The following is a 57,671-nucleotide window of genomic DNA, read 5'->3' on the forward strand; positions in this document are numbered from 1 at the left end:
ATCCCCAATAAAGCAGAATTTTTAAAAATCATCAGCTACCTCTACTCTATTTTTCAGGTTGCCGAATTTGAACTTCCGGAAAAAACATTCCAACTGAATACAGCCGGAATACAGAATTTCACCAAACTATCGAAGGCAAAGATCAACAATGTTCTCAATTTTCTGCACAATCAGGAAATCATCTATTACAATGACAACAAAAGTCTGTCCTCTCTGGAACTTTTCATTAAACCTGATGAAATAGATCAGCTTCCTCAGAAAGATGCTCATTTTGTAGAGCTTCTTTTCCGTACTGTATCAGGAATTACCACTCACAAGGTCATGTTCAGTGAGCAGCAGGTAAGCAATAAGATCAATGTAGGAGTTCCTTTGATTAAAGAACGTTTGAAAGAACTTCAACAAAAAAATTATCTGGAATATCTTGATGGTGCTCTGGCAAGTATCAAGTTTCTAAAACCTCGTGACGAAAGAGCGATAAGCAATGCCTATTGGAAGCTTTTCGAACACATCCAAAAAAATAAAATTCAGAAGTGGGAAGAAATGAAGTTTTATGTAGAAAATAATAACTACTGCAAAATGAAACTTATTCTGGCCTACTTTGGAGAAAAAAATTCAAAAAATTGTGGTCATTGTTCTGTGTGTGAAAAGAATAAGCAGTCTATTTTTGGTAAAAACGTATCTCAGCAGATCATCAATTTGCTGGCAAAAAAACCATCTACCATTGAGGAACTTTCCATACAGCTCAGCTATCATTCCAAAGAAAATATTTTGGAAAATCTGATCTTTCTGCTCGATTCAGGAAAGGTAAGAATGCTGAACTTCAGAACATACATGTTGAATAATGAATAATCCCATCTGAGATTAAAAAAACGATCAAACTCTTCAACTCTAATACTCAAAAAACTCCTTCACACCAACCCTCTCCTACCTCAAATCAAAAACTTATCTTTGCAGTATGAAATCATTGAAAGTCGTTTTTTTAGGAACTCCTGAGTTTGCAAAAACTTCTTTGGAGGCTATCCACCAATCTCATCATCAGGTAGTAGGTGTAGTAACGGTAGCAGACAAAGCAAGCGGACGTGGGCAAAAAATCCACCAGTCACCGGTAAAAGTATATGCTTCTGAAAATAATATTCCTGTTTTTCAACCGGAAAAATTAAGAAACCCAGAATTTTTAGAAGAGCTAAGACAGCTTGATGCTGATGTTTTTGTAGTTGTAGCATTCAGAATGATGCCTAAAATTCTTTTTGAAATGCCTAAAATGGGAACATTTAACCTTCACGCTTCTTTACTTCCTGATTATCGTGGAGCGGCACCTATCAATTATGCTGTTATTAATGGTGAGGAAAAAACCGGGGCTACTACTTTCTTTATCAACGAAAAAATAGATGAAGGGAACATTCTTCTTCAGGAAGAACTGGCTGTTTTACCAGACGAAAATGCAGGGAGTCTTCATGACAGATTGATGGAAATGGGCTCTAAGCTTGTCGTAAAAACGTTAGATGGCCTTGCTGAAAACTCCATTGAAGAAAGACCTCAACCTTCCGTAGAACATCCTAAAAATGCCTATAAAATTTTTAAGGAAGATACTAAAATCAATTGGAATGCTCCTTCAAAAACAGTACATCAGTTTATTTTGGGAATGTCTCCTTATCCTGCAGCTTTCACCACTTTAATGATTGAAAATGAAGAAAAAGGGTTGAAAATATTTGCAGGAAAGTTTGAACTTGCTGATCATGGACAAAATGCAGGAACATTATCTATCTCCAAAAATGAATTTAAAATCTACACTGAAGATGGTATTTATTATCCACAGGAACTTCAGTTGGAAGGTAAAAAAAGAATGATGGTAAAAGATTTCTTAAATGGTTTTCACAGCTATGAAGGAATCTCATTAAAAAGTTAAATATAGATTGATATATTAATCAAAAAGCCACATAAGTTCTACTACTTGTGTGGTTTTTTATTTATGATTTCTTTCCGTTTACATCAGCTTTTATTGACTATTTTTCTGCGGATTCGGCTTATAAATTCCGGCGTTACTCCCAAATAAGAGGCAATCTGAATATTGGTAAGACGATGTGCTGTTTGGGGATAATCCTTTAGAAAATCAAGATAGCGTTCATCGGAGGGTTTGCTTAAATTATCAATGATCCTGCGCTGCAATGCAATGATTGATTTCTGGAATTTGAGTCTCATCAATCGGTCAATTTCCGGCATTTCCCTAAAAAACATTTCTTTATCTTTTTTTGCAATCAAAAGAATTTCACTGTCTTCAAGCGCCTGAATATTGAGTTTTGACGGTATATTATTGATAAAACTATCAATATCAGAAATCCACCAGTTTTCAACACCAAAATACAGAATCTGCTCAACACCATTATGATGGGTATGAAAAACTTTAAAACATCCGCCCACCACAAATCCTTCAAACTCACAAAGATTCCCTTCTCTTAAGAGAAATTCTTTTTTCTTTATTTTATGAAGGTGAAAAGCATTACAATATCTTTCCAGTCTTTCGTCTGAAATTTCAATATAATCTCTGATATGCTTTTTTAAAGATTCAGTCATGATTTTAAAACAATAAAAGGCTTAGAAAAACCTAAACCTTTTATTTTAATATTATATATCATCATTTATAGCGAAAATTCACTTATGATGATCTTTTATTATAATTGTACCAACTCTGTAACCTCAACATCATATCCTCCAACCTGAGGTTTGATATTAGGGTTTTGAGTGATTACTTTAAACTTATTGATTCCCAGATTTTTTAAGATCTGAGTTCCGATACCATAATCTCTATAGTTGTAAGCTAAAGTAGGGTGTTGCTCCTGCCCGTCCTGATAGTTCAGGAATTGCTGAAGTTTTCTTAATGTATTTTCAGAATTCGAAACGTTATTGATAAAAATAATTGCTCCTTTTCCTGCTTCATTTACCATACTGGTTACTTTCTCCAATAAAGGCTTTTCACCATTGTTAAGTCTGGTTAATACATCAAAATAAGAATCTGAAGACTGTACTCTTACCAAAACCGGCTCATCTACAGTCCATGCTCCTTTTGTTAAAGCAAAGTGAATCTGATCATTAGAAGTTTCTCTGAACGCGTAGAAATCAAACTCACCATAGTGCGTTTTTACTTTCTTCTCTTCCAATCTTTCAACCAGGTTTCCTTTTTTAAGCTGATAATGAATCAAATCTTCAATCGAAACGATTTTCATATCATGTTTCTGAGCAAAAGCATGAAGTTCAGGTAAACGTGACATTGTTCCGTCTTCGTTCATAATCTCACAGATTACACCTCCTTCTTTTAAGCCTGCCAGGTGAGTAAGATCAATAGCAGCTTCTGTATGTCCTGCTCTTTTCAATACGCCTCCTTTTCTAGCACGAAGCGGGAAAATGTGACCAGGTCTCATGAAATCTGTAGGCTTGGATTTTTCATCCATCAAAGCTAAAATTGTTTTTGCTCTGTCCCCTGCAGAAATACCGGTAGAAGTTCCGTTCCCTAAAAGGTCAACAGAAACGGTAAAAGCAGTTTCTTTAGGATCGCTGCTTCTGCTTACCATTACCTCAAGTCCAAGCTCATCACATCTTTTCTCTGGAAGCGGCATACAGATAAGCCCTCTTCCATGAAGAGCCATAAAGTTGATGATTTCGGGGGTCGTAAGCTCTGCAGCACAAAGAAAATCACCTTCATTTTCTCTGTCTTCATCATCTACTACTATGATTATTTTACCATTTCTAAGGTCTTCAATTGCCTCCGGAATAGTATTTAATTTAATATCAGACATCTTTACTTTTATTTTGTGCAAAGATACTCATAAAAATAAGCATCTGCCAATTAATATCAAGGGTTTATTACGCTTTGGATAATGTGTTTGAAGCCTCTCTGAAAATTTCGTAAGATCTCAGTCTTTTCTGATGATCATAAATATGTGAGTTGATCATAAGCTCATCTACATTAAACTTTTCCTGGAAATCTTTAAGTTTCTGCTGAATCTCCGCCTGATCTCCAATAAAAGTATATCTCAGCTTTTGTAAAACCATTGATTTTTCCATTGATGACCAGATTTCATCCATATCATCTACCGGCGGAGCAAAAGGTTTTCTGTCGTTTCTCACAATATTGATAAAAGCCTGAAATAAAGTCGTGGAAATTTTATGTGCTTCTTCCGAAGTTTCGGCAGCAACACCATTTACGCAGGCAATGATATAAGGTTTATCTGCATATTTTGAGGGTTCAAAATGTTCCCTGTATATTTTAAAAGCCATTTCCATCTGCTCAGGAGCAAAATGACCTGCAAAGGCATAAGGTAAACCAAGTTCGGCAGCTAACCACGCACTATCCGTACTGGACCCCAAGATATAAAGTGGAATATCCAACCCTTCTCCAGGAATTGCTCTTACCATAGCATCTGAATTTTCTTTTGAGAAATATCTCTGAAGTTCAAGAATCTGTCTTGGAAACTGTTCATTGATAATTGCAGGATTTCTTCCCAGTGCCTGAGCAGTTAAACCATCTGTACCAGGAGCTCTTCCCAGTCCCAAATCAATTCTTCCGGGAAATAGAGATTCTAACGTACCGAATTGTTCAGCAATAATCAGAGAACTGTGATTGGGAAGCATAATTCCTCCAGAGCCTACTCTGATCTTTTTTGTTCCATTGGCGATGAAACCAATTAATACTGAAGTGGCAGAACTGGCAATACTTTCCATATTATGGTGCTCTGCAAGCCAGAATCTTTTATAATTTAAGCTTTCCGCATGATTGGCTAAAGAAAGGCTATCTTGAAAAGTATCATGTATGGTTTTGCCCTGCTTTACGGGAGCAAGGTCTAAAACAGAAATTTCAAAATTTTTCATATTGGAATATTCTTTTTTTCTAAAGGAAATATAGGTTCTCCTTTATCGATTTCATAATTCTAAATCTGGGTTTAAAAAACCATACAAATGTAAAACATAAAATCTGCATTAGTTACTTTTTGTAATTAATAAAAACAATCGATCAGTTCTGGGAAAAACTATTGAAAATATCTTTAAATATAAATGGAAAAATATAAGGCTACATTCTAATAAAAACAAAAACAATTAGAAAATATTTAACCAAAAATAAATCAATAAAAAGAGAAATATTTGTTATATTAGTATGCCAAATCTTAAAAAAACTTAATATGAACAAACAATTAAACAGTCTGCTTCAGCGGCAGATAATGACTGGGAAAACAATCTTTATGAGTGTTCTTGTGACTACAATATTAGCGTCTTGCAGCAAAAACAATGAAGAAATGACCTCCGAAGCACAAGCCAACGCCTTCAATGCTGACAACTTAAAACAGGGAAAATTGAATGGACAGGACATTACTTACGAGAGAAAAAACGGAATGAACTTTTTTCAGGGAGACATTGTTCTTTCCGACCAACAGTTATCAGAAGGTGGTATGGCCAATAAAGGCGGCGCAAGCTTTTCAAGATGGCCGAGTGGCAGGATTTATTATACGGTTGCCGGCAATATGGGTTCTATTAATGCTAACAAAATTACGACTGCTGTTAACGAATATAATAGTAAAACCAACACCCAATGGATTCCCCGCACCAATCAGTCTAATTATGTAGAATTTATTTTCGGAAGTTCCACCGGATCCGATGGCTGGGCTCATATAGGATATCAGGGAGGAAAACAGACAATTTCTCTGGATCAGTATATTTCCGTAGGATCGGTTATTCATGAAATGGGACATACGGTAGGTCTTTATCATGAACATTGCCGTAAAGACAGAGATCAGTATCTGAGTATTCAATGGGCTAATATTCAGAATGGGCAGGCTTACAATTTCAATATTTACAGTTCAGGTACAGATATTGGACCATTCAATATTAATTCTGTGATGATGTATTGGCCCAATTCTTATTCTAAAAATGGACTGCCAACGATTAAAAGAGCCAACAATACCACTTTTACGTATAACAGAACTGGTTTTACAACAGGTGATATTAATACCATCAATACGATGTACCCTTAAACCTGGCCTCATCCTAAAAAAGAAAAGAATTCTCTACGAATTCTTTTCTTTTTTATAATTGAAATGATTGATCAGGATTCTGATCTCATTAAATTCAAAATGACTTGGCAGCGCATTCTTCCATTCTGTTAAGGTTTCGTGCGGATTTTTATAGAACTCTTCTTCAAAAGCTTTAATTTTATCTGAAGTAATCACTCTCGAAATATCCAACAATCCCTGTTCTGCAAATTTGGCAAGATGGCCGATAACAGTTTCTTTAACCAATCCTCTTTCCAAAGCAATTTCTCCGATGGTTTTGCCTTGTTCAAAGAGTTGGAAGGTTAACACCTGTGACGGTACTTTAGCAATGTTAAGAGTGATTTCCTTATCATTTTTTTCATCTAAAAGTTTAGTTTCAAGAAGGTGTACCTCTTTTAAACTGTTCAGATATTCTTCAATATCTTCCAGCCAGCTTTTAAATTCTTCGTTATATTGCTTTAACCCTTTTGCTCCTTTAATTTCGGCGTAAAATTCTTTGAGAGGATCAAATATTTTATTTCTGGTTTCTGTAAAAAAGAAATTTACGGCTCCTTTTGATTTACTTTCTATTTCGGACCATTCTTCTTTTTTAACGATAAAATTATTAACCTTCTGGAAAATGATACGTTCCAGTTTTTCAAATATTTTTCCAAGATTTACAGCTTCATGTTTCAGTTGAAGATATAACTGTTTCGTTTTAACATGATCAATATTTTTGGTAACAATTGAAAGATTATTCCAATCTTCAACTTCTTTTAAAAACCACATACAATCTACTGTACGAAGTACTTTTCGGATGCTGTAATCATATTTTTCCTGATTCAGAATAGTTTCTACATGGTCATTGGCTACGGTGTCCGTGTGAAAATGCAGAATTCTTTCGTCTTTAAAAATAACTTCCGGGGTGATTTTCGATTTTAACACAATTCCTTCCAGTGTTCTGCAACGGGAAAGTGCTACATATACCTGACCGGCTGTAAAACTTTTCCCGGCATCAATAATCACTTTATCAAAAGTAAGTCCCTGACTTTTATGAATGGTAACCGCCCATGCCAGCTTTATCGGAAACTGTTCAAAACTTCCCAACACTTCTTCTTTGATGTTTTTATCTGTATCGAGGAAGTATTTTTTCTGCTCCCAGGTTTCTCTTTTTACGACAATTTCTCTTTCGCTTTCATCAAGAACTACACGAATTTCGTTTTCGTCCAGACCAATAATTTCACCCAGCTTTCCGTTGAAATATTTTTTTTCTCCGGAAATATCATTTCTGATGAACATAATCTGTGCCCCAATTTTCAGGTCTAAAAACTGTTCGTTAGGGAATTGGTTTTCTTTAAAATCACCAACAAGCTTTGCTTCATAAGTTTGAGCATCCACCTTAATCTCGGCCAATTTCTCCTGATTGATCTCATCGGCCATTTTATTGTGAGAGCACAAATAGACATAAGATTCTTTGCCCATATCAAAATCTGGGTCATATCTTTCATTAAGATGATCAAAATCTATATTGGCCACATCTCCGTCACGAATGGCATTCAGAATTTCAAGGAATTCCTCATCGGACTGACGATATACTTTGGTAAGCTCGATGGTAACAATTGGAATATCTTTAATCGCATGGCTGTCGAAAAAGAATGGAGAATTGTAATACATTTTCAGGATATGCTCATCTCTCACCACTGGCGGCAGCTGAAACAAATCTCCTATAAACAGCATCTGTACACCACCAAATCTCTGATTGTTTCTTCTGATAAATCGTAAAGAAAAATCCATCATATCCAAAACATCGGCTCTCAACATGGAAACCTCATCAATGATGATGATTTCAACTTCTCTTAAAAGCTTCAGTTTATCTTTTCTATATTTAAAATGAGGCATCAGATCGGCAATATTATTGGCCAAACTGGTATCTATCCTTTCTGTAGTAGGAAGAAAGGTTCTCAACGGCAATCCGAACATGGAGTGAATGGTAACTCCTCCTGCATTAATGGCTGCGATCCCTGTAGGAGCGACCACAATGTGTTTCTTTTTTGTTCGTCTTACAAAATCATTAAGAAATGTGGTTTTCCCTGTACCAGCTTTCCCGGTCAGAAAAACGCTTCTGTTGGTGTACTCTAATAAGTCAAAAAAATGATTGTTCATCGTCGTCAAAAATACGGAAATCAATTGAATTTCTTACCTTGGCATCAATTTTGAAAATTCTTAAAAAGAAAAAAGTCTATTGTGAAAAATTTTTTACTTTCTATTTCCTCTATAGTATTATGTACTACAATCAGTTTAGTTTCTTGTACAAGTTCAAGAAATTTCAACACCAATCTTCCTGTTGATATTGCAGACCGACCTGCTGATGAAGACAGTCAGAAATATGATCAGGCTCAGTTGGATAAAATAAAGGCGTCCATAGAATCTGAAGTGTCGGGAGAAAAATGTACAGATGCCAGTGATTGGGCTTTTGCTCCAATGGGTGTTAAATCTTGCGGTGGCCCTCAACAGTATATTGCTTATCCAAAAAAAATAGAAGCTTCTTTCCTGGCAAGAGTAAATGAATATACTGATAAAGTCAGAGTTTTCAACGAAAAGTATAATATCGCTTCAGATTGTGCTGTAGTAGTGCCTCCAACTTCCCTTAAATGTATCAAGGGAAAGATCAGGATGATTACTCCGGACGATGATAAAAAATAAAGCAAAGGTTCAATATCAAATCGACAAAAGCTCCGTTATTATAAGGGAGCTTTTGTATTTTTTGTCTTATTAAATTCGGCTAAAAAGAATTTATAGGTAATTTCTAATAGTGACAATAAATTATAGAGTAAGTTTCCTCATACAATTCACCCTACTCCCACTCAAACTCTTCTACCCTACAACTCATGGTCTTTAACATTCTCTTTATACCAGGAAGAATATTTCACATAGTTATCTGCAATTCTATTGACTTCGCCTTCTAACAACTGAGCATTGATATCTTTTATTTTTCTAGCAGGAACTCCACCCCAAACTTCTCCCGATTTGATGTGTGTTCCCTGAGTAACTACAGAACCAGCTCCTACAATAGAGTTTTCTTCTACCAGACAATCATCCATCACAATAGCACCCATCCCGATCAGTACATTATCTTTGATCGTGCATCCGTGAACTATCGCATTATGTCCAATGGACACATTGTTTCCAATGTTCAAAGGGTGTTTCTGATAAGTACAATGCAACATTGCATTATCCTGAACATTCACCTTATCTCCCATTTTGATGTAATGAACATCTCCACGGATTACTGCATTATACCAAACACTACAGTCTTTTCCCATAGTAACGTCTCCGATAATAGTAGCTGTTTCAGCTAAAAAGGTATTCTCTCCGATCTGTGGTATTTTTCCTAAAAGTTTTTTTACAAGTGCCATAGTTTTAATTTGAAAATTTAAAATAAGCTTGTTTTGAAAATGATGATTGTGTACCTCCTAATTTTTAGTATCTAACTTCTAAATTAAAGCGATAGCAAAAATCTAACTCCCAATTTTCAGCTTCTAACTTCTAATGCGTATTTTTGTATCTCAAATTTAACGAAAAAATGCGTACCGTACTTATAGAACCTACTGAAAACCCGAAAGTGATGAAGTTTGTAGCTGATTACAATCTGATCCCGGGGTCTTTAGAACTGGACAGAGATTCAGATATCTCAGAAATTCCTTTGGCACAGGAGCTTTTCAATTATCCTTTTGTGGAAAGAATTTTCATCACCGCTAATTTTGTAGCAGTGGCTAAACAGGATACTATTGATTGGGAACATGTAGCTGAAAGTCTGAAAAATGTGATTGAGGATGAATTATTGGCTAATCCAAGAATTTATCTTCAGAAGAAAAAAGAAATGTATCAGATCTATGCTGAAATGACTCCGAACCCGAATGTAATGAAGTTTGTTTCCAACAAATTGCTTATGGAAGGTTTTGTGGAAGTAAAATCAAGAGATGCTGCTGGGGATGTTCCTTTGGCACAGGCTATCTTTAATGAGTTCGACTTTGCAACGGAAGCTTTTATTTCTGACAATTTCGTAGCTGTTACCAGAGATAATTCTGTAGAATGGCACCAAGTAATGATGTCCGTTCGTGCTCTTATTGCTGAATATCTTCAAAATGGAGGAGAAATTTCAAAAGTAGAACCTCAGAAACACGAAAATCCTGTTGAAAAGATCATCAACAGAGATTATACGGAAGATGAGCAGAAAATTTCTGATATTTTAAATGAATATGTAGCTCCAGCCGTAGAAAATGATGGTGGAAAAATTTCTTTAATGGAATATGATCAGGCTAACAAAACGGCAAAAATGCTTTTACAGGGTGCTTGCTCCGGATGCCCAAGTTCTACCGCTACTTTAAAGAACGGTATTGAAAATATTTTAAAACAATTCGTTCCGGATTTAGTAGAAAGAGTGGAAGCGGTAAACGGATAAAAAGTAATGGATTACGGAAAGAAGATCTTGGTAATTATTGGAAGTGCTACCCAACATTCCAGTAACCGGAAGCTCATAGAGCAGGTATTGGAAAAAAATATAGGAAACCACTTTCACATCTACAACGATCTTTCTGTTCTTCCCCACTTTGATACTTCGCTTACGGACTCTGATACTCCTGAAGAAGTGGTAAAAATAAGACAGGAAATTAACAATGCGGCAGGAATCATATTTTCTACCCCGGAATATATTTTCAGTATTCCCGGCAGATTAAAAAATGTATTGGAATGGTGTGTTTCTACCACCGTTTTTTCTGATAAACCTGTTGCTGTGATTACGGCTTCGGCTAATGGAGAAAAGGGACATGAGGAATTATTATTAATTTTAAAAACCCTTGGAGCCAGAATGGATGATCAACATCAGCTTTTAATAAAAGGAATAAAAGGGAAATTTGAGCCTAATGGCTCAGTTGAAAGTAATACCTTTGCCAGAGTATTACAATTGGTAACGGATTTTTCAGAATCTGTTTCATCATTAAAATAAAAAATATTGAATAATAAAGGAATTTTACTGGTCAATCTTGGATCACCGAGATCTACAGCTGTAAATGATGTAAAGGACTATCTTGATGAGTTTTTGATGGACGAAAGAGTGATCGATTACCGCTGGATCTTTCGTTCTCTTCTTGTTCAGGGAATTATTCTGAAAACAAGACCTGCCAAATCTGCAGAAGCCTATAAGACCGTTTGGACGGATGAAGGTTCTCCACTGATTGTGATTACAGAAAAAATCCAGAAAAAGCTTCAGAAAGTAGTAGATGTTCCTGTAGAAATCGGGATGAGATATGCCGAACCAAGCATAGAAACCGGAATTCAAAAATTAGTAGATCAGGGTATTAACGAAATCGTTCTTTTCCCTCTGTATCCGCAGTATGCGATGAGTACAACGGAAACGGTTATTGAAAAAGCCGAAGAAGTAAGAAAAAAGAAGTTTCCAAAGGTAAAGATCAATTATATTCAACCTTTCTATAACAGAGATATTTATATTAACTGTCTTGCTGAAAGTATTAAGGAGAAGCTTCCTGAAAATTTCGATGCGCTACAGTTTTCTTATCACGGAGTTCCGGAAAGGCACATTTACAAGACAGATCCTTCAAAAACCTGTAAAATTGATGACGCCAACTGTATCAACAGCCAGGTAGATACTCATAATGCTTACTGCTACAGACACCAGTGTTATAAAACTACGGAAGCTGTGATTGCTAAAATGGGACTTCCTAAGGAAAAAACAATTGTGTCTTTCCAGTCAAGGCTAGGAAAAGATAAATGGATAGAGCCTTACACGGATGAAACCCTGGAAACGATCCCTAAAAAGGGAGTAAAAAATCTAGCGGTTGTATGCCCGGCTTTTGTTTCCGACTGTCTTGAAACATTGGAAGAAATTTCTGTAGAAGGGAAAGAACAGTTTATTCATGGTGGAGGTGAAAACTTCCATTATATTCCTTGTCTGAATGATGAAGACCGATGGATAGATGTAGTTAAGATTCTTTGTGAAGAGAAATTGAATGATTTCTATTTGGTTTAGAATACATTTATTTTCTTTAAAAATAAACAAAAGGCCGCGGGAAAATCCCGCGGCCTTTTTACTAAAATATATTAAATAAAGATTCGGTTTATTTTTTAATAAGGTTTCCTGCTTTCTGCCCATTTACCATGACGATGTAAACTCCTGAAACAATATGAGAAGGAAGTTGTATATTAATTTTGTTCATTCCATCCACAATTTCTACTTTTTCAGAAATTTCTCTTTTACCGGATAAATTGATCAATTCTACAGTTCCTTTTCCTTCTTTACCTTCAAAGCTAATGGTAAATCTGTCTGTAGCCGGGTTTGGACTTATCGCAAAAAGAGGCGCTTCAGCTACTGCTGCTTTTCCTGCCGCAGATGTTCCTCCACCAACACCTACAGCGTTCCATGCGTTGGTAACTTGCTTTACTTCATTACTGCCTGCTCCATATAAATCTGCAGCTGCCTGAAGAGAAGATGTTCTTGTATTTGCATAGGTAGATGTAGAAGTCAAATAGCTGGTTAAAGTTCTGTAAGCAATAGCTGCTGCTTTATCCAAACCGATAGCAGAAACATTATAAGCAAAGCCTTTATCATTGGTTCCCGATCCTCCCGTTACCAGTAAGTAATACCAGAAGTTGAGTACTCCAGAATTGGTATGAACTCCACAATAATCATTAGCCTGAGTTGGGGTGGCACATCCTGAAGTTGTAGCTGTCTTCCAGTAAGTTCCCAAATACGTATCTGGCTGTCCATAGGCATTAGGATTCGCCATATTTCTAATGACATAGCTGAAATCTTCGCCCAGTGTCCAGCTTGCCTGCGTAGGTCTTGCCCAACGTTCGATAGTATTTCCAAAGATATCTGAGAAGCCTTCATTCAAAGCTCCCGGTTCTCTTTGATACACAAGATTGGCTGTTTTAGAAGTCATTCCATGGGTAATTTCATGACCGCAAACATCAATTGCTGTTAATGGCTTCCCTCCGTTGGTACTAGAGCTTCCATCACCATACGTCATTCTAGAGCCATCCCAGAAAGCATTAAAGTAATTGGTTGAATAGTGTACATAAGATTTGATAGCAAAATTGTTATTATCTATACTTTTTCTTCCGAATTTTGTATAAAAATAATCTACTGTCATTTCCGCTCCCCAGTGAGCATCTGTAGCATACTGATCTTTATTGGTATTCACGTTATTCCAGTTGTTATCAGTATCTGTAAAATCTACGGCAGAAGCGTAGCTGGTTCCTTTTTTCAAATTATAGGTTTCTACTGCTGTTCCTCCGTTTCTTCCGGTTTCTCTCAAGCGATAACTGCCATTGTAAGAATCGGTGGTTATATTTCGGGTTCCACTGTAAGCGGTAACGGCTGTTCCCGGGCTATTCACATCATGGATCAAAGCATTTACTCCTAAAATTTTACCGTTTTTGGCGTCTACATATACATATTGTCTTCCTAATGGTTTTTCTGAATAAATATCAAATTTGTAAGCCAGTTTCAAATCATTCAGTTTTTCATCTGTCGGATCTGAATAATACACCATTTCACCCTTTGGAGTGAAGGTTGCTTTATCATCATTAGATTCTTTTTTAATAAAATCTTCCTCTTCTTTGTTCTGCCATTTATAGGTTTCTGCTCCTACAAATGACAAAGCATTCTGCAAAGCTACCTTCTCAGAAATATTGGCTTTTTTCTCCACAGATTTTGAAGCCTGTAAAATCCATTTTCCTGTTTCGCCTACAATTTTACCATCTCTGGTTTGTACAGCCATCATCCCGTACTCTACAGGAATATCATTAATGGTCTGCTGAAAACGATGGGTTTCAAATCCCAGTTCATCTTTTTCCTGGCCCAATTTTCGGGCCTGGCCTTGCGAAAGTCTTTGAGAAGCTTCATCAAACAAAACAGGACTTCCCTGGAACGTAGGAGCATCTTTCTCGAATCGTAAAAATTCTGCATGTAATCCACTTGTACCCGGAACTAATTTTGAAGGCGTGTTTTGTGCAAAAACAAAAGAACAGGCAGCAACATTGGCTACTAAGATAAATTTTAGTTTCATAATAATATTTGGTTGGTTGTGGATACGAATTTATAAACTTTCACAACATAAACGCTTTTTTATTAAACAAAATTCAATAGAAAAAATAAATCAATAAATAAACCATAATGATGATTTTAAAAAGAAGAAAATATTTTAAAGATAATTTTACTACAATAAATATTTCTAATTAATATATTTAATTAAAATCAAAATTTTGTGAATTATTTTTTTTCACATCATTGTGCATTAAAATATTTCAAGAATAAATTTCCTCATATTTTTAAAAATCATGCATAAAATAAAGGCTACCTCCAAAGAGATAGCCTGTTTTATAATTACTACAAGTAACTGGTTTTTAAATAAAATATTACCGCTTATTACCTATAGGTGTTCGGAATTCTCCATATCCTATCAATCCATCATAATTTCTTCCAAAAGGAGCATAATATAAAAACGCCTGGTATAAGTTTTCGGTTTGCCAGAAATTACCGTTTACTTCTCCAAAGTTTAAAGACCCGTTGCCTTCTTTAGTCGCCAGAACATAGTTGTAGAAACCTTGCTTTAAATATATTCTGGCTACATATTGCTTGGTAGCAGCATCATACTGCATCTGATTTTCTTTACTCGGAAGAAAATTATTGAATCCTCCCAATACATAAATTTCTTTATCTACAGGATCTGAATCGAGATAGAAATACACCCATGAATAATCTGCTTCTCTTTCGGCATCTCTTTCTCTTCCCAAATCATTTCTTCTATAATACCAAGCACCGTTTACGTCGGGTTGATATTGATAATTTAAAGGAAAGGCCCACACCGGATGTAGATAGGTTTGATTTGTATCATCTTTGATTTCTGTTGCTCTCACCATATCTGCCGCCATATTCATATTTTTATTATCGAAATAATAAAATTCATTATCACCCGGAAAAGCAAGATTCATCTGTTGGAAAAGAATTTGGTTTCCTAAAACTGCACTTGCCTTCTGATTGGTGATCATCATATTCGGATTGTTATTCTGCATCACGTTTAGAGTGATTGAGTTAACATTTGACGAAATATCTCCTCCTGCAGGACTTGCCTTTACTTCTACCCTCTGGTTGATATTAGGATTTTTGGCATCAGCAATTCTTGAGATATTCAATGCCATAGAAACCCCGTTTTCCACTAAATAGAATCTTCTTTTGAAAAGCGGTTTGTCCACAGAATCTTTATACACAATCAGTTCATAGTTTCCTGAAATTTTGGGTTGTATCTTATCATTGGGAAAGGTAAGCTTATAGTGAGTGTATGCCTGCAATGTATTGAAGGAATATTGAAACTGATCAAGAAGCGCATTCATACTTCCGGTGGCAAATTCTGTAAAGAAAAGGTTATCATCATTCCAGTTTCTGTCATAATGCTTGATGGTATACCTGTAAATTTCACTGCCATTGTTAAGATCATCAAAGCTTAAAACCAGTTGTTCTCCCTGCTTAATTACGGGAGTTTCGTCATTGGTTTGGGGATTGAACAGCTGAATACTTTGGATCTTCTGTCCAAAAACCAGCCCACCCAAAGAGAGTAAGAGTATTCGCAAAGTTTTCATTATGACGAAGATAACGAAAAATAGCCATTTTCTTAATAATATCGTATTTTTGAATAAAAAATATTCAAAGTATGCTCCAGATTCAAGGCTTCGTATTCAATTTTGCAAGCGAAAATACTTATATCATTTATAACGAAAATAAAAACGCCTGGTTAATTGATCCGGGAAATATGAGTCCACAGGAAACTCAGGCAATCAGTAACTTCATTACTGAAAATGGGTTGAACATTCAAAAGATTCTTTTGACGCACGCTCATATTGATCATATTCTTGGGCTTCAATGGGCTTTTGATACATTTAAAGTACCGGTAACCCTGCACCAGGAAGATCAGGAAGTATTGGATATGCTTCAGGCAAGTGGTGTACGTTTTGGTATGAAGATCGATCCTGTAAATGTAGAAGTAAAGTATGTACAGGAAGGCGATGAGCTTGAACTGGATGGGGAAAAATTCAAAATTTATCATGTTCCGGGGCATTCTCCTGGAAGTGTGGTTTATCATAATGAAAATCAAAAATTCATGATTTCCGGAGATGTTTTGTTTGAAGGAAGCATTGGAAGAACAGATTTGTATAAAGGAAATTATGATCAGCTTATCAACGGAATCAAGACAAAACTTTTTGTATTAGACAATGATACACAGGTATTTTCCGGACATGGAAATCCTACATCGATTGGTTTCGAAAAGCAGTACAATCCATTTTTAAAGTAAAAATTACTATTCGTAATATTATAAAAATTAAACCCTGTTTTAAGGAAATGTTCAATATATTTCTTTACAAACAGGGTATTTTTATTTTAAACATGTCAATAATCATTAATGGAAAACTCGATAAAAATAGGAAATCGTTACTATGATATAAACTCTGAGCACTTCTCGCTGGAATGGGGAGAGTCCTTAACAAATTTCAATGAGTTATCTTATCTGAAACACTTTCCTAATCTTACATCTGCCACTTTTACCAATACAAACCTCAATGACGAAGGTTTGGCTCATATATCAAATTGCAGAAGAATTTACAATTTGAATTTACAGGACACTGAAATCACAAATGATGGCCTTAAATATTTACAGAATATAACATTACTTCAACACCTTCGATTAAAAGATAACCTGCAGCTAACAGACGAATGCATCCCACATTTGATAGAATTAGATCTTTTGCTGGATCTGCAAATTCAGGAAACATCTATCACACAAAAGGGATTGAAAAAATTAACGGCTTTAAAATACCTGGAAAAACTTATCATTGACGTCAGGAAAGATAACTACACATTTGAAGGTCTTTTACAACTATCTCGCGATCTTCCGGATTGTGAGATTTTAGCAAAAGGTGACGGAGCATTCTGCAATGGTAAATTTAATGGGAAGTGGAAGCATTAGAATCTGGTGTGGAAAATAAAAACAAATGACCATCGTATGAATAAAGCATACAACATACAGCAAATTGATAATGTATTTGAACTCTTATTATCAAGTTCATCTTATATAAAAGAAAGCTGGAATGACTATTTTGATGAGGAATACAAAAATAACCAACTTCGTCTTATGTATTTTGATATGACAGCGATAGGTGGTTTTGTAGTAAAACTATTTCAGCAGAAAAAAACGAAAGATCTTCATTTATTTTTTGATAATGTTGAGCTGATTCTTCATGACGCGGATTCTGAAGTAAAAAATCTAATTTTAACAGGATTAATAGAGGGAATTCAACAGATATGTCAATATGAAAATATTGATATTCGGTACGAATTTGACAACTACTTTCACCCTTTAACCAAAAGGAATTGGGATGAAATAACAGCTTTCTTTACATTTGATAAAAAAAAACCGCCAGAAAAATTTCTGACGGCTTTCTCTGTTATAAAGAAATAGATTTAGAAGTCTAAAGTAATAGAAGCTCTTGCAGCCGCTCCCATAATTGGTCTGGCCATTCTGATATTTCCCGATACGGTTTGTGATCTTGGATCTCCTTCTGTAATACCGATCGTATTAAAGATATTGGTTCCGTCTACAGCAAAGCGTATTTTTCCTAACTGATAAGACATTCCGGCTCCAAATTCTGTAAACGAAGGCAAAATGTTATCATCTGTGTTCCCTTCGTTCTGGAAGCGTTTTCCATAATAATTCATACTTACGTAAGCTCTCCATTCTTTGGTGATATTAACAGCCGGAGAAATATTGAAATAGAATTTCGGAATTCTTCTTACCACATTTCCATCATAATCGAAAGTTGTTCCGTCTGCATTTCGCCCTGTAAAATCTTTATATTTCGGATTCTGGATTGTTCCATTAAACGCTATTTCTAAGATATTATTAAATAATCTGGTATATCCTTCAATTTCTACCCCAAGATTGGTTGTATTCGCAAATTTATTTTCTGAAGTTCCGTTGGAATATACATCGGTAAAGGAAAGATTCTTCAGTGCAGAATAAAATGGAATCACAGCAATATCAAATGTACGCGAATAGTATTTGTACCCAATTTCCAATTGATTGGTTTCCACAGGTTTTATTTGGCTCAGATTTGTCATATTATTATAATATGCTTCTTCATTTGGAGATCTGAAACCATTGGAAAATCTGGCATATACTGCATTTTCTCTATTGATCTTATAATTAGTAGCCACTGTATAAGAAACTCTGTTTACATCATAATTCCAATAGGTATATTTATTTCCGAGAACAGCCATATTATCATCTGCTGTTGTAGTGGCAAAACTATGAACTCCATCAGTTGTTAATCCGGAATTGTTCAGGTTAGCTGTTGTTGTATTCACTCCGTATCCTTTATAATAGTCACGACTGTAACGCATCCCTGCATTGAAGCTCCATGCATCTGTAATATTATAATCAAAATTCAAGTATATATCGTTCAAACTTCCCTGAATTTGAGAATTTCTGATAAGGAAAGACATATTGGTAACCCCATTGTAGGTTTTAGAATATCCATTATCATTAGGAGTAAGAGAAGTATCTACAAGATTTAGCAGCTCGGGACGATCTGTTGCGGTAGTAAGAATATTACTCCAATTCCAGTATTGCTGAGATTTCCAGTTAGATTTATAAAATCCTGCGGTAATATTTCCTTTATCAAATTTATAATTGAATTGAAGGTCATTCACAAAATTATTCATCTTTTTGTCAATAGCCCAAAAACCGAGTTCCTGAACATTGGCAGGATTTACAACACCTCCTGTACTGACTAACGAATACTGGTAATTGTTTCCGGTAATCCCTTTATCCTGGGCAAACTGAGCTGCTGATTTTGGACCTCCCGCAGGGAAGATTCCTGTATAATTCATATCAATATTGGTATATCTGGTTTTGTTCAAAACACTGATATTATGTCCAAGATCGTATTTAAATTCAGCTCCAAGTACATCTACTCTTGGGTGAATCCCATCTTCCAGATTTCTGTTAAAAAAACCACCTCCGGCCTGAGGAATATTCAACTGGCTGATTGCTCTGTAGCTGTAGGTTCCATAATTAGGATCAAATCCGTTAAATCCTTTTAATTTATCTCCATCCTGCGTTAAAGGAATAGGTAAAAAGAAGGTATTTCTGTCATCCAGTTTTTTGTAATATACTTTAGCATACCCTTTATCGAAGACATATTTAAGATTCATTCTCACCTGTCCTCCGTTATTGGCTTTAAATCCTGTTTTTCGGATTCCGTCATCGGTTCTGTAAAAACCACCGACATTAAAAAACAATTTATCTTTTACTAAAGCACCTCCCAAGTTAAGATCAGTACGCATCAAACCATAAGTACTGGTTTCCAGTTTTGCCGTTCCTTTAAACTCGTTACCTCCTTCTTTTGTAATAAAGTTGATAAGACCTCCCGGAGAGTTATTAGCATAAATTGAACCGGAACCTCCTCTTAAAGCTTCCAGACGGCTTATCGAATTATCTACACGGAAGAAATTATCCGCATTGGCAAATTGAAGTGCTCCATCTTCAAATACCGGAAGACCATCTTCCTGCACCTGTACAAATTCATACGCACCGGCAGAAGGAATACCTCTTGCAAAAAGGTTATTTCCTACTTCACCTCCTGAAGTTTCCACCGCAAACCCTGGCACTCTCTGCAATAAAGCAGCAGCACTGATTGGGTTTTGCTTTTGAATTTCCTTAGAACTGAATGTGGAGATCGCAGTACTGGATTCTATTTTTTTCTTTGGATTTGAGTTTCCTGTGATTACAATCTGATCGATAGAAGAAACTTTTGCAGAATCCTGCGGTGTTTCCTGCGCATAAGCATTATTAAAGTATAATGTAGCTGTTGCGGCGATTAAAAAGATTGATTTTTTTTTCATAGCCTTGATTTTTTTATTGTTAGTTTCAGTTTTGTTGTAATTGCAAATACACTCCATTTGTCCAACCAAATCCATCCTGATTAGGGTATTCCCCTCCGCCTGCTATTGTTTCTGTATCTAATGCGTTGTATTTTTCCATCAACTTTCCTGTGTTTTTGTAGACTCTTTCTACATTAGAACACCAGTTGTTTTTAATTTTTTCTGCCAGATCATCGAATCCGTAATTTTTCATTGCTTTAAAGCCAAGCCATTGATAAGGTGCCCAGGCATTGGGTAAATCCCACTGCTGTCCCGATTTTTTGGTAGTCGTCACCAAACCTCCCTGGTATAAAAACTTCTCCGAAACAGCTTTTGCTACAGCTTCTGCCTGTTGATCATCTGCTATTCCAAGGAATAAAGGGTAAAGAGCAGCAATATGTTCAGACGGTGTTTTTGTGTTTTTTATAATATGATAATCTTTGTACATTTCCGTATTTTCATCCCAGAAGTATTGGTTGATCATCTGTCTTCGCTTTGCTGCTCTTTCAATGAAATAATTTTCTTTTTCAGTACGATTCTGAAGGGCTGATGATTTTGCTAAAGTAGACTCCAAATGCCATAAAAGACAGTTCAAATCAACTTCAGCAAGGTTCAGCGTTTCTATCGTCTGTATATTTTCTCCGTCTGCAAACCAACGGCTGGAAAAATCCCACCCAGATTCGCAGCCACTTCTTATATTTCTGTAAAATTCTTCTCCTGAAGCATTTTCTTTATCTTCAATATCGATTAAGTAACTTTCAGGACGAGGGGCATTTTCTGCATCATAGTAACGATTCAGAATATCACCTTGAATTGTTCTCACCACTCTCTTTATGCCAGAACCTTTTTCAACATCCTCTTCTCCATTCATCCAAAATGCATATTCCTTTTCTAAAGTATCATGATATTGAATATACAGGTTTTCATTCTGAGTCGTTTCAACAAGCAGATCCAACATCAAAGAAAAATAAGGAGGCTGTGAACGGCTCAAAAAATGAGTTCTGCTCGCATTGGGAACAAAGCCAACATTTTGGATCAGGTAAGAGCAGTTTTCAACAATATTCTCCATCATTTCTACTCTACCGGAAACCTTAAGACCCAGCATTATAAAATAGCTGTCCCAGTAAAAAAACTCATTGAAACGTCCTCCCGGAACGATATAAGGTTTTGGTAATTTCAAAAGAGTTCCTTTTTCTTCATATGCTGTACGGGTAAGTTCGTCCCACAGTTTTTCAATATGTTTTTCAATGGGAAGATGTTCTTCTCTATGAATAGAAACTCTGGCTCCAAGAAAATCAAAATGGCTCATTACAAAGCTCTTCAGGTCGAAACCTTCAGTATCTTTTAACTGCTGATAATCTTCATTAATCTTAGAAACAGGAAACAAAGGAACTGCATCCGTCATCATTTTTTGATCTTCAAAGATTTTGGATCTCTGTACTGCATCAAAAAGGTCTTTAATTTCGTTGATATAAAGCTGGTTACTCATTTTATTTTTTAGGATTTATTTTTAATTTATTCATAAAAATCGCTGATATGATCAGTAATGAAAGAGGAATCAGTGAAAGGTAAAATGCCTGCTGTCCACTAAACTCCTGAAACACAAAACCGGTAATAATAGAACCTACTGTTCCCCCGATTGCTGAGAAAACGACAATCAATCCGGACATTGCGCTGTGTAAATATTTAGGAATGGAAGCCAGAATCACAGAGTTGATACTCGGATAGATCGGAGCCAACAAACCGCCCATTAATGGAAACAGATACACTACTAAAGGAGCATTCAGCCAATTGGTTGTTTCATCAATATGAATATGGTGAGTAAGCGGTAACACTAAAAGTAAACTTACCGCAAAACCAATCACACAGAATGACACTACGTAAATCCAGCTAAACTTCTTGGAAAAGAATCCTGATAAAAATCTTCCCAACGCAAAGGCTCCCGCTAAAACAGCTCCTGCCTGAATACTCATTGAAGTTGGAACTTTTAAAATTTCTTTATAAAAAGTGGGTGTCCAGGTCTGAAAGCTTTGTTCTACGAGTACAAAAAGAAATGCACACAGTAAAAAGCATAATACTTTTTTATAACTGAACAGACTTGCACTGTTTTTTAAATCTCCTAAAAGATCTGTTTTCTCACTTTTCGCTTCTTTTTCATTCAGCTTTGAAAAGAACAGAAACAAAAAAGACAATGCCGAAATAGCTCCCAATACCCAATACACGTTAAGCCAATGAGTAGATTTCGGATTATGATCATCTATATATAAACTGAACAATACATTTCCTGCCAATACTCCAATCATGAAAAACCCTTCAAGAAATCCCATAAAGCTTGAATGTTCCTTATCCGTTTCTGTCACCAATCCGATGGAAGTAAAAACTGATATCTTAATTAATGCGAAAGAGATTCCCACAATACAGAACAAAAGTTTAAAAAACCAAAAGTCGTTGGCAAACGGCATCACGAAACACATACAGCTTACCAATAGCAAGGCTGTCAACATGGATTTTTTGATTCCGATTTTCGGAAGAAATGATGCCAAAATAAAAGAACATATGGCAATAGGAAGATCTTTGAAACCTTCCAAAACACTAGCCGAAGATTTTGAAATTCCAAAATTCTGCTGTACCTGCAGAATGACTGTTCCTACAGAATTCAGGAGAATTGCAAAGACAAAATAGTTTAAAAATAAAACGGCCTTGATGTTAAGATTTTTCATTCAGGTTATTTCTTGTCGGCTAAGATAGAAGCATTTCTGTTAACGATAATTTAACACAGTAAATGAATATTTGAACTATATTAATATAATTAGTATTTTTAATGATTAAATATGATTAATTAAATGAAAGTTACTTTTGAACGAGTGATTCCCAATGAGAAAAGTTCATTCCGGACTATTCACAACAACTCTCCTATTTCAGAATTTAAATGGGAGTATCATTATCATCCGGAAATTGAGCTCGTATGTGTCATTTCCGGGAACGGAACCCGCCACGTAGGTTATCATAAAAGTAATTATACCAACGGAGATTTGGTTCTGATCGGTTCTAATATTCCTCATTCAGGATTTGGGTTGAATTCTATTGATCCCCATGAGGAAATTGTTCTGCAATTTAAAGAAGAAATTCTGCAATTCCCCCATCAGGAAGTAGAGGCAAGATCTATTAAAAATCTTCTCGAGCTTTCAAAATATGGTATCCATTTTCATCAGAAAGTAAAAAAAGCCATGCTTCCAAGACTAAAGCTGATGCTGGAATCGGAAGGATACAAAAGATATCTGCTGCTGCTGGAAATTCTTTTTGAACTTTCAAAATGTAAAGATTATGATCTTCTCAACAAAGAAATTATGCCGTATACCATCATTTCAAAGAATAAAAACCGACTTGAGAATATTTTTACCTATGTAGAACATCATTATGATAAAGATATTGATATTGAAGAGGTTGCAAAACTAGCCAATCTGACTTTACCGGCATTCTGTAATTTTTTTAAAAAAGCAACACAAATTACTTTTACCGAATTTGTAAACCGCTACAGAATTAATAAAGCCTGTCTTCTGATGGCGCAAGACAAATCTATCTCCGAATGCAGTTATCAATGTGGTTTCAATAATGTTACCTATTTTAATAGGATGTTTAAGAAATATACGGGGAAGACTCCTTCAGAATTTATCAGGAATTATTCTCACAGCAATCTCAATGTAGATGTAAAAGCTGAAAAGGAGACTAAGACGAGAGTAAGCTTTTGATAATATTTATTTCCGAGAGTTCTCGTGGTTATACTAAACATTATTTTTGTCCATTCCATAGGAATTTTCAGAAGTTTATAATAAAAGAATGCAAGCTGTCTTAAGGTTCCTACGGAATGGCAAATTAGATGGGAAAAATTTACAATGAATTAAAAAACAGGATCATTTGTCGAATTTAAAATAGAAAGCCCAATACTTTAAACCAACAAGAAACAAAAAAGCCACTCCCAAAAGAGCAGCCTTGTATTATAATGAATAAAACCAGTAACTGAATAACTAGTAACCAGCAATTATTTCCATTTAATATTACATCCCATACTTGGTCTTTGAATTTCTTCTTGAGGTTCTCCCGCCAAAAGATTTTCAAAAGCAATAATCAGGTCTTCTCCGGTTACATCTTTATTATTCCCCGGTCTTGAATCGTCCATCTGACCTCTGTAGACAAGATCCAATTTATCATCAAAGAAATAAAAATCTGGTGTACAAGCAGCGTCGTATGCTTTAGCTACAGCTTGACTTTCATCAAATAAATAAGGGAAATCAAATCTTCTTTCAATCTGAAATTCAATCATTTTTTCTGGAGAATCGTCCGGATATTTTTCAATATTGTTTGCATTAATGGCGATAAATTCAATTCCACGCTCATTATAATCTTCGTACAATTCATTGATCTTATCGATCACGTGAAGCACAAACGGACAATGGTTGCACATGAAGATCACCAACGTTCCTTTTTCTCCTTTCAGCTCTTCCAAAGACTGAAGTTCATTCGTTTTTGACGGGTTAGGAAGTTCAAAAAACGGAGCTTTTGTTCCTAATGCCAGCATATTTGAGGGAGTATTCATATCCTTATTTCTTTACTGGCAAAGATAGATATTTCTTTTATTAATTAGAAAGATGACTTTTTCATTTTTAATAAGGTAAGAAAGTTGGAAGCTGAAGGAGGGAAAATTTTAGGAATCAAAAATAGTTATAGTCAAATTCTATTAATAGTATTTTTTTAACCTCAAACAACTTCCAGTAACCATTTTTATAGACTCCCGCCAACTGATAAACATCTTCCATAAACCATCTTTTGAGTTTAAATGTATAATATCCTTTGGAAGTTATATTAAAAAGTTTGTAGTTTTGCTAACGCTGTTAGTAAAAAATATCATGGGCTTACACGAACGTCGTCAAAGAGAAAAAGAATCCATCCGAGCAAATATTTTGCAGGCTGCTTTCACTTTGGCCAAAACTGAAGGCTGGGGATCACTATCTATGCGAAAAATAGCAGATGCTATTGAATATAGCGCACCGGTAGTGTATGATTATTTTGAAAACAAGGAAGCCATTCTATTTGAGATCTCTCTGGATGGTTTTCACAAGTTACATATAGAGTTATTAAAAGCTCAGCAAAAACATGATACTCCAGAAGAACAAATGGTAGCGATTGTAGATGCTTATTGGAATTTCGCTTTTAATAATAAAGAATATTACCAGCTTATGTTTGGTCTGGGAATGCAATGTTGTGGTAAAGGGCAGATGAAAAAAGAATTTTCGTCGTTCCAGGAACTTATTTTTGAATGTACCTACGAGATCATTGAAAAGAACGGTTCTAATCTGGATAATGCCTGTCACATGTCTCACGCATTGTTTTCTGCTGTACATGGTATGATCTCTATTATGATGATGCGTAACGCAGACATCCCTTCTACCATGAACAAAACGACTTTAGACGAGACTGTTTTGGCTTTTATTAAGTCTTTATAAATTTTTTTTGAATTAAAAATTAACACCGTTAGGAAATTTAACATTGAATAAATCAATCCAATTCGTGTTTATCCTGATTAAAAATTAAGATTATTGATGTAAGATCATGCAGAATTATAAAGTAAAGGTAACTCTTTTTATCTTATAAATTAACACCGTTAGCAAAATTAACATACATACACCTCATCTTTTATATATAAAAACCAACATTAAACAATTTTCAGTTATGGAAACTATCGACTCTATTACACATTAAAAATTCTGTAAATTTTTTTGAACTAATCATTAACACTGTTAGGAAAAAAAACAGCATTTATTTACAAGTAACATTACTTAAATCTAACACTTCATTAAAAAAATTAAACCAAAAATGAAAATACCTGGAAAAACAAGGTTTATTGTACTTATTGCAAGTATAATTCTTTTACAGAGCTGTACCAAAGCCGCAGAAGGATCTAATGCCGCAATGCCAGCACCCGAACTTCCGGTTTATACCGTTATTACATCTCCCGCTACTACATATCAGGAATTTCCAACTGCTCTTGAAGGTAAAAATAACGTAGAAATCCGATCTCAGGTTGACGGATACCTGGATAGAATTTACGTAGAAGAAGGAGCTTATGTAAGAGCCGGACAGCCTTTATTTAAAATAGATTCAAGAAGCTACGGCGAACAAATGAATATGGCTCAGGCTAATCTTCAGGTGGCTAATGCTAATATTCAAAAAGCAAAAGTAGAAGTTGACAGACTTCAGCCACTTGTTGCCGCAAAAGTAGTTTCTGACGTACAACTTAAGACTGCAAAAGCCAATTATGAAGCCGCGGTTGCCGCAGCATCTCAGGCCAGAGCATCTGTAGGAAGCGCAAGAATCAATGTAGGATTTACTACTATTACCGCTCCAGTAAGTGGATATATCGGTAGAATTCCTTATAAAAAAGGAAGCCTGATCTCAAAAGCAGATCCTAATCCGTTGACTCTTCTGTCTGATATCAGTGAAATCTATGCTTATTTCTCTCTGAGTGAGCTCGACTTTATTGCTTTCCAAAATAAATATCCCGGAGCCAATCTGGAAGAAAAATTGAAAAATATGCCAATGGTTGATTTAGTGATTGCTGACAACAGTACTTATCCTGAAAAAGGAAAGCTAAGTATTGTAGACGGGCAGTTTGATAAAACAACCGGAGCAATCAGTGTACGTGCTGTATTCCCTAATGCTAACGGAACTTTAAGAACCGGAAATACAGGAAGAGTACGTATGCCTCAACTTCTTTCCAATGCCGTGGTTATTCCTCAGGAATCTACATTTGAGATTCAGGATAAAACCTATGTTTATGTAATGGATAAAGACAAAAAAGTAACCGGAAGACCGATCAAGATATCTGGAAAAACAGACAGTTATTACTTTATTTCCGAAGGACTTACTCCTGGAGAAAAAATTGTATTCACAGGGATTGGAAGCTTGAAAGACGGTGCATCCATCAGACCGAAAAATATTTCTTCTGACAGCTTATTAAAAGCAAAACCACTTTAGTCCTTTCCGAATACAGAAGACTTAAAAAAATAAACTTCTTATGTTAAAACAATTTATAGAAAGACCGGTCCTTTCAACGGTCATCTCCATAATACTCTTATTATTGGGAGCCCTGTCTCTCTTTAATTTACCGATTGCCCTTTTCCCGGATATTGCTCCTCCAAGCGTTCAGGTAACGGCATTCTACCCTGGAGCCAATGCTGAGGTGGTAGCACGTTCGGTTGCTACTCCTATTGAAGAAGCGGTGAACGGAGTGGAAAACATGACCTACATGACTTCCAACTCCAGTAACGACGGTAGTATGACTCTTAGCGTTTTCTTCAAACAGGGAGCAGATCCTGATAATGCTGCAGTAAACGTACAGAACCGTGTATCAAAAGCAATGAGCCAGCTTCCTCAAGAGGTAGTACAAGCCGGGATTTCAACCCAAAAGGTTCAGAACAGTATGATCATGTTCATGGGATTAAGCAGTGAAAATGAAAAACAATATGATGAGCTTTTCCTTCAAAACTACCTGAAGATCAATGTAATTCCTCAGATACAACGTATTCCGGGAGTTGCGCAGGCTCAGGTATTCGGAACCAGAGATTATTCCATGAGAATCTGGCTAAAACCAGACAGATTAGCAGCGAATAACCTTTCTCCACAGGAAGTTTTAGGTGCTATCAAAGATCATAACCTTGAAGCTGCTCCTGGACGTCTTGGGCAGGGAAGTAAAGAAACGTATGAATATATCCTTAAATATAAAGGAAAACTAAACAAAGGGGAAGATTATGAAAACATTGCTATCAAAGCAAATAGTGACGGATCTTTCTTAAGATTAAAAGATGTAGCAAGAGTAGAATTCGGTTCTTATACCTACACTGCGACCAACAGAGTAGATGGAAAACCAGTTGCAGGATTTGCTATTCTACAAACAGCAGGTTCTAATGCCAATGAAATCCTAACGGAGATTGAAAAGCAGGTAAAAGTAATGGAAACTACTCTACCAAAAGGAGTAAAGCCTATTATCATGTATAATTCCAAAGACTTTTTGGATGCTTCAATTCATCAGGTAGTAGAAACATTAGTAATTGCCTTTATCCTGGTATTTATTGTAGTATATATTTTCCTTCAGGATTTCAGATCTACATTAATTCCTGCAATTGCAGTACCGGTTGCAATTATCGGAACCTTCTTCTTCCTGCAGCTGTTTGGTTTCAGTATCAATATGCTTACTTTGTTTGCCTTGGTTCTCGCCATCGGTATTGTAGTGGATGATGCGATTGTAGTAGTGGAAGCTGTTCACTCAAAAATGGAACAGACAGGAATGCCGGTAGAGCATGCAACTATGCACTCGATGAGTGAAATTTCCGGTGCAATTATCTCTATTACCCTGGTAATGTGTGCCGTGTTTATTCCGGTTGGTTTCATGCAGGGACCTGCAGGGGTATTCTACAGACAGTTTGCCTTCACACTGGCTATTGCGATCCTAATTTCAGCGGTGAATGCATTAACACTGAGCCCGGCATTATGTGCTATGTTCCTAAATGACCCTCAGGGAGAACATGGCGAACACGGTCATAAAAAAGGTTTTGGAGCGAGATTCTTCAATGCTTTCAATGCCAGCTTCAACAGCATGACCAGAAAATATATCTACAGCCTTAAGTTTTTAATTAAAAATAAATGGGTAGCTATTGGAGGTCTGGTGGTTATTACAGCAGCAAGTGTATTTTTAATCAAAAAAGCACCGTCAGGATTTATTCCTACTGAAGACCAGGGATTCGTACTATATGCTGTAAATACTCCTCCGGGAAGTTCATTAGAAAGAACTCACAGAGCAACAGCACAAATTGATAAAATCATCAATGCTGAAAAAGCAACCAACCACCTTTGGGTAGCAGATGGTATGAACTTCATCAGTAATGCGAACGCTTCTCCATATTCTGCAGGTTTCATAAAACTTAAAGATTATGACAAACGTGGCGAGATGAAAGATCCTGATCAGATTGCAGCTACATTAACAGGAAAGGTAAGCCAGGTGAAAGATGCCAATGCATTCTTCTTCAACTTCCCTACTGTACAAGGTTTTGGTAACGTTTCCGGATTTGAATTTATGCTCCAGGATAAAACGAATGGTTCTTTTGAACAGTTAGGAACAACCACTCAGCAATTCATCGGTGAACTGATGAAAAGACCTGAAATTGCTTTTGCCTTCACTACCTATTCTGCAGGAAACCCTCAGTATACGATTGATGTAAATACAGACAAAGCCAATCAGCTGGGAGTTTCTGTGACAGATTTGATGCAGACTATGCAGATTTATTTCGGAAGTAGCTTTGTTTCGGATTTCAACAGATTCGGAAAATATTACAGAGTAATGGCACAGGCAGATATTCCTTACCGTACAGATGTAAATTCTTTAGAAGGAATTTATGTTAAAAACAAATCAGGAGAAATGGTTCCTGCAAAAACACTGGTAACGTTAAAAAGATCTTTCGGTCCTGAAACCGTAACAAGAAACAACCTTTTCAACGCGGTTACCATTAACGGAACTCCTAAACCTGGATACAGTACCGGAGATGCCATCAAAGCAGTGGAAGAAGTTGCTCAGCAGTCACTTCCAAGAGGATACGGATATGAATGGACAGGGATTACCCGTGAAGAGATTAAAACAAGTGGTCAAACCGCATTTATCTTCTTCTTAAGTATCTTATTTGTATACTTCCTTCTGGCAGCACAGTACGAAAGTTATATTCTTCCGTTCGCGATTATTCTTACGATTCCTACAGGGATTTTCGGAGTATTTGCTTTCACAGGATTAGCAGGTATCGATAATAATATTTATGTACAGGTAGGATTGATCATGTTGGTAGGATTACTTGCAAAAAATGCGATCCTGATTGTAGAATTTGCTGTACAGAGAAGAAAAGCAGGAAAATCTTTAATAGAATCTGCTCTTCAGGCCTCAAGATTACGTTTAAGACCTATCTTAATGACCTCTTTCGCCTTTATCGTGGGAATGCTTCCATTAGTATGGACCCAGGGAGCTTCTTCAAAAGGAAATCACTCCATCGGGTACAGTACTGTAGGTGGAATGTTAACAGGAGTATTATTCGGGATCTTCATCATCCCGGTAATGTATGTAGTCTTCCAGTATCTGCATGAGAAAATGCCAAGCAGAAAAAAGAAAAGACTTCAAAGACAAAAACTAGAGGCTGAGCTTTTATCAAGCCCTCATTAATAAAATGAACTACAAAGCTTTGAGAAATTTTAAAACAACGAAAAATTAATTTAACCCATTAAGTTTTCCTTTAAAATAATAAGAACAAAAAGAATACCGTATGTCAGCGTCTCATCATTCAATGTTCTTAAGGTTTCAGAAACAAAGAATTTTCTCCTACTAAAGACAATCTTGTATCAACAACCACTCAAAGTTTTGTATTCTATCAAAAGTTTAAAAACTATGAAAAGAGTAAAAAATATTATTTTAACTTTTGCGATTGCTATAGGCTCTGTTTCGTGTGTTTCAAAACTGGCATACGCAGAACCTGAGCTTCCGCTTCCAGAAAAATTCCAGTATACTGCAACTGCAGATACAGCCAGCGTTGCCAACCTGGAATGGAAACAGTTTTTCAACGATCCTATTTTACAGGATCTGATTGAAAAAGGAATCAAACATAATTATGATCTTCAGATCGCTTTAAAACAAGTTGCCGCTTCTCAGGAAAAACTGAAACAGGCAAAATATATGCAATATCCTGATGTTGGTTTTGGGGTATCAGGACAGATTTCTAAGCCTTCCAAAAACAGTATGAATGGTGAAAGCTTAAATTTATTTTTAGGGCAGAGCCATGTTGAAGATTACAATGCGGCCTTCAACCTTTCATGGGAAGCCGATATCTGGGGAAAAATCAAAAACCAGCAGGAGGTTTCAAGAATGCAGTATCTGCAGACTTATGAAGGTTCAAAAGCTGTTCAGACTCAAGTGGTCGCAGCTATTGCTCAGGGATATTACAACCTGTTAATGCTTGACAAACAATTGGGAATTGCAAAATCTAACCTTGAATTGAGTAATAATACATTGTTGATAACACAGAAAATGTGGGAAAGTGGAGACACTACTTCTTTAGGAGTTCAACAGTCTACCGCTCAGAAACAGGCAACAGAGTTATTAATTTCTCAGTTGGAACAGAACATTGCCATTCAGGAAAATGCGTTAAGTATTCTTGTAGGGGAACTTCCTAATAAGGTAAGCAGAACCATTGAGATGTCTGATACTTCATTACCACAAAATATCACAGCAGGGCTTCCTGCAGCGATGGTAAGCAGAAGACCGGATGTACGTCAGCAGGAACTGGCTTTGTTACAATCTAATGCTATGGTAGGAATTGCACAAGCGAATATGTACCCTTCATTAAAAATTACAGCTAACGGAGGAGTAAATTCTTTCAAGTTTGATAATTGGTTTCAGATTCCAGCATCATTGTTCGGATCGGTTTTAGGAGGAATCACTCAACCTATTTTCCAGAAAAGACAATTGAAAACAGATCTTGAAGTGGCTAAAATTCAGAGAGAGCGAAATGTTCTGTCATTCCGTCAATCGGTACTGAATGCTGTAGGAGAAGTTTCTGACGCTTTGGTTTCTAACGAAAGCCTAAAAGTTCAGGAGCAAAAAGCTTCCGAGCAGGCAACTACATTGAAAGACGGTATTAAAAGTGCACAGCTCCTTTATAAAGGAGGTTCGGCCAATTACCTGGAAGTGATTACAGCACAGGGAAATTCCCTACAGGCAGAGCTGAACCTGGCTTCAATTAAAAGACAGAGATTAAGCAGCATTGTAGATCTTTACAGAGCGCTTGGCGGTGGTTGGAAGTAGTAAATTAAATTATATTTGTTAATTAAGGTGCGGTTCTTTTTAGGACCGCATTTTTTATGTAACGAATTCTAAAAATGAAGATTACACATCTTGTATGTCATTTTGATGAAGGAGAAATCTATAAATATCAATTCTAGACTATTGAAATGGTTATTATGAATAATTCAAAACTCCCAAATATGGTTTCCCATAAAAATCATCTTAAAAATCTTAATAGTTTTGAAATAAAAATAAATGAAAAGATTATTTCAAATTTTTATTATTTTTTCAATCTTCAGTTGTAATAAATCAAATATTGATACTAAAAAAATTGAAAAGTCAAAGAAAGATTCTCTTTTAGCGATAAAGAAAAAAGAAGATTCAATAATAATTAGTAATATTTCAACTATAAAAGAAGTCAGTGTTGGTGATAAAACTATAAAGCTAATTTCTAAGCCCAAGGTCAGCAAAGAAGTTGAATTTGAAAATGAATATTTATCTTCCACAACATTCTACAGTAGAAAAATTGCCGAAAGAAATAATGTCCTTATAAACTTTCAATTTAAACTTACATCTAAAAGCAAATCTAATACGAATAACTTTTTCCCAAATCTAAATGTTTTTATTATAGATAAAGAGAAGAGTAATATAAAACATATTAACGAAATGCATTATCAACTTTTAAATAAAACAGATAAACCAATATCATATTTAGAACAAATTTTTGACTATCAAGAGTCTGCAATATTTGTAGGTTGGGTTGAAGTTGAAGAAAAGCTTTTAAATAAAATTGTTATCTCTGTTAATAAAGGAGGTAATCGAAAATTAATGAAGGAAAATATTGTGGCTAATTTTATAAAATAATATTGCTAAAATGATAAGTTAATATAATCAATTAAATCTTCATATTCTTTTTCTGAATACCCTAAAGGTAAATAATGAATATCATCCGCCTTTCTGTACCATGTCAGTTGGCGTTTTGCGTATCTGCGGCTGTTCTTTTTAATTTCCGAAACAGCAAAATCTAGTTCCCATTCTCCATCAAAATATTTGAACAGTTCAGCATATCCTACTGTATTCAATGCTGTCAGATGCTTGAATTCCTCTAAACTTTTTACCTCATCCAATAAACCTTTCTCCATCATCATATCTACTCTGCGATTGATTCTGTCGTACAGTTCTTCTCTTGGCGCTTCAATTCCAATTCTAATAACATTAAAATCTCTGGAATCCTGAGATACAGCAATTAATTCCGAATATTTTTTCCCGGTCTGCCAAATAACATCTATAGCACGTAAAAGCCTTCTGTGATTATGAAAATCGACTACCGCAAAATATTCAGGATCTAGTTCTTTTAAAATTTCCTGAAGTTTTTCAATTCCTTCGCTTTCGAAAATATCATTCAGCTTTTTCTGATTTTCTTCGTTGGCTTCCGGCAGATCGTTCAACCCTTCAATGACTGCTTTTTCATACATCATACTTCCTCCTACCAAAATAACGGTTTCATAATTTTTGAAAAGTTCATTGAGTTTTTTTAAAGCATCTTCTTCATACTGGCCAATAGAATAATATTCTTCTACCGATAAATTTCCGATAAAATGATGAGGTGCGGCCGACAGCTCTTCATCTGAAGGTGCCGCCGTTCCGATTTTCATTTCTTTAAAAAACTGTCTGGAATCGCAGGAAATAATTTCCGTATTGAAATGCTGAGCCAAATCGATGGCCAGTTTGGTTTTACCAATTCCGGTGGGGCCTACTACAGAAATCAAATTTTTCATCACTTCACGTTCATTATTTTATGGGTAATATGTAACCTTTACAGATTTCACTGTGCTAATTTAAATGTTTATCTTTGTAGAACAATAAAAAACTATGATTTTATCAATGACTGGCTTCGGTAGAGCCGAAGGTGTTTTTGAAGGGAAAAAAATAACAATAGATATTAAATCTCTGAACAGCAAGAGCTTTGATTTGAATATTAAAATTCCTTTACGTTATAAAGAAAAAGAATTTGAGATCAGAAAAATTCTTAATGATAGAATTATCCGTGGAAAAGTAGACTGCTACGTGAATCTGGAGAATCTTGAAGAGTCCAATGATGTAAAAATCAACAAGAACCTGATTGATTCTTATATGAATGAATTGAAAAATATTGCTTCAGACGGTCCCGATTTCGAATACCTTAAAATGGCGGTTAGACTTCCTGATGCTATCACTTCCAGACCCGACGAACTTACAGAAGGCGAATGGGAAGCTTTAGCAAAGATTGTAAATGCTGCTGTAGACAGATTTGAAGAATTCAGAAAAACAGAAGGCAGTATCCTGCATGAAGAACTCAACAGAAATATCCAAAACATTGATAAATATCTTGGTGAGGTTATTCCTTTTGAAGAAGAAAGAATTGTAAGTGTAAAAGAACGCTACCAAAAAGCTTTGAAGGAATTCGAAAATGTAGACGAAACCCGTTTCTATCAGGAAATGGCCTATTTTACAGAAAAACTTGATATTTCAGAAGAAAAGGTAAGACTTAGCCAGCATTTGAAATATTATAAAGAAGTAATGGATAATGAATCTTTCAATGGTAAAAAACTGGGCTTCATCTCTCAGGAAATTGGAAGAGAGATCAATACATTAGGTTCTAAAGCCAATCATTCTGCTATTCAGAAACTGGTAGTCATGATGAAAGACGATTTGGAAAAAATTAAAGAGCAAACATTAAACGTATTATAAACAGTTGAACGTTGATTGTAGAAGTTGAAAGCAGCTTTTACAATCAATCAACAGCTTACCACTCTATGGATAAAGTAATTATATTTTCAGCTCCATCCGGAAGCGGAAAAACTACATTGGTAAAACATTCTCTGGAAACATTTCCTGAACTGGAATTCTCTATCTCCTGCACAACCAGACAGCCAAGAGGAAGTGAAATTCATGCAGTTGATTATCATTTTTTAACGCCTGATGAATTCAGACAGAAAATCTCAGAAAATGCCTTTGTAGAATATGAAGAAGTATATACTGACAAATATTACGGTACTTTAAAATCTGAAGTAGAAAAGATCTGGAATCAGGGAAAAGTTGTTATTTTTGATGTAGATGTAAAAGGAGGTATTTCTCTGAAAAAATATTTCGGAGACAAAGCCTTGTCTATCTTTATAGAACCACCTTCCATCGAGGAATTGGAACGAAGATTGATTTCAAGAAACACAGATGATGCAGAAACCATTCAAACCCGTGTAGCCAAGGCAGAAGAAGAAATGTCTTACGCTAATGAGTTTGACAAGATTGTCATTAATGCCGATCTTGATGTAGCTAAAAAAGAAATAGAAAGTTTAATAAAAAGTTTTATCAGTAATTAAGGGCAGGAAGAGAGAAGCCAGAAGATCAGGGTATCCCAAATACTCCCGGAATCTGACTTCTAATTTCTAACCTCTACTTCTGATAATAAAAAATTGAGGTTGATATGAGTACCGAAACATTAGAAAAAGCTAAATCTGCAATTCCTGTAAAAGGATTTCTGGATATAAAAGATATAGCCATTCCTAAAGGAGAAGAATTGGTAAAAGCCATTCTGAAACTTAAAGAGGAAAAGAATGCTGTTATCCTTGCACACTATTACCAACCGGGAGAAATCCAGGACATCGCTGATTTTCTTGGAGATTCTTTGCAGCTGGCAAGACAGGCCAAAGATACCAATGCTGACATGATCGTGTTCTGCGGAGTGCACTTCATGGCAGAAGCAGCGAAAATTTTAAATCCAACTAAAAAAGTAGTTTTACCGGATACCATGGCTGGATGCTCTCTGGCAGACGGTTGTTCAGGAGAAGGGCTAAGAAAAATGCGTGAACAGCATCCTGATGCTTTAATTGCTACTTACATCAACTGTAATGCAGAAACCAAAGCAGAAAGTGATATCATCGTTACCAGTTCCAATGCAGAAACGGTTATTGAAGCACTGCCAAAAGACAGACCGATCATTTTTGCACCAGATAAAAACCTGGGAAGATATCTTTCAAAAAAAACAGGACGTGATATGATTCTTTGGGACGGAAGCTGTATTGTACACGAAGCATTCTCTATGGAAAGGATTGCTAAGCAATTAGCAGACAATCCGGATGCTAAAATGATTGCCCACCCTGAAAGTGAGGAAGCTGTTCTTAAATTAGCTCACTTTATCGGTTCCACTTCTGCCCTATTGGATTATGTTGAAAAAGACGAATGTCAGAAATTCATCATTGCAACAGAAGAAGGAATTTTACATGAAATGAGAAAACGTGCGCCTCACAAAGAATTAATCCCGGCATTAGTTTTTGATGAAAGCTGCAACTGTTCAGAATGTTTCTATATGAAACGTAATACAATGGAAAAGTTATATTTATGTATGAAATATGAACTTCCTGAAATTCTGATAGACGAAGAACTAAGAGTAAAAGCATTAAAACCAATTGAAGCAATGCTCGACCTTTCAAAAAGTATAAAATAAATAAAAAGCACTGTTTTCACAGTGCTTTTTTTAGTCTTAAATATAGCTGTTTTTAGTCTGCAGTAATAAATACAAAACAATCTGCGCTCACAACCACGCACATTCTGCAATTCTGCGATAATGTCCAGTACGCCTCACATGAAGGATCCGTTGGAGAACCCGGACCAAAAACAAGATGGGTAGGACAACCATTGCAGCTGGAAAGACCCGCTCCGTTCATCTGCTCCAAATCTTTTCTGTTTAATTTCTTTAAATTTTTCATAGTAGTTTTAGTTTTGTTACAAGTTGGATTTTGAAAAAATCAGCTATTCTTAATGATTAAAATCAGAATAATCCGGGCCATAGCAATCTGCGCTTACGTCTACGCAATTTCTACAATTTGGAGATAACGCCCAGTAACTCCAACAGCTGTTTGTATATTCAGGACCATCGCCATAATTTCCTCCTGTAGGACAACCCGCACATCCCTGTATTCCTTTTCCGTTGATACTTTTCAGCTTTGTTCTTGATAATTTTTTCATGGTATTATTTATTATTATATGATTATATTAAAATTACAGCATTGGAGCATAGCAGGTTCCTCCAGGTTTTCTCCAGCATCCCCATGCTCCGCCACCACGGAAACATACAAACTGTGCTCCGCCACAGGCTTCAATTTGAATATCAGTAAAACCTCCGTTAATACTTTTCTTTTCTTCTCTTGATAATTTTTTAATTGTTTTCATAGCACTTATTTTTAAGATGGTAATAAAGAATATTGTTTTTAAATTTCTACTTTAAATTAAAACGGTTCAAAACATTCATAACTTACCAGAACCCTTTTTTTACAACATTCCGGTAACCCAAAATACTCTCCACACGATTTCTGTTCATTGGGACCGTAAGGACCATCGGGACAGTTTTCATTGCATGCCCCTATTCCTCCGTTAATTTTCTCTAGGCTTACTCTGTTTAATTTTTTTGACTTTTTCATAACAATTTGATTTAGTTTATTTTATAAATATAATAAATCATTTTATTCTACAGTAAAAAATTACTCACAATTATAAGAATTAATAAAAAAAATACTATTTAACCTATCATTTTTAATAAGTAAAATTTTATCATAACAATCCATTGGCTATTATGAATTCTAATGGCAATCTATTTTAAAAACGATTGTAGAAATTGTCGGCATTAATATCCTATCAATACAAAATGTTGATTTCTAAATATTTAATTTTCAAATAAAACTTGGCCATTTCAAAATAATTTGTACATTTGTTTTGTTACAATGAATTTTTCTAGAAACATATCTGATATTTCTATCCTGAAATCAACTATTTCGGGAGTATCTGCTGTTTCTACATTCACAACTACAACAACTACCCCTTAACGGGGGAAATTTTCACATATTATTACCTGTACCTATACTCTTTTTTCGAAGAGTCAACATTACATTTTACCTAATTTCAAATCAATAATTGATGAAAATTTTAAAATTCGGAGGAACTTCAGTTGCCCACTCTCAAAATATACTTCTGGTAGAGAATATCATAAAAAAGCAATCTTCAAAAGACAGAATTGTAGTTATTGTTTCAGCACTTCACAACGTTACAGACCAGTTGATTAAAGCCGCAGAATCTGCATCGTTGAAAGATGAAAGTTACCTTAACATCATTCAGGAGCTGGAAGAAAAACATATCAATCTGGTAAAAGAACTGATCCCGGTTCTTGCCCAAAGCTCATGGTTAAGTTTTGTAAAAAAACATTTTAATGATTTAGAAGATATCTATAACGGAATTGCTGTTTTAGGAGAACTTACCGATAGAATTAAAGACAAAATTGCTTCGTACGGTGAATTTCTTTCTTCCCAGATTATTGCTGCCAGACTTCAGGAACAAGGGCTTGATTGCCTATGGATGAACTCTGCCGATCTTATTAAAACCGACAGCAATTTCACTCATGCAAAAGTAGATTTCAACCTAACAGATCTAAATCTTAAAAATTATCTCAGTGAGCACTCAAATCGAATCATCATTGGTCCGGGCTTTATAGCCAGTGACTCTAAAAATAATAGAACAACATTGGGAAGAGGTGGCTCAGATTATACAGCTTCTATTATCGCAGCCGCTGTTCATGCTGAAGAACTACAGATATGGACAGACGTAAGCGGAATGATGACTGCTGATCCGCGATTGGCATCCAATGCTAAACCTATTTTGGAAATTTCATATCATGAAGCAATGGAACTTTCACACTTTGGAGCAAAAGTACTATATCCACCATCCATTCAACCTGTTATGGTAAAAAATATTGATCTATTCATCAAAAATACTTTCGCTCCGGACGCACAGGGAACATTGATATCCCATCATCTGAAAGCAGAAGAAAATAAAATGCAACAGATAGCAGTGGGAGTCTCCAATATGAGCCATATTGCTCTGCTCACTTTGGAAGGTAGCGGAATGGTAGGAATTCCGGGAATATCAGCCAAATTATTTCAGTGCTTAAGTCAGGAAAAAATAAATATCATTCTGATTACACAAGGTTCTTCTGAACATTCCATCACAATAGCGATTAATGAAAAAGATGCTTTCCATGCAGAAAATACGATCAATTCTGCCTTCGCAGATGATATTAATTTGGAAAGAGTCTATCCTGTAAAAATTGAAACAGGTCTTTCTATTGTTGCTTTAGTAGGTGAAAATATGAAAAGTAGAAGTGGAGTAAGTGCTAAAATGTTTGGATGTCTTGGAAACAACGGGATTAATATCAGAGCCATCGCTCAAGGATCTTCAGAAAGAAATATAAGCATTGTTATCTCAGAAAAAGACAGTAAAAAAGCGGTCAATATTCTTCACGAAGAATTTTTTGAATCAGAAATTAAACAGATTCATCTTTACATCTGCGGTATTGGGAATGTAGGTTCAAAGTTGATTCAGCAGATTTATGATCAAAATGAATATTTAAAAGAAAACTTTTTGATCAATCTGAGAATTGCAGGAATTTCCAACAGTCGTAATATGATGTTTTCAGATCAGGGGATTTCTCGTGAAACCTATCTCAACTGGGAAGAACAGAGTAAAAAAACTTCCGTCAGAGAATTTGCTGAGGAAATCATCCAAAGAAATTTAAGGAACTCGGTATTTGTTGATGTCACTGCCAGTGCCGATGTACCTGGAATTTATGAAAGCTTACTGAAAAGAAGCATCAATATCGTTGCCTGTAACAAAATTGCAGCCTCATCAGATTTTGAAAAGTATAAAAATTTAAAAAATACAGCCAGAAACCATAACTGCAATTTTTATTTTGAGACCAATGTTGGTGCAGGGCTTCCGGTAATCGGAACCATCAATGACCTGATTAAAAGTGGTGATAAAATAATCTCTATTCAGGCCGTATTGAGTGGAACTTTAAATTTTGTTTTCAATCATTATGACGGTAGTAGGACTTTTTCTGAAGTTGTGGCCCAAGCACAAAAAGAAGGATATACAGAACCCGATCCAAGACTTGATTTGTCAGGGACAGATGTTGCCAGAAAAATTTTAATATTAGCAAGAGAAGCAGGATATCCATTACAGTTTGAGCAAATTGAAAATATGGGTTTTCTTCCTGAAGAATGTATGCAGGGAAGTGTAGAAGATTTCTACGAAAAGCTTACTCAATATGAAAGTCATTTTAAAAGTCTGCTAAACGATGCTCAAAGCAACGGCAAAATACTAAAATACACCGCAAAGTTTGAAAATGGAAAAGCTGAAGTTGGTTTACAGCAGGTATCTTCCAATAGTGACCTTTTTCATCTTTACGGAAAAGATAATATTGTCATTTTTAAAACATTAAGATATTCTGAGCAGCCATTGGTGATAAAAGGCGCAGGTGCAGGTGCCGAAGTAACTGCAAGTGGCGTTTTTGCAGACATTATACGTTCCATTTAACATACATACATTATGAAAAAAGTAAAGATAAAAGTTCCTGCCACAGTGGCTAACCTTGTTTGTGGATTTGATATTCTCGGGATGGCCGTACACGAACCATATGATGAGATGGAGCTGAAAATATTGGAAACTCCGGATGTTATTATCAAACACGAAGATTCATTCGGGCTTCCTGAAAATCCTTCAGAAAATGTTGCCGGTATTGTACTGTTAAAAATTCAGGAACATCTTAAGTTAACCACAGGTTTTGAGGTTACTATCCGCAAACACATTAAACCTGGCAGCGGGCTCGGCTCCAGTGCGGCAAGTGCCGCCGGAGCCGCCTTTGGAGCTAACATTCTTTTAAAAAATATCTTATCCAAAGAGGAGATGGTTCATTTTGCCATGTTCGGAGAAGAACTTGCTTCTGGGGTACGTCATGCTGATAATATTGCTCCCTGCATTTACGGAGGCATTACACTGGTAAAATCTACCGATCCTATTGATATCATCCCACTGAATGCTCCTGAATTATTTGTCGCAGCAGTTCATCCGCAGGTAGAAGTAAAGACCTCAGATTCAAGGCAGATCCTGAAAAAGAATATTTCGCTGAAAAGTGCTGTAGAACAATGGGGAAATATTGCAGGTTTGATCGCCGGTATTCAAAAAAATGATTTACCATTAATTGGAAGAAGCCTTCACGATGTCATTATAGAACCTGTGCGAAGTATTCTGATTCCGAAGTTTGACGAAATTAAGGCGGGAAGTCTTCAGATAGGAGCACTTGGAGGAGGTATTTCCGGTTCCGGCCCTTCTATTTTTATGTTGGCTGAAAAACAAGAAACAGCTGAACACATTGCACAATTTATGAAATCGGTATATGATGCTATTGAAATTGAAAGCTTTGTTTATGTTTCCAAAATAAATCCGACAGGAATTCAAATTGAAGAAGAAACTTCATCTCTATAACTTATTAATTGAAAAAAATGATCTACTATAATTTAAAAGACCATTCTGAAACTGTTGATTTCAGAAATGCCACCATAAAAGGACAGGGACAAAGCAAAGGACTTTTCTTCCCGGAAAACATTCCTCAGTTTGACGAAGAATTCATTCAGAATCTTAGTTCTTATACTCAGGAAGAAATTGCTTATAAGTGTATGAAAGATTTTGTAGGAGATGAAATTCCCTCAGAAATTCTGTGGGAAATAGCCTCCGAAACAGTCAATTTCGAAATTCCTCTTGTCAAAATTAACAATCAGATATCGATTCTCGAGCTCTTTCACGGTCCTACTCTCGCATTCAAAGATATTGGAGCCAGGTTCATGAGCCGTTGCCTCTCCTATTTTCTGAAAGATCAACAGAAAAAAGTGACCGTTCTTGTTGCAACTTCCGGAGATACCGGAGGAGCCGTTGCTCATGGGTTTTATAAAATCCCGGGAATACATGTGGTGATTCTTTATCCTAAAAACAGAGTAAGCCCAGTTCAGGAAAAGCAGCTCACTGCGTTGGGGGAAAATATTTCTGCATTGGAAGTTGACGGTAGTTTTGATGATTGTCAGAATATGGTTAAAGCAGCCTTTGCAGATCAGGAAATTAATCATCACCTACTATTAACTTCTGCAAATTCAATCAACGTTGCCAGATGGCTCCCTCAGCAAATTTATTATCTGTTAGCTTATAAACAATGGCTTGAACAAAACCGTGAAAAACCTGTAATCTGTGTTCCCAGCGGAAATTTCGGAAATATCTGCGCCGGAATTCTTACTTATTTCAGAGGACTTCCTACTGAGCATTTTATTGCTGCCTGCAACGATAATCATGTAATTCCTGATTATCTGAAAACTCAAAAATATCAGCCACAACAAGCTGTTCCTACTCTATCTAATGCCATGGATGTAGGAGACCCCAGCAATTTTGTAAGAATTCTGGAACTGTTCAGCCATCGGTTTGATTCATTAAAAAATAAAATATCTGCTTACTCCATTAATGATCAGGAAACGATGAATACCATCACAGAAGTCTATCAAAAATACGGATATATGCTGGAACCTCACAGTGCCGTTGCATTTGCATCGATGAATCAATATTTACAAAAAAATCCTGAAAAGAAAGGCTTTATTTTAGGAACAGCACATCCTGTAAAGTTCCCGGGCGCAGTAGAAAAAGCCATTCAGAATTCCATTGAAATTCCGGAGTCTTTGAATGACCTTATGAAAAAGGAGAAAAAAACTATTGAAATAAATTCAGATTTTGAAGAATTAAGACGATTTTTGCTTAGTAAAATTGAAGACGATGAGCAAAATATATCTTGAAGATGTAAAAATATATGCCTACCACGGTGTATTGCCTGAGGAAAACATTATCGGAACCTACTATATTCTGAATGTAGAAATTCATACAGATCTGTGGAAAGCCGCAGAATCTGATGATCTGAATGACACGATAAGCTATGCAGACATCAATGATATCCTTCATCAGGAAATGAAAATAAATTCTAAGCTTCTTGAATATGTTGCAGGAAGGATTATTTCAAAGATTCACAGCAGTTTTCCACAAATTGGATACATCAAATTAAAAATTACGAAAACTGCACCACCCATGCAGGGAGAAATGAAAGGAGCCAGCATTGAACTGGAAAAAAGCTTTAAACCAGAAAATTAACATTTTTATTTTCATTCATAAAAACATAAAAAAATTGAAACTCGTTAAAATATTATTTCTAGTAGCTTTTATCAATGCTTTCGGGCAAACCGGTGTTGATAATCAATTGGCTAATTATAACTTTCCAAAGATCAAGTCCAGCATTACGATGCCGGTAACCATTCCTCTTTCGGAATTAAGCAATATGATCAATGCTTCGGTAAAGGATCTGATTTATCAGGATGATTCTTATACGGATAACAATAACGATCAGTTTAAAGTAAAAGTCTGGAAAACCCGTCCCATCCGTCTTGTTGGTGGTACCAGCCAGAATCTACTGATAGAAGTTCCTTTAAAGATCTGGGCGGAAAAAGGGATCGGAACTTTAGGAGTATACACTTATCAGAATACAACCTTTGAAACGGTCATGTCTTTTAATACAACCGTTACTTTTAATAATAATTGGACCATCACAACCAAAACTCAGCCAAACGGATTCCGATGGGTAACCAAACCTGTTCTGGACTATGGAAGAATACAGATTCCTATTACTCCTATTGTTGAAAAGAACCTTAAGGAGCAGCAGGAAAAATTCTGTAAAACCATAGATCAGCAAATGGCTACACAGCTCAATTTTCAGCAATATGCTCTTATGGCGTGGAATACTTTCCTTCAACCTTTCAATATTTCGGAGGAATACAATACATGGCTGAAGGTAAGCCCGATTGGTGTGAACATTACTCCTTTAAAGTTCTATGGTAATCAGATCAATGCGACTTTAGGGGTGGATATTTATTCGGAAACGTTTACAGGAAGTAAACCTGCGACCTCTTTACCGGTAACTGCAGTTTCTAATTTTAATATTTCTCCTACCGTTGCTGATAAATTTGTATTGCAGACAACCGCTAATATTCCTTTTACAGAAGCCAGTAACATGGCCCGAAAGACTTTTTTAAATAAAGAGTTTGACATTCGTGATTCTAAAGTAAAAGTGACAGATATAAGAGTATACGGCGTAGATAACAGAGTCGTGATTGAGGCTCAGACAGACGGTTATATAAAGGGAACTTCTATTATCTCGGGAATTCCTGTGTATGACGAGGTGAAGCGAAAAATTGTTTTATCGGAAACCAAGTTTAAGTTAAAAACAACCAATATTCTTTATAAAACAGCTTCTCTTCTATTTCAGGGAAAAATTGTAAAAATGATTGAAGAAGAATATGGTATTCCGACTCAGGAACTGGAAGATGCCTCCAGAAAAAGTATTGAAGAGACTTTTAACAAAGAATATTACAAGGGCTTAAAAATGAACGGGAAAGTTTTCAATCTTAAACCCAGTAAAATTCTCCTCAACAATACTGGTATTACCGCAGTGATTGATACCAACGCCTCATTAAAACTGCTTGTCAACGGATTTTAAAATTTATATACAAAAAACTAATAACCTACCATGAAAAGAATTCTAAATGTTGTTGAATATAACAAAGCCTCATTATGGATCAGGCTTGCTAATAATTTCATTGATCTTATAATACTATATATTATTAATTATCTTTTCTCCAGTATTTCTAATTTTCTTTATCAAGTAACTTCAATTGAGTTTTTCTACTTCTACAGTAATGGAAATATATTTTGGCAGCTCTTTATTGGAAATTTCAATTATTGTCTTTATTACTTTTTGATGGAAAACTATACGGATGGCAGAAGTATTTCAAAGTATATTACGGGAACTAAAGTCATCAGTACTGATGGTACAAAACCAACAGCGAAGCAGATTTTTTATAGAAGTCTTTCCAGACTTGTTCCTTTTGATGGGCTTTCATTCTTCGGAAACAACGGATGGCACGACAGCTGGAGCCAAACAAGAGTCGTGAACATCAAAAATTATGAGTCTGAAATTCAGGCAAAAAGAGAAATAGAAGCTATTGGAGCGAAAGAATTTGTTTAAAAACTTTTGTTCATAAAGTATTTTTACTATATTTGCACACCTCAAAAATGGTAAAACATGGTACTTTGGCCGAGCGGCTAGGCAGTGGTCTGCAACACCATCTACAGCGGTTCGAATCCGCTAGGTACCTCTGAAGAAACCTCTAATTAATTTTAGAGGTTTTTTTATGCCTTATACCAGCCAATCTTTTTTGATAGTAGAATTTGATTTCTATTTTTTGTAGAATGTTTTCTTGAACCTTTGCTGGTTATTTAATCTTTCCCAAATCTTATTCAACTTCTGAAATTTATTTTGGATCATTTTCAAAAGATCAAACTTTTTTAGAAACTCCATTTTTCATAGTAAGCTAAAAAAAATCCTCGGAAATTCCGAGGATAAAAACTAATAACCATGAAAACTCAAATTAAACATGAGTTGTGTTTGTATATTGAAAAATCGTGCCAAGAATTATATTTTTCAGAAAAAAAATCAATTTATATTTCTAATTCAAAATTACACATTTCACTATTTTACTCTACTTTAATTATATTTATGAAAAAATATTTATAATTATTTATAATTAATTCAAATAACTGCAAAGGCTAAACCATATTGTTACTAATAAAATAATTTAATTTTTATTAAAAAAAACTTCACATTAGAAAAATCAATGTTCATCGTCCATTAACAAATGATTCAAAAGTGGAAAAAGCAGACAAAAATATCATTTCCCCACACAGGTATGACAAGAAAAGTGTTGGAATAAAAGAATACAAAAAAAGCCTCCATAATGGAGGCCTCAAAAAACACAAATGATGAAAAAATTTTTTATTAGAAAATAAAAATTATTCAGTTTCTAAAATAATAATCAAATTTATGTTACAATTTGTTTCTATTTTATGATTTTACTCATATTATTTTAATATTCCATTATTTTTATTAATAGTTGATTTATAGATCACATTACTACACTCTTGAAAGTCATTGATGATCTTTATTAACACTTATACTTGTCTCAATTTTAAAATCAGACATTATAGTATAGAAAAATACGTCTTCTGATAACCACTAATCAAAAATCATCTAATCCGTCAATATGCTAACATTTTCATAAACATATAATAAACCATAATAAAAATAAACAAACATAATCTTTAAAAAATATTAAAAAAATATTAAAATCACGATGACCCATGATATATTTTTCTGATATTTTATTTTATAATTTTGTTTAAAATTAATTCAAAATATTGTGATAAAATTTTCTATACTTATAGCCAATTATAATAATGGAAAGTATTTTAAGGAGTGCTATGATTCATTAATGAATCAAACGTATGGAAATTGGGAAGTAATTATTGTAGACGATGCATCTACAGACAATTCGGTAGAAATCATCAATTCATTGATTAAAGATCATCCGCAATTCAAGCTTTATCGTATACCAGTCAACCAAGGTTGTGGCTACACGAAAAGAGAATGTATGAAATATGCAGAAGGAGAAATATGTGCCTTCTTAGATCCTGATGATGCTCTTTATCCAGAAGCACTAGAAGCCACCATCCACGAATTTATTGACAAAAAAGATATTGTTGCCACTTATTCTCAAATGATGCTTTGTTATGAGGATCTTACGCCAAAAAAAGTTTACAAAAAAACGAAAGAGATCTATAACGACCGGTATTTTTTTAACTGCCCAACTCAGTTTGCTCATTTCTTCGCTTTCAAAAAGGAAATTTATGACAAAACTTCTGGCATCAACCCGAATTTAAGGAGCGCAGTAGATCAGGATCTTTATCTCAAAATATTGGAACACGGCAATATCAGGTACATCAAAGAACCTTTATATCTATACAGATTACATTCTAATGGCATTTCACAACAAAGCGCAAAGCAGAACGCCAAAGAATCATTTGCAAAAGTGATTCATGAAACCATGAAAAGAAGAGGTATCCAAAAGATCAACAATAAAATTGTTCCTGAAATCTATACCAATTCAATGGAAATTTATGAACTTCTCAATTATCAGACTCACAAATTACACCGCCTGATCAACAAAATAAAAATCTCTTTTAATATTTGATCACAAATTTCCTTCTCTTTTCTCATCATTAATAAAAAAAGACCTCCACAGGGAGGCCTAAAAAACACAAATGATGAAAAAAATCTATTTAGAAAAAATCCAAACAGAATGTTATTTAGATTGCTTTATCGTATTATCTTAACATTCGATTTCATAATAAAAGATACGGATTAAAATAAAGCAAATAATTTATTTTTCACAAGATATTCTCGTTGAGAAAATCTGTAAAGAGAGCTAAAAGAAGCTTACTCTTCCCACATAATAGGAATGTATACCGTAATATATCCTTCTGCATCTACATTGGCTTCAGAAACTGTAGCAATTACCGTTCCATAACCAACCCATCCACCTTGCCCCTGTATTCCGGAGAAAGCATATTCCCCAGCAGGAATTTCTTCAGAATACTGAGGAAGAGACTGATAACCTTCACTAAAATATAGTTCTCCTGTTGTCATATTTTTAGCAACAAAACCTCCAAGGTCATACGTTCCGGAAAGTAATTTGGTTCCGCTTTTAGAAAGAAGCCCGTAACGGATCTTAAAAGTTTGCGTCTTTGATTCATTGTGATGAACTTCCAAAGAACTTTTCATAGGAATATCAACAACATCCCTTGAAGAAAATGATGTAGCAACAGCCAGCAATCCTGCAAGAGCAGAAACTGTAAAAAATGATTTTTTCATATAATATAATTTGGTAAGTCAAATGTAACCAACTTATATGAATTGAGTAAAAATTAATAATGAACTCTATATTATCAACACGTAAATGATCTCGTGCCAATTTTCCTCAACCCGCATCAATAAAACAAATTTTATCATATTCTGTTTTTACAGCAACACTAAAACAATATATTTAACATTTATTAACTAAAATTTGGCTTCATAATTGGAAATAAAATTAAAATCAAAGCCGTTTTGGTTTAAGCTTATTAAAATTTGAATTATGAAAAAGATAGTATTAGCAGGATTTTTATCCGTTTTTTTAGTAACGGCCTGCAAGAAAGATGACAGAACAGCTGAGAAGTCTCTGGAAGAGCAGAAGCTTGAATTCCAGGCAAGACAGCTTGACATAGAAAGACAGAAACTTGCCATTGAAAAGGAAAAGCTGGTGTACGAAGCTCAAAAAAAAGCAGACAGTATATCGGAAAGTAAAAAGGCAAAAGCAATTGCTGAAAGTAATTCAAAACCAAAAGTAATACGAGAAACAAGAACTGTATACAGAGACAGAAGTTCTAATGCCAGCTCAGGAGGAAGCAATGGTACATATGCCGATAACGGAAGCGGAACCTCACAAACAGCTAACAAGAAAAAAGGCTGGAGTAAAGCAGCCAAAGGAACTGTGATTGGTACCGTAGGTGGAGCTGCGGCCGGAGCCTTGATCGCTAAGAAAAACAGAGGATTGGGAGCTGTAATTGGCGGTGTTGTAGGAGGCGCTACGGGATATACTATTGGTAGGTCTCAGGATAGAAAAGACGGAAGAGTACAACCACGTTAAGAATAATTTTTCATCATAGAATATAAAGATTGCTTATTTTTAGGCAATCTTTTTTTATGATATTTATTCTTTTATCTTCCATTTTAATGATTTCGGTCTTAGCAGGCTGGGGCAGAATTATGGAGAAAATCTCAGGATACAAGCTGTTTCCAGGTATTTCCGGAAAAGCTCTTCTTGGAATATTAGGAATAGGAATTTTATGGACGAGTATTTCTTTCTTTACTCCCATCAATATAGTATTAGAAATTCCAACGGTGACATTGGGACTTATCTATTTCTTTAAAGACAAACTGTACGAAGATTTTTATCGTTTCTCAAAAAAAGAATATTATCTGGGTGCAGTTTTGCTAATGGCTATTTTACTGTTAGGATCTTTTCATCCTTTTATATTGGATCATTTTGGTTATTATGTTCCGACCATTGAATGGATTAAAGAATATGGCCTGATCAAAGGAATTTCCAATCTGGATCTTACGTTGGGACAAATGTCGATCTGGCATATTTTTCAGGCAGGATTTTCAAATTTCTCAGATCCATTTTTAAGAATGAATGCGGTTTTACTGATCATTTATTCCTTTTATAGTATTGAAAAAAAAAGCTGGATCCATCTATGTTTTTTACCCATTTTACTACTATTCTCACAATCGCCGAGTCCGGATCTTCCAGTTATTATTTTTTCTCTTATCATTTTAGACGAAATACTTACGGGAAATAGAAATACTCTGTTTTTGTTTGCTTATTCAACTTTTGTATTGGCTATAAAACCAACAATGATCTGGCTTCCGATATTGGTTTTTCTAAACTCTATTGTTGCTTTCAAACCAAGTTTCAAAAAACTTCTTTTCGGAATAGGCATTCTTTGTTTATTCTTCCTTAAAAATATATGGACGTTTGGCTATCCTATCTTTCCTGTAGCCATAGGAGATCTGGGTGTGTTATGGAAACCTAATCCAGAAGTATTAAAAATATCTTCTCAGTTTGCCGTACAGAAAACTTATGATATGCAATATTCTTATCAAGAAATTCAACAGTTTTCAACGGGGGATTATATAAAAAAATGGTTTACGCTTGAGGGAATTAAATCTAAAATCAATAGTATTTTCATACTGAGTTTACTGGCTTTTATTGTGTTTACGTGTTTCAAAAGGAAGAAAATTATCACTTTAATCTGTATTTCGATTGTTATAAAAAGTGTGCTTATTCTATTTTTTTCTGCCCAATACCGTTTTTTTATAGATGTATTCTTTGTCATCTTTTTGGTATCCTTTCATGAGTATTTTACCAAAAGAAAATCAATCATTGTTTTTTCACTTTTCAGTATGTTGATTATTTCAGTTCTATCTTTTCCGGGGCTTATCCAAAAATATATTCCAAGTTTCAGATTGGGAAATTTTATGACAGGGTTCAAAAAAGAACAGCTTTATAAACCCTCTATCTACGAATACCATAAATTTAATAGCTTTGAAGTCGGGAATTTAAAATTCAACGTTTCCAAAGACTATCCTTATAACTTTGACACTCCCCTTCCTGCTATTTCTGAAAGCTATATTTCAGATGATATACAAGCAGGAATCTTCCCACAACTTATAGACAAAAACGACATCCGAAAAGGATTTATCTGGAAAAGAATGACTTCTGATGAGAAAAAAGAAGCTGAAAAAGCGATCTATAATATCAAAAACACCGATAAATAGAACAAATCCAGAAACTTTATTATATGGAGAAAAAAAGGTAATTTTGTACTATGTTCAACACATTAGGTAATCTTCTTAGTCTTACAACATTTGGAGAAAGTCACGGAGTGGCTTACGGCGGTATCATCAATAATTTCCCGGCAGGTTTAACGGTAGATCTCGATCAGGTTCAATATGAGCTGAACCGAAGAAAACCAGGCCAGTCAGCAATCGTTACACAAAGAAAAGAAAGCGACACAGTAAAGTTTCTTTCAGGGATCTTTGATGGCAAAACTACAGGTACTCCTATTGGTTTTATCATAGAAAACGAAAATCAGAAATCAAAAGATTATGACCATATTGCAGGTGCATATCGTCCTAGTCATGCAGATTTTACTTATGATCAGAAATTTGGTTTCAGAGACCATCGTGGCGGTGGAAAATCTTCTGCAAGAGAAACAATGAACTGGGTAGTAGCTGGAGCTTTGGCCAAACAGCTTTTGCCTAATATTGAGATCAATGCTTATGTTTCTTCCGTAGGTGATATTTTCTGTGAAAAACCTTATCAGGCCTTAGATTTTTCTAAAACTGAAAGCAATGATGTACGTTGCCCGGATGCTGAAACGGCAGAGAGAATGATCTCCAGAATCAAAGAAATTAAAAAAGAAGGAAACACCATTGGGGGAACTATTACCTGCGTGATCAAAAACGTTCCTGTAGGAATTGGTGAGCCTATATTTTCTAAGCTTCAGGCTGAACTTGCAAAAGCAATGCTTAACATCAATGCCTGCAAAGGTTTTGAATATGGAAGCGGTTTCTGCGGTGCTAAAATGACTGGAAAAGAGCATAATGATGCTTTCAATACAGATTTCACCACAAAATCTAATCTTTCCGGAGGAATTCAGGGAGGTATTTCCAATGGAATGGATATCTACTTCCGTGTTGCTTTTAAACCTGTAGCAACGATTTTAAGACCTCAGGACAGTATTGATAAAGACGGAAATGCTGTAGTGGTAGAAGGAAAAGGACGTCATGATCCTTGTGTGGTTCCAAGAGCTGTTCCTGTAGTGGAAGGTCTTGCAGCATTTGTTCTGGCTGATCTGTTTTTGATCAATAAAACAAGAAATATCAATAATTTTTAACATAAATATTTTTGGTAATGAAAAATTACTGGGATAAAGGAATTTCTTTTGAAGAATACCTTCAGATTGCAAACGAAAGATTACAGAATCCTGCCAATGCACAGGAAGCTGATTATAAACAATACTACGAACTTGGGCTTCAGAGAATGGACAGAACGGTGAAAAAATACGTTCCTAACGAAGATCAGCTGAAAGAATTAGAAGACAAAAACTTTGACGGAAAGATTTTAATCATCTCCGAAGCGTGGTGTGGTGATGCCAGCGCTACTGTACCTGCTCTTTTCAGATTTTTTGAAGGCCACAACGAGGTTCGTGTATTTTTGAGAGACAGTGATAAAAGCTTAATCAACCAGTTTTTAACCAATGGTACAGAATCTATCCCTAAAGTTTTAATTCTGGATAAAGATTTCAATGTAAAAAATTCATGGGGCCCACGTCCGAAATATGGCTACGAGCTTTTAATGAAATACAAAGCAGATCCGGAAGCATATCCAAAAGAAACGTTTTACAACGATCTTCAGATATATTATGCCAAAAACAGAGGAAAGGATGCTGTTCAGGAAATTTTAGATCTTCTATAAAAAGTGGAATATGAAAAAGAATATCATTTATCTTGCATTAGTGGTTATCATTGCAGTGGTAGCATTGGTTCCGGGAATAAGGAATAAACTTCAGGAGCTATTTTTTCCTGTTGCAACCATTGAAAATGCAGTACACATCAGCGAAAATGATTACGATATAGAATTAAAAGGAATCAATACGCCAAGTACCAACCTTAAAAATTTTAAGGATAAAGGTCTTTTCCTGAACTTTTGGGGAACCTGGTGCCCGCCATGCAGAAAAGAATGGCCTTCTATTCAGAAACTGTATGATTCCAGAAAAGATAATGTAGATTTTGTACTCATTGCGATGAATGATAAGGAAGACGATATCAGAAAATTTTTGAAAGAAAACAATTATACAGTTCCGGTATATATTGCACAAAGTCCTATTTCTGAAAAAATTCTTCCAAGAGTTTTTCCTACGACTTTTCTTTTAGACAAAAACGGAAGAATCCTCATTAAAGAAGATGCTTCCAAAGATTGGAATACAGAGACTGTGCATCAGTTCATTGACAATATTATCAAATAATTTTTTTAACTAAATTTTATAATTTATTGGTACAGGATTTGTGAAATTTATAGCGTTGAAAAATTTATTTAAAACCAAACACAAAATGAAATATTCAAAATTAAATCTTGCAAAAGAAGCTATCAATCACAAGGGCTTTGTTAAAAAAATCCCTGACATTTTCAGAATGGTCAGAATGTGGAGAAGAGGAATTTATCCTATGAAATCCATCGACATCATTCTTCCTTTACTGGGAATCATGTATGTCATCTCTCCTATTGACCTGCTTCCTGAATTCGCAATCCCTATACTTGGAGTAATGGATGACTTGGCAGTATTGTCTTTAACCATTCCTAAGCTCATCAAAGAGGTAGACAAGTTTCTACTGTGGGAAGCTGAACAAAAATACAATGGCAATCAAATAATTGAGGCCGAAATCATAAAATAATAGTTTATTATATTGAAAGAACCATCCTGGGACATCCAACGGTGGTTTTTTATATAAATAGACGATAAATTTTTAAGCCTTATTTCAAATCCTTAAATTTGCAACATCTAATAAAAAATAATGGAAAGTAAAAAAGAATTCTTCTTAGAGTGCTACAAGCTAGGCATCATCAAATTCGGGAGGTTTACCCTTAAAAGTGGTATTGAAAGCCCTTTTTATGTAGACTTAAGACCGTTGGCTTCTGATCCTAAAATCTTAAAAAATCTTGCTAATTATTTATTGGAAATGCTTCCTTTGGATAATTTCGATTTAATATGTGGAGTTCCTTATGCTGCTCTTCCTATGGCAACCGCGATGTCTTTGGAAAGCTATATTCCGTTAATTATTAAAAGAAAAGAAGCAAAAAGCTACGGAACCAAAAAATTGATTGAAGGAATCTATCAGAAAGGTCAAAACTGTCTTTTGGTAGAAGATGTGATCACATCAGGAAAATCTCTACTGGAAACCATCCCGGAAATAGAGCAGGAAGACCTGAGAGTTTCTGATATTGTAGTGGTTTTAGACAGAGAACAAGGTGGAAAACAGCTTCTGGAAAGCAAAGGCTACAGAGTACACACGCTTTTCAATATTTCGGAAGTATGCGATATTCTTCAGGAAACTGGAGAATTGTCTGATGAAGAAGTAAAAAGAATTCAGGATTTTCTACAGGGAAACCATATTCAGTTTGAAGAAGAAACCAGATCTACTTACGAACAGAAACTTCAAAATGCACAACATTCTGTTTCTAAAAAATTACTGGAAACAGCTTTAGCCAAAAAATCTAACCTTATTGCATCTGCAGATGTTACCACTACTCAGGAATTATTGGATTTTGCAGAAAAAGTAGGACCACACATCATTGCTTTAAAAACGCATATTGATGTTATTTCAGATTTTGAATACGAAAAAACAATTACCCCTTTAAAAGCCATTGCTTCTAAACATCAGTTTTTACTAATGGAAGACAGAAAATTTGCTGATATCGGAAATACACAGGAACTTCAGTTTACCAGCGGTGTTTTCAAAATTACCAATTGGGCAGATTTTGTAACCTCACAGGTAATCGGCGGATTTGACTCATTAGATTGCTTCCATAATGTAGGAGTTGTAGCGATCATCGGAATGTCTTCCAAAGGAACGTTAACGACTGCCAGCTATCGTGAAGAAGCTTTAAAAGTGGCCCAGTCTCACCCTAACGTTATTGGAGGTGTATCTCAGAATAAACTTCCGGAAGAACTTTTATTATTCACACCGGGAGTTAATCTTGCAGATTCGGGAGATGGTAAAGGTCAGCAGTATAATACACCTGAACACGTTTTCAAAACTCTTCATACCGATTTTATCATTGTAGGAAGAGGAATTTATAAGTCTGAAAATCCTGAAGCCGCAGCGATAACTTACAAAACAGAAGGCTGGAACGCTTATATTAATTCTTTAGAAAAAAAAGCAATTCAAGGGTAAAAATCTTATAAAGTATATACAAAATAAGCTATATTTGGCTTTTATCACGAATATTTGAAAAAGTTCAGCATTTGTCTTATTTTGTTTTGGGGAGTTGTACAGGTTTCTGCACAGAAAGACAGCATATATATTGAAGCTAAATTGTCTTCTGACAAAAAGAACCTTGAGGTAAATCAGGAAATTGTGTATTACAATCATTCCGAAAAAGACCTTCATACCATAAAGCTTCTAAATTGGGTTTCCGCCTACAACAAACGCGGAACCTCTTTAGTCTACAGAAAACTGGAAGACCGAAATAATGATTTGCATTTTGCAAAACCCAACCAGCTGGGGAAGATTCTCGAACTGAATATTAAAAATGCAGACAACGAGATCATTCCTATCAGCACCATTTCAGATGAAAATCTATTCATTCCTCTGAAACAGGTATTAAAACCTGGTGAAAGGGTCACTTTAAAGCTACAATACCGGATGCAGCTTCCTGATAAGAAATTTACAGGATACGGAACATCTCCTCAGAATACAGTATTAAAATATTTCTTTATTGTTCCGGATCATTTTGATCCGGACAATATTTCTAAAAGAAACTATCACGATATTGAAGAACCGGTTAGTTTCAATACTTCATGGAGCGTCAATTTTGATATCCCCATTGATACTTTTGTGGAAGGAAATCTTTCTCAGATACAGATGAATTCTTTCAAAGGTGATCTGGATACAGATCCCGAATTTTTGATCTCCACGAATGTATATCCTTCTATAAAAACCAATATAGACGGAATTGACACCGAAGTAAAGTTTGGATATAATCTTAAACCGGAAGAAAAACAAAATCTGGAATTTTATCTTCCTTTACATTTAAAATTCATTAAAGAGAAAATAGGTTCTCTTCCGAAGAGTATTTTTATTTCTGATAAATTCAGGGCTAAAGAAGATTTTTTTGGAAACAACGACATCACTTTCTGGAAATTCAGATTCCCGCTGTTCACAGATGCTGAAAAAACAGACCTTGACTATTTTGGAATCATTGCCAAAAAAGTTTTGGATGATAACATTATTGCAGATAAACAAAAAAATCACTGGTTCAAAAACGGACTCAAATCATATCTTGAAATTCAGTATCTAAAAAAGTTTTATACCAATACCAAGCTCTTAGGAACTCTTCCCGAAGCAAAAATATTCGGAATAAAGCCGTTGAAAATTTTTCATGCTTCCAAGGTAAAACTGTTGGACCGCTATGGACTAGCCTATCAATATATCATGCTTCAAAATCTTGATCAGAAGATTGATGAAGAATTTCCTGTTTTGAGTAATTTTAATGATATGGCTATCAGCAGTTTTGAAACGGGGAGCCTTTTCAGTTATTCGGCAGACAAGATGGGATATGAAACCTTTAATGACATTGTTAAAAATTATATTTCACAAAATTCCGGCAAAAAAATAAATCCTGAAGAATTTCTAACGGCACTTTCTGAAAAAAACAAATCAAACAGCTATCTATCCAACTTTTTCAAACAGAAAAACAGGGTAGATTTCAAATTGAAACACATCAGAAAAGAAAATGATTCTTTGCAGATCAGAATTGCAAAAAATACAGATGTAGCTATTCCCGTAAAACTGGAAACAGAAACCAAAGACGGTGAAAAAAAAGAATATTGGATAGATACCGAGGAGAATCAGAGTATTACCAGTTTATCTCTTCCTGCTTCGGACAATATTTACAAAATAACGTTAAATAATGGTTATATTTTCCCTGAATCTAATTACAGAGACAACTTCCTGTATGCAAAAGGTTTGTTTTCCAACGCAAAAAAAATTAAGCTAAAGCTTTTAAAAGATATTCCAGATCCGGAATACAACGAAGTGTATATCAGCCCAAGAGTACGTTTTAATAATACTTATGACAAATTTCTTTTAGGTTTTAATCTAAAGAATCAATCTTTTTTTGATCAGAAATTTTTGTATTCCGTAACTCCTACTTATAGTACAGGAACAGGAAAACTGACGGGTTCAGGAGCTGTCTCCTACTCTTTCTTACCTTCTGAAAGTATTATAAGAAGTCTGACTTTTGGGGCGTCCGGGGCTTATTTCCATTATGATTATGGGTTGGCTTACAGAAAAGGAACATTGTCTTCATCTATCAGTTTCAGAAAAAATCCGAGAAGTACAGTGAGCAGAGGTATAGGTCTTTCTTATAACTATTTTGAAAGAGATCTCAGTCCTCTCATGGTTGCAAATAACGATTACAGCAAATATAATCTATGGAGTATCGGATATGGCTACAGCGACAGTCAGATGATTCATGAAAAAAGTTTCAGTCTGAGTACACAGGGAATGGAAGATTTCAACAAAATAACGGCTGAAGGTTTTTACCGATGGGAATTTGCTCCTAAACAAAAACTGAGTGTCCGTTTATTTGCAGGATATTTTCTGAGAAATGATACCCGAACCGACCTTTTCAATTATGGAATTTCCAGAGTTTCCAACTATTCTTTTTCCTATACTCTTTTAGGGGAAAGTGCCAGCAGCGGGCTTCTTTCACAGCAGTTTATTCTTGCAGACGGTGGTTTTAAATCGTTTCTCCCCGGAACGGTCAATCAGTGGATTACCTCTGCAAATGTAGATTCAAGTATTTGGAAGATATTCCATGTTTATGCTGATGCAGGGATTTATAAAAACAAAAATCTTCCGGCTAAATTTATTTGGGACAGTGGAATTAAGGTAAGAATTATTCCCGACTTTTTAGAAATTTATTTCCCCATACAATCTTCTCTTGGTTTTGAGCCTGCTTTTAAAGATTATGCAAAGCGTATAAGATATACGTTGGTACTTAACTTGGGATCCATTATTAATGCTGCTAGAAGAGGATGGTATTAAAAGGATAAAAAATAAAATATTTGAGATGATAAATCTATTCCATTGATCAGTTTCTCATCTATTGCTAAAATAAAAGAGCGACTCACAAAATGAGCCGCTCTTTCCAAAAACTAATCTTTTATAATTTTCTGTGAAATAGGAACATTATTAATAGTCCCTGTCACAATATAAGTTCCTCTTGGAAGTTCTACAATATCAAGACTTGAGGCCAACTTTGTAGGTGACTTCTTTACGATTTGCCTGTATGAATTATAGACTTTTACATCTCTGACTTCAGTACCAAATAGAACAGTACCATCTTTAATAAAAGGATTCTGTACAAACCCAGACTTCACCGTTCCTTCAAAAAGAAGGTCTGTGATATTATCTGTTTTATCATCTTTTCGTATAATAGTGGTAATGGTAGGAGACGGTGCCGGTTCATCGCCTTTATATTGATCTGCATTTACGCCGTACCCTACAAAATCAATTACATTGGGGGCTTGGGGCCCAGTCACCTGAACTATATTTCCTGCT

At 35.3% G+C, this 57,671-nt stretch carries 52 protein-coding genes and 1 tRNA gene (2 of these 53 only partly in view); 35 read left to right on the forward strand and 18 right to left on the reverse strand.

Annotated elements, in window-relative coordinates; translation table 11 throughout:
- Positions 1–849, forward strand: the end of a protein-coding gene (locus ACL9RH_RS13830; protein ID WP_422693955.1) for a RecQ family ATP-dependent DNA helicase. It extends 1,059 nt beyond the left edge of the window; the window shows 849 of its 1,908 coding nt (coding positions 1,060–1,908); its start codon lies beyond the left edge, outside the window; its stop codon occupies positions 847–849.
- 106 nt (positions 850–955) lie between these two features.
- A complete protein-coding gene (fmt, locus tag ACL9RH_RS13835; protein ID WP_422693956.1) occupies positions 956–1,906 on the forward strand; it encodes a methionyl-tRNA formyltransferase in 951 nt (316 codons plus the stop codon).
- Positions 1,907–1,989: 83 nt separating this feature from the next.
- On the opposite strand, the gene ACL9RH_RS13840 is transcribed toward fmt, so the two are convergent.
- The 3 genes from ACL9RH_RS13840 to ACL9RH_RS13850 form a co-directional block, all read right to left on the reverse strand.
- Positions 1,990–2,571 (reverse strand): Crp/Fnr family transcriptional regulator, encoded by a 582-nt coding sequence (locus ACL9RH_RS13840; RefSeq protein ID WP_422693957.1) that lies wholly within the window; start codon positions 2,569–2,571, stop codon positions 1,990–1,992.
- A 98-nt stretch (positions 2,572–2,669) separates the two neighbouring features.
- Entirely contained in the window at positions 2,670–3,791 is a 1,122-nt protein-coding gene (gene ribB, locus ACL9RH_RS13845; RefSeq protein WP_422693958.1) for a 3,4-dihydroxy-2-butanone-4-phosphate synthase, read from the reverse strand.
- 67 nt (positions 3,792–3,858) lie between these two features.
- Positions 3,859–4,863 carry an LLM class flavin-dependent oxidoreductase gene (locus ACL9RH_RS13850; RefSeq protein WP_422693959.1) on the reverse strand — a complete coding sequence of 335 codons (1,005 nt, stop codon included), beginning with the start codon at positions 4,861–4,863 and terminating at the stop codon, positions 3,859–3,861.
- A 308-nt stretch (positions 4,864–5,171) separates the two neighbouring features.
- On the opposite strand from ACL9RH_RS13850, the gene ACL9RH_RS13855 reads away from it, so the two are divergent.
- On the forward strand, positions 5,172–6,020 hold the full coding sequence (locus ACL9RH_RS13855; RefSeq protein WP_422693960.1) for a M12 family metallopeptidase: 849 nt from the start codon (positions 5,172–5,174) through the stop codon (positions 6,018–6,020).
- Positions 6,021–6,053: 33 nt separating this feature from the next.
- On the opposite strand, the gene ACL9RH_RS13860 is transcribed toward ACL9RH_RS13855, so the two are convergent.
- Positions 6,054–8,180, reverse strand: coding sequence for a helix-turn-helix domain-containing protein (locus tag ACL9RH_RS13860; RefSeq protein ID WP_422693961.1), 2,127 nt, complete (start codon positions 8,178–8,180; stop codon positions 6,054–6,056).
- 81 nt (positions 8,181–8,261) lie between these two features.
- Here ACL9RH_RS13860 and ACL9RH_RS13865 point away from each other — a divergent pair, with 81 nt between their 5' ends.
- The gene (locus ACL9RH_RS13865; protein WP_422693962.1) at positions 8,262–8,720 is read left to right on the forward strand and encodes a hypothetical protein; all 459 of its coding nucleotides are present in this window, start codon (positions 8,262–8,264) and stop codon (positions 8,718–8,720) included.
- A 176-nt stretch (positions 8,721–8,896) separates the two neighbouring features.
- On the opposite strand, the gene ACL9RH_RS13870 is transcribed toward ACL9RH_RS13865, so the two are convergent.
- On the reverse strand, positions 8,897–9,433 hold the full coding sequence (locus ACL9RH_RS13870) for a gamma carbonic anhydrase family protein (RefSeq protein WP_422693963.1): 537 nt from the start codon (positions 9,431–9,433) through the stop codon (positions 8,897–8,899).
- A gap of 167 nt (positions 9,434–9,600) precedes the next feature.
- On the opposite strand from ACL9RH_RS13870, the gene ACL9RH_RS13875 reads away from it, so the two are divergent.
- The 3 genes from ACL9RH_RS13875 to hemH are packed head-to-tail and all read left to right on the forward strand — an operon-like array spanning position 9,601 to position 12,063.
- Entirely contained in the window at positions 9,601–10,479 is an 879-nt protein-coding gene (locus tag ACL9RH_RS13875) for a NifU family protein (protein WP_422693964.1), read from the forward strand.
- 6 nt (positions 10,480–10,485) lie between these two features.
- The gene (locus ACL9RH_RS13880; protein ID WP_422693965.1) at positions 10,486–11,022 is read left to right on the forward strand and encodes an NADPH-dependent FMN reductase; all 537 of its coding nucleotides are present in this window, start codon (positions 10,486–10,488) and stop codon (positions 11,020–11,022) included.
- A gap of 6 nt (positions 11,023–11,028) precedes the next feature.
- The gene (hemH, locus tag ACL9RH_RS13885; RefSeq protein ID WP_422693966.1) at positions 11,029–12,063 is read left to right on the forward strand and encodes a ferrochelatase; all 1,035 of its coding nucleotides are present in this window, start codon (positions 11,029–11,031) and stop codon (positions 12,061–12,063) included.
- An 88-nt stretch (positions 12,064–12,151) separates the two neighbouring features.
- Here the strand turns inward: hemH and ACL9RH_RS13890 are convergent, their stop codons facing one another.
- Both ACL9RH_RS13890 and ACL9RH_RS13895 read right to left on the reverse strand, forming a co-directional pair.
- Positions 12,152–14,104 (reverse strand): M4 family metallopeptidase, encoded by a 1,953-nt coding sequence (locus tag ACL9RH_RS13890; protein ID WP_422693967.1) that lies wholly within the window; start codon positions 14,102–14,104, stop codon positions 12,152–12,154.
- Between the two features lie 349 nt (positions 14,105–14,453).
- A complete protein-coding gene (locus ACL9RH_RS13895) occupies positions 14,454–15,674 on the reverse strand; it encodes a type IX secretion system plug protein domain-containing protein (protein ID WP_422693968.1) in 1,221 nt (406 codons plus the stop codon).
- Positions 15,675–15,745: 71 nt separating this feature from the next.
- Between ACL9RH_RS13895 and ACL9RH_RS13900 the strand changes: the two genes are divergently transcribed.
- The 3 genes from ACL9RH_RS13900 to ACL9RH_RS13910 all read left to right on the forward strand — a co-directional run bounded on the left by ACL9RH_RS13900 (position 15,746) and on the right by ACL9RH_RS13910 (position 17,548).
- A complete protein-coding gene (locus ACL9RH_RS13900; RefSeq protein ID WP_422693969.1) occupies positions 15,746–16,384 on the forward strand; it encodes an MBL fold metallo-hydrolase in 639 nt (212 codons plus the stop codon).
- A gap of 108 nt (positions 16,385–16,492) precedes the next feature.
- Positions 16,493–17,056 (forward strand): hypothetical protein, encoded by a 564-nt coding sequence (locus ACL9RH_RS13905; protein ID WP_422693970.1) that lies wholly within the window; start codon positions 16,493–16,495, stop codon positions 17,054–17,056.
- 36 nt (positions 17,057–17,092) lie between these two features.
- Positions 17,093–17,548 carry a DUF7674 family protein gene (locus ACL9RH_RS13910; protein WP_422693971.1) on the forward strand — a complete coding sequence of 152 codons (456 nt, stop codon included), beginning with the start codon at positions 17,093–17,095 and terminating at the stop codon, positions 17,546–17,548.
- A 2-nt stretch (positions 17,549–17,550) separates the two neighbouring features.
- On the opposite strand, the gene ACL9RH_RS13915 is transcribed toward ACL9RH_RS13910, so the two are convergent.
- From ACL9RH_RS13915 to ACL9RH_RS13925, 3 genes are read right to left on the reverse strand one after another with little or no spacing between them, the layout of a single operon-like run.
- Positions 17,551–19,992, reverse strand: coding sequence for a TonB-dependent receptor (locus ACL9RH_RS13915; RefSeq protein ID WP_422693972.1), 2,442 nt, complete (start codon positions 19,990–19,992; stop codon positions 17,551–17,553).
- Positions 19,993–20,017: 25 nt separating this feature from the next.
- Entirely contained in the window at positions 20,018–21,499 is a 1,482-nt protein-coding gene (locus ACL9RH_RS13920; protein WP_422693973.1) for a trehalase family glycosidase, read from the reverse strand.
- 1 nt (position 21,500) lies between these two features.
- Complete coding sequence (locus ACL9RH_RS13925) at positions 21,501–22,730, reverse strand: MFS transporter (RefSeq protein WP_422693974.1); 1,230 nt, start codon at positions 22,728–22,730, stop codon at positions 21,501–21,503.
- A 123-nt stretch (positions 22,731–22,853) separates the two neighbouring features.
- Between ACL9RH_RS13925 and ACL9RH_RS13930 the strand changes: the two genes are divergently transcribed.
- On the forward strand, positions 22,854–23,759 hold the full coding sequence (locus ACL9RH_RS13930) for an AraC family transcriptional regulator (RefSeq protein ID WP_422693975.1): 906 nt from the start codon (positions 22,854–22,856) through the stop codon (positions 23,757–23,759).
- Between the two features lie 290 nt (positions 23,760–24,049).
- Here ACL9RH_RS13930 and ACL9RH_RS13935 read toward each other — a convergent pair whose 3' ends face one another.
- A complete protein-coding gene (locus ACL9RH_RS13935; protein WP_422693976.1) occupies positions 24,050–24,604 on the reverse strand; it encodes a thioredoxin family protein in 555 nt (184 codons plus the stop codon).
- A gap of 310 nt (positions 24,605–24,914) precedes the next feature.
- Here ACL9RH_RS13935 and ACL9RH_RS13940 point away from each other — a divergent pair, with 310 nt between their 5' ends.
- From ACL9RH_RS13940 to ACL9RH_RS13960, 5 genes are all read left to right on the forward strand, one after another.
- Positions 24,915–25,511, forward strand: coding sequence for a TetR/AcrR family transcriptional regulator (locus ACL9RH_RS13940; RefSeq protein ID WP_422693977.1), 597 nt, complete (start codon positions 24,915–24,917; stop codon positions 25,509–25,511).
- A 370-nt stretch (positions 25,512–25,881) separates the two neighbouring features.
- Positions 25,882–27,042, forward strand: a complete 1,161-nt coding sequence (locus tag ACL9RH_RS13945) for an efflux RND transporter periplasmic adaptor subunit (protein WP_422693978.1) — start codon at positions 25,882–25,884, stop codon at positions 27,040–27,042.
- A 40-nt stretch (positions 27,043–27,082) separates the two neighbouring features.
- Positions 27,083–30,265: an efflux RND transporter permease subunit gene (locus ACL9RH_RS13950; protein ID WP_422693979.1), complete on the forward strand. Its 3,183-nt coding sequence runs from the start codon at positions 27,083–27,085 to the stop codon at positions 30,263–30,265.
- Between the two features lie 222 nt (positions 30,266–30,487).
- Positions 30,488–31,900, forward strand: a complete 1,413-nt coding sequence (locus ACL9RH_RS13955; RefSeq protein WP_422693980.1) for an efflux transporter outer membrane subunit — start codon at positions 30,488–30,490, stop codon at positions 31,898–31,900.
- A gap of 234 nt (positions 31,901–32,134) precedes the next feature.
- Complete coding sequence (locus tag ACL9RH_RS13960; protein WP_422693981.1) at positions 32,135–32,743, forward strand: hypothetical protein; 609 nt, start codon at positions 32,135–32,137, stop codon at positions 32,741–32,743.
- A gap of 5 nt (positions 32,744–32,748) precedes the next feature.
- On the opposite strand, the gene miaA is transcribed toward ACL9RH_RS13960, so the two are convergent.
- A complete protein-coding gene (miaA, locus tag ACL9RH_RS13965) occupies positions 32,749–33,657 on the reverse strand; it encodes a tRNA (adenosine(37)-N6)-dimethylallyltransferase MiaA (RefSeq protein ID WP_422693982.1) in 909 nt (302 codons plus the stop codon).
- A gap of 94 nt (positions 33,658–33,751) precedes the next feature.
- Here miaA and ACL9RH_RS13970 point away from each other — a divergent pair, with 94 nt between their 5' ends.
- The 3 genes from ACL9RH_RS13970 (at position 33,752) to nadA (ending at position 36,362) form a co-directional block, all read left to right on the forward strand.
- On the forward strand, positions 33,752–34,609 hold the full coding sequence (locus ACL9RH_RS13970) for a YicC family protein (RefSeq protein ID WP_422693983.1): 858 nt from the start codon (positions 33,752–33,754) through the stop codon (positions 34,607–34,609).
- 65 nt (positions 34,610–34,674) lie between these two features.
- Positions 34,675–35,238, forward strand: a complete 564-nt coding sequence (gmk, locus tag ACL9RH_RS13975) for a guanylate kinase (RefSeq protein ID WP_422694199.1) — start codon at positions 34,675–34,677, stop codon at positions 35,236–35,238.
- A gap of 104 nt (positions 35,239–35,342) precedes the next feature.
- Positions 35,343–36,362 carry a quinolinate synthase NadA gene (gene nadA / locus ACL9RH_RS13980; protein WP_422693984.1) on the forward strand — a complete coding sequence of 340 codons (1,020 nt, stop codon included), beginning with the start codon at positions 35,343–35,345 and terminating at the stop codon, positions 36,360–36,362.
- Positions 36,363–36,414: 52 nt separating this feature from the next.
- Here the strand turns inward: nadA and ACL9RH_RS13985 are convergent, their stop codons facing one another.
- Genes ACL9RH_RS13985 through ACL9RH_RS14000 form a run of 4 tightly spaced genes read right to left on the reverse strand, consistent with a single transcriptional unit; the run spans position 36,415 to position 37,335 of the window.
- The gene (locus ACL9RH_RS13985; protein WP_422693985.1) at positions 36,415–36,624 is read right to left on the reverse strand and encodes a hypothetical protein; all 210 of its coding nucleotides are present in this window, start codon (positions 36,622–36,624) and stop codon (positions 36,415–36,417) included.
- Positions 36,625–36,673: 49 nt separating this feature from the next.
- Positions 36,674–36,883 (reverse strand): hypothetical protein, encoded by a 210-nt coding sequence (locus ACL9RH_RS13990; RefSeq protein WP_422693986.1) that lies wholly within the window; start codon positions 36,881–36,883, stop codon positions 36,674–36,676.
- A 33-nt stretch (positions 36,884–36,916) separates the two neighbouring features.
- Positions 36,917–37,087 (reverse strand): bacteriocin-like protein, encoded by a 171-nt coding sequence (locus tag ACL9RH_RS13995; RefSeq protein ID WP_422693987.1) that lies wholly within the window; start codon positions 37,085–37,087, stop codon positions 36,917–36,919.
- A 56-nt stretch (positions 37,088–37,143) separates the two neighbouring features.
- Positions 37,144–37,335, reverse strand: coding sequence for a hypothetical protein (locus ACL9RH_RS14000; protein ID WP_422693988.1), 192 nt, complete (start codon positions 37,333–37,335; stop codon positions 37,144–37,146).
- 493 nt (positions 37,336–37,828) lie between these two features.
- Here ACL9RH_RS14000 and thrA point away from each other — a divergent pair, with 493 nt between their 5' ends.
- The 8 genes from thrA to ACL9RH_RS14040 all read left to right on the forward strand — a co-directional run bounded on the left by thrA (position 37,829) and on the right by ACL9RH_RS14040 (position 46,911).
- Positions 37,829–40,279, forward strand: a complete 2,451-nt coding sequence (gene thrA / locus ACL9RH_RS14005; RefSeq protein WP_422693989.1) for a bifunctional aspartate kinase/homoserine dehydrogenase I — start codon at positions 37,829–37,831, stop codon at positions 40,277–40,279.
- A gap of 12 nt (positions 40,280–40,291) precedes the next feature.
- Positions 40,292–41,227 carry a homoserine kinase gene (locus tag ACL9RH_RS14010; protein WP_422693990.1) on the forward strand — a complete coding sequence of 312 codons (936 nt, stop codon included), beginning with the start codon at positions 40,292–40,294 and terminating at the stop codon, positions 41,225–41,227.
- A gap of 17 nt (positions 41,228–41,244) precedes the next feature.
- Positions 41,245–42,573 (forward strand): threonine synthase, encoded by a 1,329-nt coding sequence (gene thrC, locus ACL9RH_RS14015; RefSeq protein WP_422693991.1) that lies wholly within the window; start codon positions 41,245–41,247, stop codon positions 42,571–42,573.
- Positions 42,554–42,922, forward strand: a complete 369-nt coding sequence (gene folB / locus ACL9RH_RS14020; RefSeq protein ID WP_422693992.1) for a dihydroneopterin aldolase — start codon at positions 42,554–42,556, stop codon at positions 42,920–42,922. The genes thrC and folB overlap by 20 nt, the downstream gene beginning before the upstream one ends.
- A 34-nt stretch (positions 42,923–42,956) precedes the next feature.
- A complete protein-coding gene (locus ACL9RH_RS14025) occupies positions 42,957–44,321 on the forward strand; it encodes a DUF4403 family protein (RefSeq protein ID WP_422693993.1) in 1,365 nt (454 codons plus the stop codon).
- A 30-nt stretch (positions 44,322–44,351) separates the two neighbouring features.
- Positions 44,352–44,849 (forward strand): RDD family protein, encoded by a 498-nt coding sequence (locus ACL9RH_RS14030; RefSeq protein WP_422693994.1) that lies wholly within the window; start codon positions 44,352–44,354, stop codon positions 44,847–44,849.
- Positions 44,850–44,908: 59 nt separating this feature from the next.
- Positions 44,909–44,979, forward strand: a tRNA-Cys gene (locus ACL9RH_RS14035).
- Between the two features lie 1,101 nt (positions 44,980–46,080).
- Positions 46,081–46,911: a glycosyltransferase family 2 protein gene (locus ACL9RH_RS14040; protein ID WP_422693995.1), complete on the forward strand. Its 831-nt coding sequence runs from the start codon at positions 46,081–46,083 to the stop codon at positions 46,909–46,911.
- 245 nt (positions 46,912–47,156) lie between these two features.
- On the opposite strand, the gene ACL9RH_RS14045 is transcribed toward ACL9RH_RS14040, so the two are convergent.
- Positions 47,157–47,591, reverse strand: coding sequence for a hypothetical protein (locus ACL9RH_RS14045; RefSeq protein WP_422693996.1), 435 nt, complete (start codon positions 47,589–47,591; stop codon positions 47,157–47,159).
- A 262-nt stretch (positions 47,592–47,853) separates the two neighbouring features.
- Between ACL9RH_RS14045 and ACL9RH_RS14050 the strand changes: the two genes are divergently transcribed.
- The 8 genes from ACL9RH_RS14050 to ACL9RH_RS14085 all read left to right on the forward strand — a co-directional run bounded on the left by ACL9RH_RS14050 (position 47,854) and on the right by ACL9RH_RS14085 (position 57,155).
- The gene (locus ACL9RH_RS14050) at positions 47,854–48,405 is read left to right on the forward strand and encodes a YMGG-like glycine zipper-containing protein (RefSeq protein ID WP_422693997.1); all 552 of its coding nucleotides are present in this window, start codon (positions 47,854–47,856) and stop codon (positions 48,403–48,405) included.
- Positions 48,406–48,461: 56 nt separating this feature from the next.
- A complete protein-coding gene (locus ACL9RH_RS14055; RefSeq protein WP_422693998.1) occupies positions 48,462–50,099 on the forward strand; it encodes an LIC_10190 family membrane protein in 1,638 nt (545 codons plus the stop codon).
- Between the two features lie 50 nt (positions 50,100–50,149).
- A complete protein-coding gene (gene aroC, locus ACL9RH_RS14060; protein WP_422693999.1) occupies positions 50,150–51,220 on the forward strand; it encodes a chorismate synthase in 1,071 nt (356 codons plus the stop codon).
- A 17-nt stretch (positions 51,221–51,237) separates the two neighbouring features.
- On the forward strand, positions 51,238–51,801 hold the full coding sequence (locus tag ACL9RH_RS14065; protein ID WP_422694000.1) for a thioredoxin family protein: 564 nt from the start codon (positions 51,238–51,240) through the stop codon (positions 51,799–51,801).
- A gap of 10 nt (positions 51,802–51,811) precedes the next feature.
- Positions 51,812–52,351 carry a TlpA family protein disulfide reductase gene (locus ACL9RH_RS14070; RefSeq protein ID WP_422694001.1) on the forward strand — a complete coding sequence of 180 codons (540 nt, stop codon included), beginning with the start codon at positions 51,812–51,814 and terminating at the stop codon, positions 52,349–52,351.
- An 85-nt stretch (positions 52,352–52,436) separates the two neighbouring features.
- Positions 52,437–52,778, forward strand: coding sequence for a YkvA family protein (locus tag ACL9RH_RS14075; RefSeq protein ID WP_422694002.1), 342 nt, complete (start codon positions 52,437–52,439; stop codon positions 52,776–52,778).
- 120 nt (positions 52,779–52,898) lie between these two features.
- Positions 52,899–54,278 carry an orotidine-5'-phosphate decarboxylase gene (gene pyrF, locus ACL9RH_RS14080; protein WP_422694003.1) on the forward strand — a complete coding sequence of 460 codons (1,380 nt, stop codon included), beginning with the start codon at positions 52,899–52,901 and terminating at the stop codon, positions 54,276–54,278.
- Between the two features lie 54 nt (positions 54,279–54,332).
- On the forward strand, positions 54,333–57,155 hold the full coding sequence (locus ACL9RH_RS14085) for an aminopeptidase (protein ID WP_422694004.1): 2,823 nt from the start codon (positions 54,333–54,335) through the stop codon (positions 57,153–57,155).
- A 110-nt stretch (positions 57,156–57,265) separates the two neighbouring features.
- Here the strand turns inward: ACL9RH_RS14085 and ACL9RH_RS14090 are convergent, their stop codons facing one another.
- Positions 57,266–57,671: the 3' portion of a T9SS type A sorting domain-containing protein gene (locus ACL9RH_RS14090; RefSeq protein ID WP_422694005.1), read on the reverse strand. Its footprint extends 398 nt past the window's final position; only the last 406 of its 804 coding nucleotides appear in the window; the start codon falls outside the window, past its right edge; the stop codon is at positions 57,266–57,268.

Source organism: Chryseobacterium sp. Mn2064, from assembly GCF_049319685.1.
Taxonomy (GTDB): domain Bacteria; phylum Bacteroidota; class Bacteroidia; order Flavobacteriales; family Weeksellaceae; genus Chryseobacterium.

Excerpts from the sequence above, each read along its gene's own strand:
- ribB (WP_422693958.1), bottom strand. The coding sequence starts at position 3,791 with ATGTCTGATATTAAATTAAATACTATTCCGGAGGCAATTGAAGACCTT.
- ACL9RH_RS14055 (WP_422693998.1), top strand. The coding sequence starts at position 48,462 with ATGATATTTATTCTTTTATCTTCCATTTTAATGATTTCGGTCTTAGCA.
- ACL9RH_RS13950 (WP_422693979.1), top strand. The coding sequence starts at position 27,083 with ATGTTAAAACAATTTATAGAAAGACCGGTCCTTTCAACGGTCATCTCC.
- nadA (WP_422693984.1), top strand. The coding sequence starts at position 35,343 with ATGAGTACCGAAACATTAGAAAAAGCTAAATCTGCAATTCCTGTAAAA.
- ACL9RH_RS13895 (WP_422693968.1), bottom strand. The coding sequence starts at position 15,674 with ATGAAAACTTTGCGAATACTCTTACTCTCTTTGGGTGGGCTGGTTTTT.
- ACL9RH_RS13970 (WP_422693983.1), top strand. The coding sequence starts at position 33,752 with ATGATTTTATCAATGACTGGCTTCGGTAGAGCCGAAGGTGTTTTTGAA.
- ACL9RH_RS13995 (WP_422693987.1), bottom strand. The coding sequence starts at position 37,087 with ATGAAAACAATTAAAAAATTATCAAGAGAAGAAAAGAAAAGTATTAAC.
- ACL9RH_RS13990 (WP_422693986.1), bottom strand. The coding sequence starts at position 36,883 with ATGAAAAAATTATCAAGAACAAAGCTGAAAAGTATCAACGGAAAAGGA.
- ACL9RH_RS14070 (WP_422694001.1), top strand. The coding sequence starts at position 51,812 with ATGAAAAAGAATATCATTTATCTTGCATTAGTGGTTATCATTGCAGTG.
- ACL9RH_RS13850 (WP_422693959.1), bottom strand. The coding sequence starts at position 4,863 with ATGAAAAATTTTGAAATTTCTGTTTTAGACCTTGCTCCCGTAAAGCAG.
- ACL9RH_RS13875 (WP_422693964.1), top strand. The coding sequence starts at position 9,601 with ATGCGTACCGTACTTATAGAACCTACTGAAAACCCGAAAGTGATGAAG.
- miaA (WP_422693982.1), bottom strand. The coding sequence starts at position 33,657 with ATGAAAAATTTGATTTCTGTAGTAGGCCCCACCGGAATTGGTAAAACC.
- ACL9RH_RS14045 (WP_422693996.1), bottom strand. The coding sequence starts at position 47,591 with ATGAAAAAATCATTTTTTACAGTTTCTGCTCTTGCAGGATTGCTGGCT.
- gmk (WP_422694199.1), top strand. The coding sequence starts at position 34,675 with ATGGATAAAGTAATTATATTTTCAGCTCCATCCGGAAGCGGAAAAACT.
- pyrF (WP_422694003.1), top strand. The coding sequence starts at position 52,899 with ATGGAAAGTAAAAAAGAATTCTTCTTAGAGTGCTACAAGCTAGGCATC.
- ACL9RH_RS14050 (WP_422693997.1), top strand. The coding sequence starts at position 47,854 with ATGAAAAAGATAGTATTAGCAGGATTTTTATCCGTTTTTTTAGTAACG.
- ACL9RH_RS13890 (WP_422693967.1), bottom strand. The coding sequence starts at position 14,104 with ATGAAACTAAAATTTATCTTAGTAGCCAATGTTGCTGCCTGTTCTTTT.
- ACL9RH_RS13900 (WP_422693969.1), top strand. The coding sequence starts at position 15,746 with ATGCTCCAGATTCAAGGCTTCGTATTCAATTTTGCAAGCGAAAATACT.
- fmt (WP_422693956.1), top strand. The coding sequence starts at position 956 with ATGAAATCATTGAAAGTCGTTTTTTTAGGAACTCCTGAGTTTGCAAAA.
- ACL9RH_RS14010 (WP_422693990.1), top strand. The coding sequence starts at position 40,292 with ATGAAAAAAGTAAAGATAAAAGTTCCTGCCACAGTGGCTAACCTTGTT.
- ACL9RH_RS13840 (WP_422693957.1), bottom strand. The coding sequence starts at position 2,571 with ATGACTGAATCTTTAAAAAAGCATATCAGAGATTATATTGAAATTTCA.
- ACL9RH_RS13855 (WP_422693960.1), top strand. The coding sequence starts at position 5,172 with ATGAACAAACAATTAAACAGTCTGCTTCAGCGGCAGATAATGACTGGG.
- ACL9RH_RS13915 (WP_422693972.1), bottom strand. The coding sequence starts at position 19,992 with ATGAAAAAAAAATCAATCTTTTTAATCGCCGCAACAGCTACATTATAC.
- ACL9RH_RS13985 (WP_422693985.1), bottom strand. The coding sequence starts at position 36,624 with ATGAAAAATTTAAAGAAATTAAACAGAAAAGATTTGGAGCAGATGAAC.
- ACL9RH_RS13945 (WP_422693978.1), top strand. The coding sequence starts at position 25,882 with ATGAAAATACCTGGAAAAACAAGGTTTATTGTACTTATTGCAAGTATA.
- ACL9RH_RS14000 (WP_422693988.1), bottom strand. The coding sequence starts at position 37,335 with ATGAAAAAGTCAAAAAAATTAAACAGAGTAAGCCTAGAGAAAATTAAC.
- ACL9RH_RS13920 (WP_422693973.1), bottom strand. The coding sequence starts at position 21,499 with ATGAGTAACCAGCTTTATATCAACGAAATTAAAGACCTTTTTGATGCA.
- ACL9RH_RS13870 (WP_422693963.1), bottom strand. The coding sequence starts at position 9,433 with ATGGCACTTGTAAAAAAACTTTTAGGAAAAATACCACAGATCGGAGAG.
- aroC (WP_422693999.1), top strand. The coding sequence starts at position 50,150 with ATGTTCAACACATTAGGTAATCTTCTTAGTCTTACAACATTTGGAGAA.
- ACL9RH_RS13910 (WP_422693971.1), top strand. The coding sequence starts at position 17,093 with ATGAATAAAGCATACAACATACAGCAAATTGATAATGTATTTGAACTC.
- folB (WP_422693992.1), top strand. The coding sequence starts at position 42,554 with ATGAGCAAAATATATCTTGAAGATGTAAAAATATATGCCTACCACGGT.
- ACL9RH_RS13940 (WP_422693977.1), top strand. The coding sequence starts at position 24,915 with ATGGGCTTACACGAACGTCGTCAAAGAGAAAAAGAATCCATCCGAGCA.
- ACL9RH_RS13955 (WP_422693980.1), top strand. The coding sequence starts at position 30,488 with ATGAAAAGAGTAAAAAATATTATTTTAACTTTTGCGATTGCTATAGGC.
- ACL9RH_RS13860 (WP_422693961.1), bottom strand. The coding sequence starts at position 8,180 with ATGAACAATCATTTTTTTGACTTATTAGAGTACACCAACAGAAGCGTT.
- ACL9RH_RS13930 (WP_422693975.1), top strand. The coding sequence starts at position 22,854 with ATGAAAGTTACTTTTGAACGAGTGATTCCCAATGAGAAAAGTTCATTC.
- ACL9RH_RS14030 (WP_422693994.1), top strand. The coding sequence starts at position 44,352 with ATGAAAAGAATTCTAAATGTTGTTGAATATAACAAAGCCTCATTATGG.
- ACL9RH_RS13935 (WP_422693976.1), bottom strand. The coding sequence starts at position 24,604 with ATGAATACTCCCTCAAATATGCTGGCATTAGGAACAAAAGCTCCGTTT.
- ACL9RH_RS13905 (WP_422693970.1), top strand. The coding sequence starts at position 16,493 with ATGGAAAACTCGATAAAAATAGGAAATCGTTACTATGATATAAACTCT.
- thrC (WP_422693991.1), top strand. The coding sequence starts at position 41,245 with ATGATCTACTATAATTTAAAAGACCATTCTGAAACTGTTGATTTCAGA.
- thrA (WP_422693989.1), top strand. The coding sequence starts at position 37,829 with ATGAAAATTTTAAAATTCGGAGGAACTTCAGTTGCCCACTCTCAAAAT.
- ACL9RH_RS14075 (WP_422694002.1), top strand. The coding sequence starts at position 52,437 with ATGAAATATTCAAAATTAAATCTTGCAAAAGAAGCTATCAATCACAAG.
- ACL9RH_RS13880 (WP_422693965.1), top strand. The coding sequence starts at position 10,486 with ATGGATTACGGAAAGAAGATCTTGGTAATTATTGGAAGTGCTACCCAA.
- ACL9RH_RS13960 (WP_422693981.1), top strand. The coding sequence starts at position 32,135 with ATGAAAAGATTATTTCAAATTTTTATTATTTTTTCAATCTTCAGTTGT.
- ACL9RH_RS14065 (WP_422694000.1), top strand. The coding sequence starts at position 51,238 with ATGAAAAATTACTGGGATAAAGGAATTTCTTTTGAAGAATACCTTCAG.
- ACL9RH_RS13925 (WP_422693974.1), bottom strand. The coding sequence starts at position 22,730 with ATGAAAAATCTTAACATCAAGGCCGTTTTATTTTTAAACTATTTTGTC.